The organism is Mycobacterium genavense ATCC 51234, from assembly GCF_000526915.1.
Lineage (GTDB): Bacteria > Actinomycetota > Actinomycetes > Mycobacteriales > Mycobacteriaceae > Mycobacterium > Mycobacterium genavense.
In genome coordinates this window covers 115,343-172,200 of the sequence record NZ_JAGZ01000010.1, presented here as the reverse complement: position 1 = coordinate 172,200, position 56,858 = coordinate 115,343, and the positions used below count along the sequence as shown (strand labels likewise).

The window sequence follows — 56,858 nt, the reverse complement described above, 5'->3', positions numbered from 1 at the left end:
TGCTCAGATGTCCAGGAAGCGAACGTCTTTGGCGTTGCGGGTGATGAAGCTGCGGCGTGCGTCGACGTCCTCGCCCATCAGGATGGAGAACAGTTCGTCGGCTGCGGCGGCGTCGTCGAGGGTGACTTGGCGCAGCACCCGCACGGTCGGGTCCATGGTGGTTTCCCATAGCTCTTTGGCGTCCATTTCGCCGAGACCCTTGTAGCGCTGGATGCCGTCGTCCTTATTGATCTTCTTGCCGGCTTTGGTCCCCGCTTCGAGCAGGCCGTCGCGCTCGCGGTCGGAGTAGGCGAATTCGGGGTCGCTGCGCTGCCATTTCAGCTTGTACAGCGGCGGCTGCGCCAGGAATACGTGGCCGTGTTCGATCAGCGGCCGCATGAACCGGAACAGCAGCGTCAACAACAGCGTCGAGATGTGTTGGCCGTCGACGTCGGCGTCGGCCATCAGCACGATCTTGTGGTAGCGCAGCTTGGCGATGTCGAATTCGTCGTGGATGCCGGTGCCCAGCGCAGTGATGATCGCTTGGACCTCGGTGTTTTTCAGTACGCGGTCGATGCGCGCCTTTTCCACGTTGATGATCTTGCCGCGCAGCGGCAGGATCGCCTGGAACATCGAGTCGCGACCGCTCTTGGCCGAGCCGCCGGCCGAATCACCCTCCACCACATACAGTTCGGATTTACGCGGGTCGGTGGAGCGGCAATCGGCAAGCTTGCCCGGCAGACCGCCGAGGTCGGTGGCGCTCTTGCGGCGCACCAACTCCCGCGCCTTGCGCGCGGCGATGCGCGCCTGCGCCGACGATACCGCCTTGTTCACAATGGTTTTCGCCTCGGACGGGTTGGCCTCGAACCAGTGGGTGAGCTGCTCGTTGCAGACCTTCTGCACGAACGACTTGACTTCGGTGTTACCCAGCTTGGTCTTGGTCTGGCCCTCGAACTGCGGTTCGCTGACCTTGACCGAAATCACCGCGGCCAGGCCTTCGCGGATGTCGTCGCCGGTGAGGTTGGCGTCTTTCTCCTTGAGCAGCTTCTTGTCCTTGGCGTACTTGTTCACCACCGACGTCAGCGCGCTGCGGAAACCCTCTTCGTGGGTTCCGCCCTCGTGGGTGTTGATCGTGTTGGCGAAGGTGTGCACCGACTCCGAGTAGCCGCCGTTCCACTGCATCGCGATCTCGACCTCGTGGCCGGTGCCCTTGCCTTCGAAGTCGATGATGCTCTGCTGAATTGGGTTCTTGGTGCGGTTGATGTGCTTGACGAAATCGACCAGACCGCCGGGATAGTGAAACGTGCGCTGCTTGACCTTGTGCGGGGCGGTGGATTCGGCCGCCTTTTCCTCGGCGGTCTTGGGAGCTTCGGCGGTGTCGCTGACGACGTCGTCGACCACCTCTTCGCGGGACACTCGCTCGTCGGTGAGGGTGATGGTCAATCCCTTGTTGAGGAACGCCATTTCCTGCAGTCGACGAGCCACCGTCTCGAAGTCGTAGTCGGTGGTTTCGAAGATATCGGGGTCGGCCCAGAACCGCACCGTGGTTCCGGTCTTCTTTGTGGCCTCACCCTGCTTGAGGGTGCCGGGCACGGCGCGCTCGTAGTACTGCGACCACTCGTGCCCGTCGCGGAAGATGTCCACCTCGAGGCGCGTCGACAGCGCATTGACCACCGACACACCGACGCCGTGCAAACCACCACTGACGTTGTAACCACTGTTTTCGCCGCCGAACTTGCCGCCGGCATGCAGTTGGGTCATCACCACGTCCACAGTCGGTGCGCCGGTGGCGTGCATGGCCACCGGAATGCCACGGCCGTTGTCGGCGACTTCGACGCTGCCGTCGTCGAGGATGCGCACGTCGACCTGGTTGGCGTAGCCGGCCATCGCCTCGTCGACGGAGTTGTCCACCACCTCCCAGATCAGGTGGTGCAAACCTCGTTCGCCGGTGGAGCCGATGTACATGCCGGGTCGCTTACGGACGGCCTCCAGGCCTTCGAGCACGGTGATCGCTGACGCGCCGTATTCGTCTTGCGCCTTCTTCTTCTGGGCAGCCACGGTCGGAATGCTCTCCTCGGGGTTTCATGCGGGCGGTTCCTCATCACCGCAGCAGTCGCATTTACCCACTCTACCGTGATCGGGGGCCGGGACCGATTTTCTGGGCGCGTTTCTACCTATCTGGACGCGCCGTGCGCTGAATTTCTCTATTGACGCCGCGTCCGGACGTGCGTCGCGGGGGTCCGTTTCGTTCTCGCGGATCTGAGCGGGCAAACGTTTACGGCTTACGGGCGGCCGGGCACCGGCGACGGGCAACCACTCGATTCTGTCATCTGTGGGTGTCGCGCGATGCGAGACGGGGCCGACCGCCCGGGCGCGGCGCGCTAACAGAGTGGCTTGGTCTACCCGCGCCGTCGACTAGCTCACCTAATCCAACGGTATTGGCGGGCTGATGAGCCGGAAACCCGACTTGCTGCGTTCCATGAACCGGCGCTCGAATGTGCCTCGGGTCTGCCTGCCGTGGAACTTGCCCCAGAGCACCAAATAGTCTTTGTCTGGCTGGCCTGCGCGTAGCACAACCTGCTCTGAATCCGACTCGGGCTTCCGTAACTCGAGCCGATCCCCGTCGACCTTCAACAACCATGCGGTGGTGTAACCCGCCGGCACCTGGCTGACAAACCTGACCAGGTGCAATGGTGCCTTGTCGCGATCGGTGATCGCCACATTGATCCACGGTTGCGGGTTGTCCTGGTTCAGCATCGCTCGGCGCCCGTCGACGCTGAATGACGTTGCGCGCCAAACGCCGTCGAGCGTTGAGGTGGGGGTGTGGTAGGCGATGTACGCCATCGCGCTGCCCACCGCGGCGCCCGTCGTTAGCGTCGCGGCGACGCCGAATTTGGCGACCACGCCGGCCGCTGCGCTGGGATGCTGGACGCGGCTGGCGCGTTTGACGGCTGGGCGCGTTGACTTTACCCCCGCCTTCAGCCATAGGTGTCGCGCGGCCCTCGACCGGAGATGTGTCGGGGCCCCTTGCGCCAGGACGGGGCGGCAGGACCGGTGATTTTCAACGACGTCACCACACCGTTGCCCACCGCCGCGGCAATCTTGGCCAGCAACTGCGCCTGGATCATCCGCAATTGGGTTGCCCAGGCGGTGGATTCGGCGGCCACGCTGAGCACCCCCTCGTTCAGCGCGGTCGGCGTCGCGTGATCGGCGATCTGATGCCCCACCACCGACGCCCAGTGCCCGAGCACCGTGCCCTCGGCGACACGGCCCGACCACCCGCGCTTTTTCGCGAGATCACGGGCCACCCTGCCCATCAGTTGTGGATCGCGAGCGTCGGGGCCCGGACCCGACCAGCTGCGCCGCTGCCCAGTGACGCGGCGCGGAACCGGATTGCTGCTGCGGCCGCGCCCGGCATCCTTGCCCTGCGCCCGCGCCGCCGCCCGGGCCTCTTCGAGGGTGCGTCGCACCAAGTCGATGCCGCTGAGTCCACTCGGCGGTTCGAAGGGCGGTGGGCCTTGTTCGTCGTGGTCGTCGCCGCGGCCGGTCATAGTCGCATCACCGAAACCCGGCCGGTGTCATCGTCTTGCAAGTCGATGTGCACCCGCCTAGCGTCCCAGCCGGCCGGGACATCTTCCAGTACCGCCGCGGTTATCAAGACTTGTTCGGCCGATTCGGCCACCGCCGCCAGGGCGCGGCGGCGCGCCGCGTCCAGTTCGGCGAACACGTCGTCGAGCAACAACACCGGCTCGGTGCCGTCCGCGCGAAGCAACTCGTATGCGGCCAGCCGCAGCGCGATCGCGAAAGACCACGATTCACCGTGGCTGGCAAAGCCTTTCGCTGGTTGATCCCCCAGACGCAGCTCCAGATCGTCGCGGTGCGGGCCGACCAGACACACGCCGCGTTCCAATTCGGCCCTGCGCCGCGCCGCCAACGCGGCCAACAACGCGGCTTCCAAGAAGTCGCCGTCGGTGCCCGCGGCGTCTGTCCCCTGGGCATCCAACCCGTCGACGCTCGTCTTGTAGTTAATCGACGCCGGCCGTGACCCCGGCGCTAACAACTGGTAGGCCTTCTCTACCTCCGGTGCCAGCTGGTTCACCAAATCGATACGGGCAGCCATCAATTCGGCACCGTGCTCGGCCAACCGGCTGTCCCACACGTCGAGGGTGTCCATCGCGCCTTGGTCGCCGCAGTGCCGTACCCCGGCCAACGATTTCAACAGCGCGGTCCGTTGCCGCAGTACCTTGTCGTAGTCGGCGCGCAGCGCGGCCACCGTGGGCCGGCGCACGGTCGCCAGGTCGTCGAGGTAACGCCGCCGATCCGCCGGATCGCCGCGCACCAGCGCTAAGTCCTCCGGAGCAAAGAGCACCGCGCGGAACACCCCGACCACTTCACGGGTGCTGCGCACCGGCGAGCGATTCAACCGGGCCTTGTTCGCCCGTCTCGCCGCAATCTCCACATCGATCGCGCATTCCCGGCCTTCGTTGACCACGATCGTCGAAACCACCGCTCGATCGGTGCCCGCCCGGATCAGCGGCGCGTCGGTTCCCACCCGGTGTGACCCCAATGTGGTCGAATACCACAGTGCCTCAACCAAATTAGTCTTCCCGAAACCATTGGGGCCGACGAACACCGTTCGGCCCGGCTCGAGCTCGACGTCAACTTGTGCCCAGGACCGAAAATCACGCAGCCCCAAATGCCGGATGTACACCTATCCGGGCAACCGAACTGGCATCAACAAGTAAACGTAATCCGTAGGCAACGCGGAAAACGGACCGCTTCCCGTCGGGTGGCTGTCGTCGTCGAAGGCGGGGCGCAGCAACGCCGGCTTGCCCGGGGTGGTGAAGCCGAACGACACTCGGTCGGCCTTCACCGAGGCGAGACCGTCGGTGAGATAGGTCGGGTTGAACGCGATTGTCAGCGGTTCGCCGGAGAAGTCGACGGCGAGTTCTTCTTCGGCACGGCCGACATCGTCGGCGCCGGCCGACAGCCGCAACAGACCGTCGGTGAATTCCATGCGCACCTGCGCGCCCCGGTCGGCCACCAACGCAACCAGCTTGATGGCCTCGGTCAACTCGGCCACGTTGATGGTCGCGACGGCCGTGTGCTCGGCCGGTAACAACTGACGAAACTTCGGGAACTCCGCGTCCAACAGTCGCGTCGTGCTGCGCTTGCCGTTGCCGCTGATCCCGAGCAGCCCGTCTTTTCCGACTCCGCTGCCAGCGCCCAACGACAACCGGACCTCGGAACCATCCGTGCCGGTCTTGGCGGCTTCGGCCAACGTCTTGGCCGGTACCAATACCGCCGCCTCGATGTCGGGCGACAACGCCGACCAGGCGAGCTCGCGAACTGCCAGCCGGAACCTGTCGGTGGCGGCCAAAACAACCGTCTCACCCGAGATCTCGACCCTGATGCCGGTCAACATCGGCAATGTGTCATCCCGACCCGCCGCAATCGCGACCTGGCCGATCGCCTCGGCGAACAAATCCGATGGCAGCGTCCCGGTCTCTTCGGGCAGCGTCGGCAGCGTGGGGTAATCCTCGACCGCCATCGTCGGCAACGAAAACTTGGCACTGCCGCAAGTCAATGCGACCCGGTTGCCGTCGACGTAAAAGTCGATCGGCTTGTCCGGCAATGCCCGGGTGATATCTGATAACAGCCGTCCTGACACCAAAACGCTTCCCGGAGAAGCGATTTCAGCCGCGATCTGCGCCTCGGCGGAAACTTCGTAGTCGAATCCGGAGATCGTCAGGCCCTGATCGGAGCCGGTCAACAGCACGCCGGACAGCACCGGGACCGCAGGGCGGCTCGGGAGGTTCTTCGCCACCCAGGACACCGCGTCGGCGAACGATTCTCGGACCAGGCAAAACTTCAGATCGGTGAGGCCAGCAGTTGTCGTCGCCACGTTCATAGCGTCCCTTCACCTACCAAAGTTCAAAAATCCGGCAGCCAGCTTCGGGCCCCGCCAGCTTGGGGGCCCCGCCATGGACACCGGTGGCGAGGTACCCGCCAGGACGTCCACAACGGAGTCGAATCACAACCGTAGAGCTTCTGCGTCTATCTTGAAAGCTAATCGCGAAGGCCGACAAGCCGAGTGGGAGCGAGGTTGGCAAGTGCTGTGTAGCGACGTGTCCCCAAGCCTGTTCTTTAAAGAACAACTGATGGATAAATCTCAGTACCAGTATTAAGGCCTGTGCAATCTGGGGACAGCTCCGGCTAGGCTCAGCTAGAGCGGCGATCGGCTTGTGGATGACAGCGTTGGTAACTGTGTAGCCGATGTTGAGCCACTGGGGATGGCAGGGCGGCGTACACTGCACGGTCGTTTCCTGCACCGTTATTTGGCACGTTTGTACACAACACTGCGCACACGGGTGGCTGTGACTGGAGTTGCAGAAGTGCGGGAAGTTTTTGGAAAAAAAATTCGGCGCGCGGTGGGCCGAAACGGCAGAAATCAGCACTTGGAGCGCTGCCGGATGCGAGTGGTGAGCTCTTTGACGTGATCGAAGACCTCACGCCGCTCGGCCATCTCGGACAAGATCTTTCGCTGCGCATACATGACCGTGGTGTGGTCGCGGCCGAAGGCCTGCCCGATCTTGGGCAGGGACAGATCGGTGAGCTCGCGGCACAGATACATCGCGATCTGGCGCGACTGAGCCAGCGCGCGGGTCTTGCCCGGGCCCCGCAACTCCTCGACGGTGGTGTCGAAGTATTCGGCGGTGGCGGCCATGATGGTCGCCGCGCTGATCTGCATGGTGCTGGCATCGGCAATCAGGTCGCGCAGCACGATCTCGGCCAGCGACTTGTCGATCGGCGTCTTGTTCAGTGAGGCGAACGCGGTGACGCGGATCAGGGCTCCCTCGAGCTCGCGAATGTTGCGCTCGATGCTGCTGGCGATCAGCTCGAGTACGTCGTCGGGTACCGCGAGCCGTTCCATCTGTGCCTTCTTGCGCAGAATCGCGATGCGGGTTTCCAGTTCGGGCGGCTGGACGTCGGTGATCAGGCCCCACTCGAACCGGGTGCGCAGCCGGTCTTCGAGGGTGGCCAGTTGCTTGGGCGGCCGGTCGGACGAGATGACGATCTGCTTGTTGGCGTTGTGGAGCGTGTTGAAGGTGTGGAAGAACTCTTCCTGAATACCTTCCTTGCCCTCGATGAACTGAATGTCATCGACCAGCAGCACGTCGACGTCGCGGTAGCTGCGCTTGAACGCGACCTTGCGGTCGTCGCGCAGCGAGTTGATGAAGTCGTTGGTGAATTCCTCGGTGGAGACGTACTTCACCCGCATGCCGGGGAACAGCCGCTGCGCGTAATTGCCTGCGGCATGCAGCAAGTGGGTCTTGCCCAACCCGGACTCACCCCAGATGAACAATGGGTTGTAGGCACGCGCGGGCGCCTCGGCGATGGCCAGGGCCGCGGCATGCGCGAATCGATTGGACGCGCCGATGACGAAAGTCTCGAAGGTGTAGCGCCGGTTGAGGCTGGTTCCGCCGGCGGCCGTGGCCGGGTCGCTACCGTGCGGACGTTCGGTGAAATAGTTGGGCCAACTCTGCTCGACGCCGATCGCTTCGCCGTTGTTGTCGGCCTCCTCGGCGTCACTTGACGTTTCTAGGTTGATGTCGTCGGCGAAGGTGTCCGCTTGCGCAAACTGGGCGTCGTCGCCGTCGTCGGCCGGCGGTGCGATGCGCACGCCGAGTTGGACCTGCTGTCCGAGCCGACGGCTCAGCGCGTCGGTGATCGGTGTGCGCAGATGCCGTTCGATCTCGTTTTGGACGAAGCTGCTCGGCACCGACAACAGGGCGAACCCCTCGACGATGGTCAGCGGTTGAACAAGATTCAGCCACGCGCGCTGTTGAGGGGTGAGCGGGGTGACTAGGGCCGTGCGATTTCCCGCTGCACCGTCCAAGTCGGAGTCGCCGTTGAGCTCAGAGACGACCGCATTCCATACTGTCGTAAAGCCAGAACCGGAGTCATCGGTCAACGACGCATCTCCCTGGTCCGACGTCGAAGTGCAACTACGCTTGGCGACAAAGCAACTGTCCACATAGTTATACACAAGTGTGAACAGGATAGGCGTATGCGGGGCGTAGCGTACCGGCGACGGTTCGCGATCCGCGGGCCGGAGACCACCCGAGCTAGGTCGCCTGCACAGCGAGAAGATCCGCCATCATGCTTCGTTCATTGTCGGGCGCCGCTCCAGTCTGAAACGGCATTGCCCGAAGCTAACAGTTTTCCGTGCGGGTGTCAACAGTTCTGCTGCATTCTAGTCGCGTTATTTAGAGTCCGACGGGGCGTGCCATGACGCGTCGATCACGTCGTGTCGAACTGCCGCGCCGGCAGGGATTTGTCTGAGGCGGCGGTGGTCAGTCGGGGCGGGGCAAGTTTGACCCGGCGAACGCTCGTCAGTACTCTCATACAGTCGCCCGAACGTCGGCGATACGGCTGCGACCCAGGAGTTTTTCACCCGGGGACCGCGCTGGCCAGCAGCAAGAACCACCTCTAGCCGAACCAGACATGAACGGCCGGATGACTGGGACAAGCTTTTAGCGAAACAGAACGAGGAGAACGCCGTGGCCAAGGGCAAGCGGACCTTCCAGCCGAACAACCGGCGCCGAGCCCGTGTGCACGGCTTCCGGTTGCGGATGCGCACCCGCGCCGGGCGTGCCATCGTGTCTGGCCGGCGCCGCAAGGGTCGCCGCGTGCTATCTGCCTGATCTGACCGACAGGCTTGTTGGCGGTGCTTCCCGCGCGCAACCGCATGAGGCGGTCACGGGAATTCGACGCGACAGTAAAGGACGGGATGCGCATCGCGCAGCCCGATCTCGTCGTCCACGTGCGACGGGGAGACGATGACGAGACCGGTCCGCGGGTGGGGCTGATTGTCGCCAAATCGGTCGGTTCGGCCGTAGACCGGCATCGGGTGTCGCGCCGGCTGCGCCATGCGGTGCGCGGCATGCTGGGCGATCTTCATCAGCAAGACCGGGTGGTGATTCGGGCGCTGCCGAGCAGTCGGCAGGCGTCGTCGACGCGGTTGGAGCAGGAGTTGCGCAAAGGCCTGCGCCGCGTCTTCGAACGCGCGGGATCGGACGGTTGACCGTGACCGCGCCGACGTGCGCGAGAGTCAGTGGCGCAAACAGGACCGTGGTGCGCGGACTCGTTTTTCTGATTCAGCTGTACCGGCACATGGTGTCGCCGCTTCGGCCGGCGACGTGTCGCTTCATGCCGACCTGCAGTCAGTACGCGGTCGACGCCCTCACCGAATACGGGTTGATTCGGGGGAGCTGGCTGGCGGCGGTGAGGCTCGCCAAGTGTGGACCATGGCATCGGGGAGGATGGGACCCGATACCGGAAGGTGGTTGCGAACACCGGGGTTCCCGGGTGGACTTTGAAGACACCAGCGCCGTCGGGGACGACCCGGCGGCGCGAGGGGAGAGTGAATCTGTTGTCGTTCGATCTGTTTAGCCTCGACTTCGTCTACTACCCGGTGTCGTGGATCATGTGGGTTTGGTACAAGCTGTTCGCCGCGCTGCTGGGACCCTCGAACTTTTTCGCCTGGGCACTGTCGGTGATGTTCTTGGTGTTCACCCTGCGGGCGCTGCTGTACAAGCCGTTCGTGCGCCAGATCCGGACCACCCGCCAGATGCAGGAGCTGCAGCCACAGATCAAGGCGCTGCAGAAGAAGTACGGCAAAGATCGTCAGCGCATGGCGCTCGAGATGCAGAAGTTGCAGCGCGAGCACGGGTTCAACCCGATCCTCGGCTGCCTGCCGATGCTCGCGCAGATCCCGGTTTTCCTCGGGCTCTATCACGTGCTGCGCTCCTTCAACCGCACGACGGGTGGCTTCGGACAGCCGCAGATGTCGGTCATCCGAAACCGGTTGACGGGCAACTACATGTTCAGCCCGACCGAGGTGCAGCACTTCCTGGACGCGAACCTGTTCGGCGCCCCGATCGGGGCGTCGATGACACAGCGGGGCGGCTTGGAGGCCTTCACCGATTTCAGCCGCCCGGCGGTGATCTTGGTCGGCGTGCCGGTGATGATCCTGGCGGGCATCGCGACCTACTTCAACAGCCGCGCCTCGATTGCCCGGCAAAGTCCGGAGGCGGCAGCCAACCCGCAGACCGCGATGATGAACAAGCTGACGCTGTACGTGTTCCCGCTCGGCGTCGTCGTCGGCGGCCCGTTCCTGCCGCTGGCGATCATCCTGTACTGGTTCTCGAACAACATCTGGACCTTCGGTCAGCAGCACTATGTGTTCAACATGATCGAGAAAGAGGACGAGGCCAAAAAGCAAGAGGTGCTGCAACGCCGAGCAGCGAACGCGCCGTTGCCGGGGGCCAAACCGAAACGCAAGGCCGCGCCGGCCAACGGCAAAGCGTCCTCGACGGGTGGGGACGCCGCCCCGCCGAGGACGGATGCCGGCGAGGAGGAATCCGCCGGAAAGTCACCGGAGCCGGGACCGGACAAACCGGGCACCGCCGGCGGGACTAACGGCCCGGCCAATCGGACGCCCCGGCCCGGGGCTCGACCGCGGAGACGAAAGCGCTGACGATCGGCGCCACGGCTTTACCGGGCCGTCTCCGGAGAGTGACCCGAATGAGACAGGGACGGACCCATGGATGAGGGAGAGAAAATGACGGACGCTGAGACCACCGAACGCGAGTCGGACACCCAAGTCGCGGTCGAGGATGAGGCCGAGGAAGCGACGGCCGCGGAGGCCGGCGCCGATGACGCCGACGATCTGGAGGAGCGGTTGGTCGCCGAAGGCGAGATCGCCGGCGACTATCTGGAAGAGCTGTTGGATCTGCTCGACTTCGACGGCGACATCGATCTGGACGTGGAGGGCAACCGGGCGGTCGTGAGCATCGACGGCGGCGATGACTTGAACAAGTTGGTCGGCTGCGGCGGGGAAGTGCTCGATGCGCTCCAGGAGCTGACCCGGCTGGCGGTGCACCAGAAGACCGGCGTGCGCAGCCGGCTAATGCTGGACATTGCGAGTTGGCGGCGCCGGCGCCGCGAGGAGTTGGCCGCGCTGGGCGACAAGGTGGCGCGGCGGGTGCTGGAAACCGGCGAGCGCGAAGAGCTCAAGCCGATGACCGCGTTCGAGCGCAAGATCGTGCACGACGCGGTCGCGGCGGTGGCCGGCGTCCACAGCGAAAGCGAAGGCGTCGAGCCGAGCCGCCGCGTCGTCGTCCTGCACGACTAGGCGGGTTACACCGGTGTAGTTCGTGGCGCCCCGCACGCCGATGTAGGTCCGAGGACCGGAGGAATGTTTCACGTGAAACATGTCGACGGATGTGATCGGGCGCTGGCGCCGAATGTGATGGCCGTCGGGCCGGGTCCGTCACCCGGGGCGGCGAACGAAATCTTCGGCCACCGGCTGGAGACCGCGACGCGGTACACGGAGATCCTGGCGACGACGGGTGTGGAGCGTGGCCTGCTGGGCCCCCGCGAAGTGGGCCGCGTCTGGGAACGCCATCTATTGAATAGTGCGGCGATCGCCGAGCTTCTCGACCGCGGGGAGCGAGTGGTGGACATCGGGAGCGGGGCAGGCCTGCCCGGGATACCGTTGGCCATCGCACGGCCCGATCTCGAAGTCGCGCTCCTCGAGCCGCTGTTGCGCCGCAGTGAGTTTCTCAAAGAGGTCGTCGCCGAACTAGGGTTGACCGTCGAGGTGGTGCGCGGCCGTGCCGAAGAGCCGGGAATCCGGACGCGTTTCGGCGACCGGGATATCGCGGTGTCGCGAGCGGTCGCGGCGTTGGACAAGCTGACGAAGTGGAGCATGCCGCTGCTACGGTCGGGCGGACGAATGATCGCGATCAAGGGGGAACGTGCCCCCGACGAAGTCGAGGAACACCGGCGTGGGATGGCGGCGTTGGGCGCAGTTGATGTCAGGGTGGTGACATGTGGCGCGAGCTATTTGCGTCCGCCCGCAACCGTGGTGGTAGCGCAGCGCGGAACGCGATCGCGACGCGGGTTGGCACCAAGGGCGGACAGGAGAAAGCGATGAGCCCTGCCTCGGATCGGTCCGGAGGCTCGGGTCCAAGCGTGGAGCAGCTACGGTCGACGGGGACACCCGCCGCGCCGCCGGTGGCGCCCGAAGAGGCAATGCCCGTCGCGGACGAACCGCCGAGCGCGACCACGGCGGATGTTTCACGTGAAACATCGAACGAATTCGACACCCCGATCGGCGCCGCGGCCGAACGCGCGATGCGGATCCTGCACACCACCTACCCGCCGCTGCGCCGGCCGGCTCGGCGTCGAGTCTTCACCGTCGCGAACCAAAAGGGCGGGGTCGGCAAGACGACGACCGCGGTCAACCTCGCCGCCGCGCTCGCGCTGCAGGGGCTCAAGACGCTCGTCATCGATCTCGACCCGCAGGGCAACGCGAGCACGGCGCTGGGCATCATCGATCGGCAGCCGGGTACGCCCTCGTCGTACGAAGTGCTTCTGGGCGAGGAGACGATCGAGTCCTCACTGCGCCGCAGTCCGCACAGCGAGCGGCTGTTCTGTGTTCCGTCGACCATCGATCTGGCCGGTGCCGAGATCGAATTGGTCAGCATGGTCGCGCGCGAGAATCGATTGCGTAACGCTTTGACGGAGCTGGACCACTTCGACTTCGACTACGTCTTCGTGGACTGCCCGCCCTCGTTGGGCCTGCTGACGATCAACGCCCTCGTCGCCGCACCCGAGGTGATGATCCCTATCCAGTGCGAGTACTACGCACTCGAAGGCGTGTCACAACTGATGCGGAACATCGAGATGGTGAAGGCGCACCTCAACCCGCAACTCGACGTGACGACGGTGATCCTGACGATGTACGACGGCCGGACCAAGCTCGCCGATCAGGTCGCCGAAGAGGTGCGCCACTACTTCGGGGAGAAGGTGTTGCGCACCGTCATCCCGCGCAGCGTCAAGGTGTCCGAAGCGCCCGGGTACAGCATGACGATCATCGACTACGACCCCGGATCGCGCGGGGCCATGAGCTATCTCGACGCGAGCCGCGAACTCGCACAGCGTGGTTAGTCACCATGCGTGAAGGGACGACAATGACGAACGCTGGCAAAAAGAAGGGCGGACTCGGCCGGGGCCTCGGTGCGCTGATTCCCACCGGGCCCGCCGAGGGCGATGGGGGACCCGCGACCCTGGGCCCGCGGATGGGAGACGCCGCCGCCGACGTGCTGATCGGCGGGCCGGCGCCGATCGCCAACGAAATGGGCGCGGTGTATCGCGAGATCTCGCCGGCCGATATCGAGCCCAATCCCAAGCAGCCCCGACAGGTGTTCGACGACGAGGCGCTGGCCGAACTAGTGCACTCGATTCGCGAGTTCGGTCTGCTACAGCCCATCGTGGTGCGAGCGATCACGCCGAAACCCGGCGGAGCGCGCTACCAGATCGTGATGGGGGAGCGCCGCTGGCGAGCCGCCCAGGAGGCGCAGCTGGCCACTCTGCCGGCCATCGTGCGGGAAACGACCGACGACAATTTGCTGCGCGACGCCCTGCTGGAGAACATCCACCGGGCACAGCTGAACCCCTTGGAAGAAGCCGCGGCATACCAGCAACTGCTCGACGAGTTCGGGGTCACCCACGACGAACTGGCCTCGCGAATCGGGCGGTCGCGACCGCTGATCACCAACATGATCCGGTTGCTCAAACTGCCGATCGCCGTGCAGCGCAGGGTGGCCGCCGGCGTGCTCTCTGCCGGCCACGCCCGCGCGTTGCTGTCGTTGGAGGCCGGCCCCGAGGCGCAGGAGGAGTTGGCGAGCAGGATCGTCGCGGAGGGGCTGTCCGTGCGTGCCACCGAGGAAGCCGTGACATTGGCCAACCGTGGCGATACGGCCGCACCGGCGGCACCGCGCCGCAAGCCGATTCACATGCCGGGACTGCAAGGCGTCGCCGACCGGCTGTCGAACGCCTTCGATACCCGGGTGACGGTCAGCCTCGGCAAGCGCAAGGGCAGGATCGTCGTCGAATTCGCCTCGGTCGAGGATCTGCAGCGGATTGTCGACACCATGACCCCGCCCAAGGCATGACCCGTCATACCGTGTAATTACGTCACTGTGACACCGCGCGGTCTCCGGGCCCGCATTGGACCGGCGCGAGTGCGGAGATGCGTTGTCCACCAAGCCTTTTCGGCGTTCGGCGGCGGGTGTCGAGGCGGTTCGGTGGCCGCGCCGGAGTGGCGGGGTCAACACTGGCCCGACAACGACACATTCTCCTATTCTGGAGAGGTTGTTGGTGCACGTCAGCCCGCGCACAGCCGGGCTCGCGGCAATGGGCGATACGCACGGGAGCCAGGAGGCTAGTGTCTGCTCGAATCACGCCCCTGCGGCTCGAAGCTTTCGAGCAGCTTCCCAAGCACGCGCGCCGCTGTTTCTTCTGGGAGGTTGATCCCGCGACGCTCGGCGCCCAGGACCAGCTCGCCGACCCCGAATTCGAAAAAGAGGCGTGGCTTTCGATGGTGATGCTGGAGTGGGGTTCGTGCGGTCAGGTCGCGACCGCCGTCCCCGATGAGCACAGCCGCACCGACCCCCCATGCCTGGGCTACGTGCTGTATGCCCCGCCGGGTGCGGTGCCGCGGGCGCACCGGTTTCCGACCGCGCCGGTGTCTGCGGACGCGGTGCTGCTGACATCGATGGGTATCGAGCACGGGCATGCCCCCGACGACTTGCCGCACGATCTGCTGGTCCGGGTCATCGACGAATTGATGCGACGTGGGGTCCGCGCGCTGGAAGCCTTCGGTCGTACCCCGGCGGCTTCGGAGCTGTTGGATCCTGCGCTCGCCGACCCCGACGTCCGGCCGGTGCTGGAGGCTCTCGGCGACTGCTCGGTAGACCGCTGCATCATCGATGCGGAGTTCTTGAAAGACATGGGTTTCGTTGTGGTAGCACCACATTCGTACTTCCCACGGCTACGCCTCGAGCTGGACAAGGGTCTGGGGTGGAAGGCCGAAGTCGAGGCGGCGCTGGAGCGCCTGCTGGCGAATGCTCAGCTGCAGCAGCCGGTCGGCGCCGGGTCCAGCAATGTGTTGAAAGCGGCAAATACGTTGCAGAGCAAGGAGATCGGTTAGGTACCGCCGAGACGGGTGGTCCGTTCCACCGACAACTCGTGCGCCAGTAGCTCGGCGAAAGTGAACGTGCCGGTGGGCCGGTCGTTCTTGCCGAGCAGATAGAGGCGCTTGACCGCGGCGAGGATGCCTTCGGCGATCGCGTCGCGCGTTTGCGTGGACAACAGCATGTCCCGGTCACCGGGGTTGGTGATGTAGCCGACGTCGACCTGGACGGTGGGCATCCGGGTCAACCGCAGCAGGTCCCAGGTGCGGCCATGTGTCCGACAATTCCGTAATCCGGTGCGGGCCACCACTTCTCGTTGAATGAAGTCGGCGAGATTGCGGCCGATGGTCGACACCGATCCATGTGAGTTGCCGAAGTGGAACGAGGCCACCCCGTTGGCCGAGGGACTGACCTGGGCCTCGCAGCGCAGGCTGATCATCAGGTCCGCCCCGACATTGTTGGCTGTAGCTGCGCGTTCGGCGTCCGACGGGCTGCGGTTGGTCGGCCGGGACAAAAAAGTCTCCATGCCGATGGCGGTCATCCGACCTTCCAGCCGACTGGCCAAGTCCCACAAGATATCTGCTTCACTGACCGGACCGGCCGGGCCGTGTGCGATCAGGCCGTGGTCGTCGCCCCCGCGGCCCGGATCGATGATGATTCGCTTGCCGGAGAGTCGGGGGCCCGAGCGGCGCACCAGTTCCTCTTCGCGGATAGCGTGCGGCGAACCACCGCTGACCCGAGAACTCAGAAAGTACAAGGAGCGCAAGGTTTCCGGCCCGCAGATGCCGTCGGCGGACATCCCGTATTCGCGCTGGTAGGACATCAATGCGTTGTGGGTCTGCAAGCCGAAATGTCCGTCGACCAGGCCGGTGTAGAAGCCGAGGTCCTGGAGCCGCGCCTGCAATGTCGCGACGTCGTCACCGTAGAGGGGAGCGCCGAATTGGTGGTACAAGGTGCGCGCGCCGAGCCGGTAGGAAGCCTCCTTCAGGGCCCGGTAGGTGGCCTCGCCGACAGTACCGTCGACGAGCAGGCCACGATGCTGCTGGAAGGCGCGGACGGCCTGCTCGAGCTCCTCGTCGAAGACCTCGAGAGCCACATGCCGGCCCGTGCTCAAATCTTCGTCGGCGTTGTCCAATAGCCCTAGCGCAGCCAGCGAGGCCCTGATTTCGGTCACAGCTGCGCTGCGGTCACCACAGCGCAGCGCGTCGCCGTTTTCGCGGCGCGGACTCGACATATCAAGGGCCCTCCGGGACAAACTGACAGGCAAACAAACGCACTACAGCTAACCGGTATTGTCGCAGATCCTTCTCAGTTTCGGGAAAAGCGCAGGCTAAACGGCGAGGCATCGCCGCGAAGCGCGGATGCGCTCAGCCGAGGTTGGGGACCGCGTCGGAAAGCTCGCGCAGCAGCGCCGCCTTGCCTTTCGCACCGACAATCCGCTTCACCGGCTGGCCGCCCTTGAACAGGATCATCGTCGGGATCGATACCACCTGGAAGTCGCGCGCCGTCTCGGGGTTTGCGTCGACGTCGAGTTTGGCGACGGTCAGCTGTTCGGACCGCTCGGCCGCGATCTCTTCCAGGACGGGGGCGACCATTTTGCACGGTCCGCACCACGTCGCCCAAAAGTCAACCAGCACAGGCTTATCGCTGGACAACACATCCGTCGAGAAGGAAGCGTCGGAGACTTCCTTTGTGGCCCCAGCCTTTTCGGTGTCGCTCATCGTGGTGCTCCAATCAAATCGGTATTGTCCGCATTCCCGGCGGCCGTCTTCTTGTCGTCGGCATCCGACCCTTCGTGCTCGGCCAGCCACCGCTCGGCGTCGATGGCCGCCGAACAGCCACTGCCCGCGGCAGTGACCGCTTGGCGGTAAGTGCGGTCCACCAGATCGCCGGCCGCGAAGACGCCCTCCAGCGTGGTATTTGTGGTGCGCCCCTTGACAAGTACGTAACCATCGGCGTCGACGTCGATGACGTCGCGCACCAGGGCCGACCGCGGTTCGTGACCGATCGCGACGAACACTCCGGTGACGGGGAGGGTGGTTTCTTCGCCAGTTACGTTGTCGCGCAACCGCAATCCCGTCACCGTTGTCTCGCCGTCCACCGCGAGCACGGTCTGGTTGGTCATGAATTTGATCTTGTCGTTGCTGCGCGCCCGCTCGAGCATGATCTTGGAGGCCCGGAATTCGTCGCGCCGGTGCACCAGGGTGACGCTGCGGGCGAACCGGGTCAAGAAGGTGGCCTCTTCCATCGCCGAGTCACCGCCACCGATCACCGCGATGTCCTGGTCGCGGAAGAAGAATCCGTCACAGGTGGCGCACGCGCTGACCCCACGGCCCAGCAACTCCTGCTCGCCGGGCACCTGCAGATAACGCGCCGCGGCGCCCATGGCCAAGATGACGGCCCGGGCCCGGAAGGTTTCCCCGTCGGCCGTGACGACCGACTTGACCGGTCCCTCCAGCGAAACGGATTCGACGTCTTCCATCCTCAGGTCCGCCCCGAAGCGCAGCGCCTGCTCGCGCATCTGGTCCATCAGCTCCGGGCCGGTGATGCCGTCGCGGAAGCCGGGGTAGTTCTCCACCTCGGTCGTGGTCATCAGCGCACCACCGAACGAGGTGCCTTCGAAGACCACCGGCGCCAGCTGCGCGCGCGCGGCGTACAGGGCTGCCGTGTACCCGGCCGGACCGGATCCGATGATGATGACGTCGTGGACTGTGTGATGAGCGGAGTCGGTCATACGAACCTTCCAGAAACAGATTTGTTCAATCGTGTCGAACGCCAGCGTAAGCGTGGGTGTTCCCGGCCATGTCGCGCAACACTTGGCACCACCTTAAGGGCGGGCGACCTGCGTGCTGGCCAATAGCCCCGTATCGGCGGCGCTGCAGTTCAACGCCACCGCAAAGACCGCGAGGTCGGTCGGATTGTCGCCCGGTAGCACCAGCAGCACACCGGGGCGGGCGTTGATCTCGACCGGCCGCGCGCCGAGCACCTGCGTGGACGCGGTATAGCCCAGTCCGCCGAGGCAGGATGCGCGCCGGCCCGGGTCGGCCAGCGGACCGTACTCGGGGGCTCGGCCGAGCAGGGCAACGATCTCGGCCGCCGACAGCGGGATCGCCATCGGCGGCGCCGACACCGTGATGTGCAGGGCGGTGGTCGGCGCGCTGGGCGCCGGTTCGGGCTCGTCGAGCAGTGCGGCCGTGCCGAAGCCGATCGCGGCGAGCACCGCGCAAACCCCGACCGCCCCGGCGGCGACCCGGGCTGCGCGGATGCGTGGGCGCGCCGCGTGGGTGGCCGCGCCGCGGGAGTCGCCGGCCGACCGCAGCGCCTCGGAGATACGGCGGGTCACCAGCTCCGGTGGTTCGGGCGCCGATTCGGGATTTGCGTCGACGGCCGCGACGTCGCGGCGCACCCGGTTCAAAGCCCGCAGGGTCGGTTCGGCGTCCGGGTCTTCGCGAACTGGCCTGCGCAACGCGGCGGCGGCTTCGTCGTCGAGCCGACCGGCCTGCAGGTCGGCGAGCGCCTCGACCGTCGGCGGCGGCTCCGCCCGGGGATCCGGATCATGATCCGCCGCTCCGTTCTGCGCTTCGCCCATCGGTCCCAGTGTCCGTCATGCCCGGCCCGGCGGTGCCGCCCGGGCGGGTAACGCACGCCGACGGGATGGCGGGGGCCAGGTAGCCGAGCAGCTGGGCGAGCCGCACCCGGCCGCGGGCGCAGCGGCTCTTGACCGTGCCCTCGGCGATGCCCAGCAGCGCGGCGGTGTCGGCGATCGAGTAGCCCTGCATGTCGACCGCCACGATCGTGGCGCACTGCTCGACGGGAAGCCGCATCAGCACGCGCTGCACCACCAGAGCCGTTTCGACCGCGGTGGTGCGATCGGGCACCGGGTAGATGTCCTCCAGCGGCGCAGTCTGCTGAGATTTGGTGCGCCGCAGCCGGTCCCAGGCACGCGTTGACCACGATCCGGTGCAACCAGCTGCCGACCGCGGCGTCGTACCGAAACGAGCCCGCGCCGCGGTGTGCCGACAACATGGCGTCCTGCAGCGCGTCTTCGGCGTCCTCGGGCGTGCGCGTGGTCAGCCGGGCCAGCCGGTGCAGCTGCCGCCGATGGGACCGAACAACTCCCCGAACGCGTCGCGGTCACCGGCGACATGGGCGGCTAACAACTCGGCGTCGCTGCGGTCCTGCTGGATGTACCCCCCGAAGCCCACGGCGGGACAGTAACCAATCGGCTACCGCGCGGCACTTCACTCGAACGCGTGGTTGTTAGTGTCAGGACGCCGCTTGGACGGTGATTTCCGAGAAGCCGGCCTGGCTCTTGCCGTTGGTGGTTCCCAAGGTGGAGATCCACACCAGCAAATTCGACGTCGGGGCGCCGGCCTTGACCGGGATGACGTTATGGCCGGGTTTGAGCGCGAACGCCGGGGCCAGCACGGTAGTGTCCTCCAGCTTCGACGGCGAAGCCGTGGACGCGGCCCGAATCTCGACCTTGGTGCCGGTGCTCGGCGTATCGATGCTGACCTGACCGATCACCGTGGGTTTCGGCAGCTGCAGGATCAACCCTTCACCCTGCTTGAAGTTCGGGAACGGCACGGCATCGGTGTAGATCTCGGTCGCCCAGGCGGTGGTGGGGTCGCCGTCGATGGCCAGTCCGGCGGTGCCCGTATTGTCGGGTTCCCCGTCGGGCGCGAAGACGGTGGCCCGAGTGGGTTTGACGATGCTGCCCGCCGGCGCGGGAGTCGCCGCCGCCGACGACGCGCTCGACGAACTCGGCCCGTTGAGTCCCAGCTCGTCCTTGTTGAGGCCACCACCGACCTTGCCGAAGATCTTGCTCACGATCGAGGCGAGCACCAACAACGCGACCACGATGATCGCCAGCGCGGCGGCACCACCGATGAGCACGTTGCGGCGCCGACGCATCATCGTCGCGTACTCGCGCCCGGTCGGGCGCGGCGCCTCGGGTGGTGGTGAATCATCGATGGGGCCCAGCACCTCGGTCCGGTCGGCCACTGCGGTGGCCTGTTGCAGCAGGTTCAAAAGCGTTGAGGCGCTGCGTATTCCGCCGTCTTCCTGGACCGAGCGCACGGCGACAGCCGAGATCTGGAACGGGATGTCGCGATCGATGGTGTTGGGTTCGACGGGCAGGCCCGATGCGTCCCGCTCGGCCGGCGCGAGCCCGCTGCGCACCTCGAACTCCGGCAGCGGCCACCGGTTGACCAGCAGGGCGTACAGCGACGCGCCGATCCCGCGGATGTCGTCCTCGGGGTTGGCGTCGGGCATGGTCGCGGGGTACGCAAGCACGACGTCGCCGTCGATGCTGACCCGAATCCGGCTGGGGTGATCGATCGACAGCGCGACGCCGGCGCGGTGAGCGGTGTCGGCGGCAGCGGCCAGCGACTGCATCGCCCGCACGGCGCCGATGGGCGAGGGCGCGGTGTCCGCGACTTCCTGGAGCGAGCCGCCGCGGATCCACTCCGCGACGACCAGGCCACCGTGGCTGGAGTGGACGACGTCGAGCACGCGGGCGATGCCGGGCTTGTCGATCCGGCTCAGCCGCAACGTGCGCGACAAGATCTCCTGGAGGACGTCGTCGGGCAGGGCGCCGTCCGGGTCGACGAAGGTGAGCGACACCTGCCGGTCCAGGGCGGTGTCGAGTGCCTGCCAGAACTGCAGGGGCGGCGCACCGCCGTGGAAGACCAGTAGTCGATACCGGCCCCCGGCGATGCGGGCGCCGGGGACCAGGTGGATATCGTCGCTCGACGATTCGGCGGCCCGCTCGCGGACGTAATCGCCGTTGCGCGGCTCCGACGGGGGTGGACCGGAGGGCTCGGCCTTGCGTGAGGTGGCGATGTCGGGCTGGAAATCGTCGGCAGCCGGCCTTGCCGGCTGGGAAAGTCGCTCGCCACCCGAACCTAAACCGGATGCAGGGCCCGATGCAGCGCTCTCCACGGGGCGGTCGGTCACCTCCGGTCCTTTCGCTAGCCGGGCGTCGCCTGCTCGATCCGGAGGGCTGCGCCGGATCGGCTCCTGGATCGCCTTGACCCCCGGCGGGGACGAATTCCTGTGCTCAGGGTACGTGACCCGGCCCGGCTGAGACGATCCCCTTTGGGCGACCGCTGCGGGGCGGCGACCGCGGATGCGGCGCCGGACAACGGCCATCGCGGTCACCGCCTCCGGGACGCGCGCGCGAACCATGACCGTCACCATGATCGGCAGCATGATGCAGCCGAGCACCAGCAGCCGCAGCAACGATCCGGCAGCACCGCCGTGGGCGGTCAGCGCGCCCAGCCCCAACAGCCGGTCGGCGACGTGGGCGATCAGGCCGGCCAGCATCGACGCGACGACCGTCACCAGGACCGTCCGTACCTCGGCGCGCCCGATCAGCTGCCCACCGGTCGGCAGCAGGGTGCGCCGCAGCAGGTAGTACCCGACGAGCGCGCCGGCCAGGAAGCCCAGCCCGTTGGCCAGGCCCAGGTACCCGGCCACCAGTTGGGGGTCGGTGGTGACGTGCGGAGCGAGCACCGAGCCGGCGATCTTGACCGCGGTGATGACGAGGATGATCACGATCGGCGTCCACGGCTGCTCGCGCGCGTAGAACACGCGCAGCTGCAAAAGCACCAGCCCATAGGGGATCAACGTGAACGCCGACAGGGCGATCGCGGCGCCCAGGTATCCGGCGTCGACCCCCCCGAAGTTGCCGTAGGCGAACAACGCGCTACCGATCGCGGGGCCGCCGACGGTCATGACCGCCACGATCGGGATCAGCGTGATCAACGTCAGCCGGGTGGCCAGCGACAGATCGGCGAGCACGGCCTTGGTGTCGTTGGCCGCGGCGTTGCGGCTCAGGCGCGGCATCACCACGGTCAGCACCGTCACGCCGATCATGCCGAACGGCAGCATCAGCACCAGCCAGGTGTAGTTGTAGATCGCCGGCCCGGAAGCCGCTGCGGTGCTGGCGATTTGGTTACCCACCACCAGGCCCAGCTGGCTGATCAGCACGTAGAGCACCATCGCGGCGGCCATCGCCCCGAACCGTTTGAGCCGCTCGTCGATTCCCCACAACGGGCGCAGGCTGACGCGCTCGCGGCGCAGCGCGACGAGCAGCACCGCCGTCTGCGCATACACCCCGACCGTGGTGCCGACGGCGAGCACCAGCAGCTTGGGGTTGCCCATCCGGACGGGATCGACCGAGAGCTCACCGGGGACGACCAAATACACCACCAGGGTCACCAGGGCGACGACATTGTTGACCACCGGGGCCCACGCCGTCGGCCCGAAGACGTTGCGGCTGTTCAGGATTGCCATGAACATTGACGTGAGGCCGTAGGCGAGCACCTGCGGCAACAGCAGATAGGCGAACGCGGTGGTCAGCGGCTCGTTGACCTGCGGATCGCGACCTAGCATCAGCCGAACCAACAGCGGCGCGGCCACCACCGAGACGGCGGTGGCGAACAACAGCAGCGTGGTGGTCACCGTGACCAGGCGCCGGACGAACGCCGCGCCACCGTCGGGGTCGTTCTGCTCGGCGCGCGCCAGGACCGGCACGAAGATCGCGGTGAAGGTCGCCTCCAGCACCAACGCGGCGACCAGGTTCGGCAGCTGATTGGCCACCGAGAAGGCGCTGGACAGCGCCGCACCCAGGATCGCCGCCAGCAACACGATCCGCGCGAACCCGGTGAACCGGCTGACCAACGTCGCCAGCGCCATCGCCCACGATCGCGACACCAGCGCGGCGTCGGACAGTTCGACCCGGCGGGTGGGCAGGTCCGTCACCGGGGGTAGCGGTCCGGTCGGTGGCGGAATCCGGCCGGGCGGTCGTTGGGGCGGTGGCTGCCGGCGCGGCGGTTGCTGTGGGTGAGACCGCCGGTAGGCGGGTTTCATACCCGGTGCTCTTCGTCGACGCGATCGCCGACCTCACGCGCGGGCGCGGCGCGATGGCGGTGGGGCGGGTCGGGGCGGTCCAGGTCGGCGCGGTCGGGCTGGCCGCGGAACCGGTGCCACAGGCGTCGCCCGGCCAGCAGCACCAGCACGGCCGCCGCTGTCAGCGTGATTGCGAACAACACCTTGCCGTAGGCGTTGGAGTGCGCCGACATGCGCACCGGATCGCCGAGCCGCGTGCCGTCAGGGGTTCGCAGCGTCACGTCGATCGCGACGCGCTGGGTGAAGTTCACTTCGATCGGCACCCGCAGCGGCAGGTAGCCCGGGGGCAGTTCGATCTGCCCGACGTCGGTGACCGTCATCCCCGGCGGGGCGTCGACCTGCAGACGCACCTTGATGGGCACGGCGAGGCCGTTGTGCAGCGCCAGGGGCAGCGGACTGTGCTCGGTGGCCAGTGTGTAGGAGCCGCCGGGGTTGACGATCGTCACCGCCCCGAACAGGTCGTTGATGGTGTTTCCGACCACCGCGAGCCGCTGCTGGGCCAGCCCGTTGCGGGTGCCGGGTGGTTCCGACTGGCTCAGCGACCGCAGCATGTCCTCACGCAGCGGGGCGGTGTACTGGACGCCGGTCAGCCCGGTGCGCTCGTCGGTGCTCAACGCCGAGGTCAGTTTCCACAGCCGACCGACCTGGCCGTTGATGTCGGCGACGACGTTGTCGCCGAATCGGCCGCGCTCGGGGGCCTGTGGCGGCCGCGGCGGCTCGGCGCGGGCCGCGGGGACGGTCTGGGCTTCGGCGATGACCGCCGGCAGCGGCCGCGGCACACCCAGGCCGGAACGGATCGTGGTGGCCAGCGCCGTCAGGATGACCTGCGCGTCGTCGGCGCCCAGATTCCACGTCGCCGGCGGCACCAGAATCTGCGTGCGCGGCGGGGCGTCCCGATCCAGCGCATGCCAGAACATCGAGCCCAGGGCGTCTTGCCGGCGCGCGGTATTCGAGTCATGCGCCAGCCGAACCGTCAGTGACGGGTCCAGATACGTCGGCACGCCGGGGCTGTTACCCGCCCCGGCCAGTGCGGCACCCACGGCCGGGTCGAACGGCGCGACCACCACCTGCGGGGACAGCCGCCGGGGGACGGTGTCGACGCCGTCGGACCCCGACGAGTTCTGCGAGTCCGACGCGACCAGGTCACCGGCGGCGACCGCGACCGTGCTGTTGTTGGCACTGAGCAGATCGGCCGAGCCGTCGGTCAGCGGGCCGTCGGTCAGCAGCGTGGCACCGCGGGTCGATTGCACGTCCAGGATGTGGTCGACGATGTCGCCGACGCTGGTGGTGGCGATCGAGCTGAGCCCGGGGTCGTGGACACGCTGCAAGGCGTCGAGGTCCGCCTGCGCGTAGGGCAGCGGCGCGACGCAGGTGCGATGCGCCAGGGCACGGAGCCTGTTCAGCCAGCCGGTCGCCGCCGCCTGCCCGGTGCCCGGATGCGTCGGAGTGCCCGGTTCCTGCGCGGGCCCGTCGGGGGAGTCAGACACGACGTAGCCCGCCGTCATCGCGTTGACGGTGACCAGCAGATCCGGGTCGATGGCCAGGCACAACGCGCGGCCGACGGCGCCGTCGGCGTCGACGTCGCGGCTGGTCGCGACCTCGGCCGCGGACAGCAGGATGTCCAGCCGGCCGCCGGTGGCCAGCGACGTCGCCAGGTCGTCGTCGACCAGCCGAACCGGAATGGTGCCGCCGGGTTGGCCGGGGGACAACCGGGGCCGGTCGGCCAGCGGCCACAGCATGGTGACCCAGAGCGGCTTCGAGGTGTCCGGCGCGACCGCCGATTCCAGGGCATCGGCGCGGTCGGGCGGGACCCCGATCACCGGCAGCAAAAACCGCGCATTGTCGAGCCGGGCCGGCGCGCCGTAATCCGGCGTGCCGTTGGCGTTGACCAGCAGGGGATAGATCCCCGGCTGGTTGATCCCGAGCGACGACTTGGCCAGCGAGCGCAGCGGCGCGGACAGCGTGAAGCCCACCTCTTGGCCGCGCTGCAGCTTCGGTGCCACCGTGAAGAAGTCCGCGGCCGCCTGGTACTGGTCGGTGGCGCCGTCCAGGGATGTGCGCAGGCCGGCCGATGAGGTGACCGCGTCGGCGTGCTCGAGACGCACCATCACGTCGCGCACCGGGCGGTCACCGATATTGGTCACCACGCCGCTGACCGTGACGATCGGCAGGCTCGTCGTGGTGACGACGTCCGGGGTCACCTGATCGACGCGGACCCGGACGAACGGCGTCGATCCGGGTTCGTCGGCGGCCGCGCGGGGCGTCCCGACGGGACCGGTGAGCACCGCCGCGAAACCGGCCACGACCCCGATCACCACGGCAAGGCGCAACAAGCCCGCCCAGCTGAGTCGCGAGGCGGTCACGGCCTCGGCCCGTGACCGTTCTGACGACCGCGGGGCTTGTCGGAATGTCGGGCTCGGGAATGGGTCTGCGGGTTGCGCCGAGGCGTGCTGGGCGGCAGCGGCGGCAGCGCGGCGGGGCCGTCGGCCTGCAGCTTGCCGATCAGTTCGTTGGCGACCTCCGCGAGGCGGCGTTCGTCGGCGTAGGCCAGCCGTGACGGCAACTCCTGCATCGGCACCCACGCCACCTCGGCGACTTCGAGGTCCTCGTCGGACAACTCGCCACCGGAGAAGCGCATTAGATAGTGGTGCACCGTCTTGTGCACCCGTCGGCCGTCGGTGACGAACCAGTAGTCGATGCGCCCCAGCGCGGCCAGCACACTGCCGCGGATCCCGGTCTCCTCGGCGACCTCACGGATGGCGGTCTGCTCGGCGGTCTCACCGAGCTCGATGTGGCCCTTGGGCAGTGACCACAGCATGCGTCCGCGCCGGTCGACGCGCCCGATCAGGGCCGCGACCTGGGCGTCGAGCGGGCCGTCGATACCGTCGATGACCAGTCCGCCCGCCGAGGTCTCGTGCACGGTACGCAATCGCTCCGGCACCCGGCGGGGCGGGCGCGGCCGGCGCCGGTTACCCGCCGCCGACTCGGCAGTCACCTTGGCTTCGGCGTCGTTTCCGGACGCGCCCACACCACCACGACCGCGACGGCGCCCCCGACGTCGACGTGGTTTGGCTTGTTCGCCATCCGACACCCAAGCGATAGTAGCTGGCACCAGCTGTTCTTCCGGACACACTCGCCGCTGGTGCGGGCGTGACCGCGGCCCGCGCACGACTAGGCTCATCGAACGTGTCCGAACCCGCCGCCGATGTGGAGCTGCTTGCCTCGGCCGCGGTCGCCCTGAATCAGCATACCGAGGTGCTGAGCGGATTGGGCGCTCTGTTCGAGGCCAGGGGGCACGACTTGTTTCTGGTCGGCGGGTCGGTGCGCGACGCGCTGTTGCGCCGGCTGAGCCCGGATCTGGACTTCACCACCGACGCCCGGCCCGAGCAGGTGCAGGAGATCGTGCGGGGTTGGGCCGACGCGGTCTGGGATACCGGGATCGAGTTCGGCACCGTCGGCGTCGGCAAGCACGAGCACCGCCTGGAAATCACGACCTTCCGGGCGGACACCTACGACCAGGTGTCGCGCAATCCCGACGTGAAGTTCGGCGACCGGCTCGACGACGACCTGGTGCGCCGGGATTTCACCGCGAATGCGATGGCCGTGCGCATCACGTCGGCCGGCCCGGGCGAATTCCTCGATCCGCTGGGCGGTTTGGCGGCGCTGAAGGCCCGGGTTCTGGACACCCCGGCGGCGCCCGCGGTGTCCTTCGGCGACGACCCGCTGCGGATGCTGCGCGCCGCCCGGTTCGTCTCGCAACTGGGGTTCACCGTCGCGCCCCGGGTGCGGACCGCGATCGAGGAGATGGCTCCGCAGTTGAGCCGAATCAGCGCCGAACGGGTGGCCGCGGAGCTGGACAAGCTGCTGCTGGGCGCCGATCCGGTCGCCGGCATCGAGTTGCTGGTGCAAACCGGGATGGGCGCGGTGGTGTTGCCCGAGGTCGGCGGCATGCAGATGGCCATCGACGAACATCACCAGCACAAGGACGTCTATCAGCATTCGCTGACTGTGCTGCGCCAAGTCGTCGCCCTGGAGGACGAGGGCCCGGATTTGGTGCTGCGCTGGGCGGCGCTGCTGCACGACATCGGCAAGCCCGCCACCCGGCGCCACGAAGACAACGGCGGCGTGAGCTTCCACCACCACGAGGTCGTCGGCGCCAAGATGACCCGCAAGCGGATGCGGGCGCTCAAGTACTCCAAACAGATGGTCGACGACGTCTCCCAGCTTGTCTATTTGCACCTGCGGTTCCACGGCTACGGCGACGGGAAGTGGACCGACTCCGCGGTGCGCCGCTACGTCACCGACGCCGGGCCGTTGCTGCCGCGGCTGCACAAGTTGGTCCGCGCCGACTGCACGACCCGCAACAAGCGTCGGGCCGCGCGGTTGCAGGCCAACTACGATCGCCTCGAGGCGCGCATCGCCGAGTTGGCCGCGCAGGAGGATCTGGCCCGGGTGCGTCCCGACCTGGACGGCAACCGGATCATGAAGTTGCTCGGCATCCCGGCCGGGCCGCACGTCGGCGAGGCGTGGCGGTTCCTCAAGGAGCTGCGGCTGGACCGTGGACCGCTGACCGAGGAAGAGGCCACCGCGGAGCTGTTGGCGTGGTGGCGATCCCGCAGGAACGGGTAGCGGTGCCGGCGCGTCCGAGTACGCATGGACTACTGCTTATCCGGAGATGACGGTGCGGCCGCCATCTGGCACGGCCAACCCGACCTCGATCTCGACCACGACGGCGTGCCCGAGGCGTACTTCACCGGCGACGGATCGGGAACCTGGGCGGTGGCCGCCGACCGCGGCGGGGGCTTGCGTTGGTACGGGCTGGACGGGTCCTGTGCGCCGACCAGAACGGCGTGACCGGCTACGTGGACACCGACGGTGAACGGCCACTGGGACGTCCGGTTGACCGACGCCGACGGTGGGCGGCTCGGCAGACGGCTCCAGCACCCTGTGACGTGGCGTTTTACGGCTTTCGCCAACGGGTAACTCAACGCCTGTGCAGCAGGAAATCCAACTGAAGTGACAGACCCCGATCCCTGTCTACACTCTTATTATATCCAGGTCGGGGAGCCTACGGAAATCAAGGGAGAAACACATGGCGGGGACAACGGTTGTTACACCGGAGGTTGTTACACCGGAGCTGCTGCGCAGTTCGAAGCAACGGATTGAGGCGCGGCTCGAAGAAGCACCGCAATCGCGAACCAGTACTTGAGTGGCCGCGAGAACATCGTCAGCGCAACCGGATGGGCCGGGCAGGCCGGCTCGACGTCGCTGAACACGGCGGGCCAGATTGCCCACGACCTGCAGCAGATCATGACCGGCGGAAACTGTCTGGCGCACGGCCTCGCCCAGACTGCAACGTTGATGGAGCACCACGAAGCCGATTCGACCCACAACCCCAGCGGCGTGTTCGGCGGACTTCAGTCCACCTAAGCCGGCAATCCCAAAAGCTTTCTTACTCCTAAGGAATTCGAATATGTCAGATCACATTGTCTACGACCACGCCGCCGTCAGCGGCCTTTCCGGTGACATCGCAACGCAGGCCGCGCAGCTGATGGAAATCAAGGACGACGTCTACCACATCACCCAGTCGTTTGCCGAGTTCTTCCAGGGCCAGGGGGCGACGGCCTTCTTCGACGCGCAACAGCAGATGCTGCACGGATTCGACGACATGATCCAGACCGTCAGCCTGCACGGGCACACCGTCAACACCGTTCACGAGAACGCGATCAATACGGACCAGGCAACCCAGGCCTTCTTCACGTAGTCCTGGCTTGGCGGGGCGCACGTAAGCGTGCGCCCCGCACTTGGCTCTAAGGGAAGACCGTGCTAACCACCTCATTGGACGGCCTTTGGGTCCTACAGGTACTCACCGGCATCGAGGTCCTGGCCCCCGAGATGGGGCTGCGGCCGCATTTGCCCAGCGTAGAGCCCAAGCACACGGCGCTGGCACACCCGGTGACCGCGGACCTACGGGCCGCCGGGGCCATCGATGAAACCGGCTCCGTCGACGGGGCGATAGTCGAATGGCTGACCGTGCTGTCGCGCCGCGACATCGCATTGCTGGTGAACTTCCGCCTGGCAGCCGACGGCGAACCGGCGCGCGCTGCTCGCCAGGTTCGCGCAGTGGTGGGTGGCCATCAAACGCTCGGGAAACCTGGTCCGAATCAGCGGGGCGGGCATCACGAACAACGAGGGCACGGCCAGCGCAGCGCTCAACCTGTAGATCGAACGTCTTTGTGGCGCAAGCGAACCCGCGAAGTTACGGCCGGTCACGCTGGACGCGGACGCGCTGCGCGCCGCTGCCACCGACGAGGCATCGTTGCACGAGTTCCTGGGCAAGCAAGGGCTCGCGGCCGACCAAGTGCACATGCTGAAACTGGCCACCGATCCCGGCCGCTCGGCCCAGGCCTCGTTCGTGGCGCTGCAGTCCCGGGGTGGACAACGGATCGCCGACCCGCACCTACATCGACCTGGGCGCGGTGACGATCATCGATACGCCGGAAGGCCGGGTGCTCGCCGAACAGGTTTCCTCCGGGGGCAAGAAGTGGATGATCATCGCCCCGGGTACCAAGAGCAACATCGGTGCTGCGATCAACCACATGGTGCGGCGGCTGCCGGCCGATCAGGAATGGCATTCGTACCGAAAAGTCGTGTAGTCGAAAGGCAGTTCGAAAATGATAGCATCGGCATCGTGACGAATCCGTGGACGGGCTCCTCCAATTCTCCGGAACAGGGCGGACCAACCCGGCGAGAAACGCCCGCCGCGCTGTACCAAAATCAGGATTCAGTTTCCGGAACATTACGCATTTCAGACATGGTCGCCCCGCGCAAAATTCCACCCGGCGGTGGCTGGCGCAAATTTCTGTATCAGCTATCCGGCCACGTCATCAACTTCGGCGAATCCCCGTCCGAAAGACATTATCGGGAATTGCAGGAGCGTATCCGTCGGCACATCCGCAAGCAGTACGTGATCGGGGTCGTCTCGGGGAAGGGTGGGGTCGGCAAGACCACGATGACCGCCTGCATCGGCGCCGTGTTCCGGGAATGCCGGCCCGAGAACGTCGTCGCGATCGACGCCGCTCCCGGCTTCGGCACGCTGGCCGGGCGGATCGACGAGTCCCCGCCGGGAGACTACGCGGCGGTGCTCAACGACACTGACGTGCAGGGCTACGCGGACATCCGAGAACACTTGGGGCAGAACAGCCTTGGCCTTGACGTGCTGGCCGGCAACCGGGCGTTGGACCAGCCGCGGCCGCTGGTGGCCTCGATGTTCTCCGGGGTGCTGTCGCGGCTGCGGCGCACCCACACCGTGATCGTGGTCGACACCTCCGACGATTTCGAGCACCCCGTGATGAAGGCGGTGCTCGACGCCTGCGACACCCTGGTGTTCGTGTCCGGTCTCACGGCCGACACCTCGCTGCCGGTCACCCGCGCGATCGACTTGCTGCGCTCGATAGGTTATCACGAACTGGTGTCTCGCAGCATGGTCATCCTGAACGACAGCCGAGACAAATACGACGGGGAGGCGCGCACTTATCTCACCGAGCGCTTCGCGCAATCGGGAGCGACGGTTGAATTCATGCCGTACGACCCATTCCTCGCCAAAGGCGGGATCATCGATACCCGGTACGAATTGAAGAAGAAAACCCGACTCCGCCTATTCGAAATCACCGCGGCGTTCGCCGACAAATACATTCCAGATGCCGACAGGCCGCGTTAATGACCCCGTACGTGGGTAAAGTCTCGTTTCCAGCCCGTTGTGCGGTCGCGGTGGTATGTGGAGAACACCTGATTTCGCAGGTGTATCCGGCCTCGGTGCCGATCGAGGCCTTCATCGACAACGTCGTCGAGCTGCTCAACGACGAACTCAAACGTCGCGGTTTCACCGGACTCGAGCCCGGTGTCGGATACGAGCTGCAGAAGGCCAACGGGGTGCGGCTGGACGTCACCAAGACGTTGGACGAGCTCGGTGTCGAAGACGGCGCCATGCTCACCCTGGTTCCCGCGGTAGCCGGGGAGTCGTTCGAGCCGCAGTACGAGTCGCTGTCCACCGGCCTGGCCCGGGTCGGCAAGGCCCTGTTCGAACCGGTGACCCTGAGAACCGCGGCGCACACCGCCTTGGTGATCCTGGCGATGGTGGCGCTGACGCTGCTGGGACTAGCTGTGCGCCAACGCTTCTCGACCGACTCGCTGATGCCCACCATCGTGACCGGCGTGGCCGGTCTGCTGATCGCCGGCGGCGCGGCCACGGTGTGGCGGTGGTGGCCGGACCGCATCGACATGGTCGACGGTCTCGGCTGGACCGCGGTGCCGCTGCTCACCGCGAGCCTGGCCTCCGGTGCGCCCGGCCAGCTGGGGGTCGCGCACGCGTTCATCGCAGCCCTGGCCGGTGCCGTACTGACCTGCGGCATCACCTCCGCGACACGACGTCATGCCAACGTGGCGGCCACCGTGGTGACCCTGCTGGGAATCGGTGGCGCGGCCGCCGCAACCCGGATGTGGTGGCCGGTGCCCGCGCAGTGGCTGGGCATGTGCGCGCTTGTCGTGCTGCTCCTGTTGTTGACCATGGCCCCGACGACCGCGCTGTGGGTCGCGCGGATCCGCCCGCCCTACTTCGGGTCGATCACCGGGCGCGACCTGTTCCGGCGCAGCGCGGGTCTGCCGGCCGACGCGGTGTCGCCGTCGAGGACGGTGCCGACGAGGAGGCAAACCCCGACACCACCCCGCGCGGTGCCCAGATCGCGCTCGCAGCGGTCCACGCTAACAACGTGCTGACCGGGATTTGTGCCGGGGCGGGGCTGACACTTCCGGTCGCGGTGTGGGCCACCCTGATGCCGGGCCACGACCGCGACGTGCCGGCCGCCGTGCTGGCCGGCCTGTTCGTGGTGATCTTCATCAGCCGGGGGCGTGCATTCGCCGACAAGCGACAGGCGGTGACGCCGGTGTGCGGCGCCGCCGCGGCGCTGTGCGTCGGTGTGGCCAAATACGCGGTGCACGAGCCGGCTTCGTCGGGCTACGGATTGCTTTGGGCCGCACTGGTATTGGCCGCCTTCGGCGGCGCCGGTCTGCACGCCGCCCTGCTGGTGCCGATCACCCGGTTCACCCCGCTGGTGCGGATGACCGCCGAATGGGTGGAGATCGCCGCGATCATCGCGGCGTTGCCGCTGGCCGCGTGGATCGGCGGATTGTTCACTTGGGTGCGCATGCGATGACCCGGTGGGTGCGCATGCGATGACCCGGACGGCGTTGTCCGCACGCACCATGACTCGGCGAGTCGCGGCCACGGCACTGACCAGCCTGCTGGTCATCTTGATCGTGGGCCTTCCTGCGGCACAAGCGATTCCGCCGCCGGTCGTCGATCCCGGTCGGGTGCCGGTCGACGGCAAACCCGCTCCGGACCAGCCGATACGGCAGGCCTTTGCCTGCGCGCGGACCATCACCGTCGCCGATCCCAACGTCGCCCTGCCCGCCCCCGGCTTCACGATGCTCAACGTGAGCAAGGCCTGGCAGTACTCGACCGGAAACGGGGTGCCGGTCGCGGTCATCGACACCGGGGTCAACCCCAGCCGCCGGCTGCCGGTGGTGGCCGGCGGTGACTACATCATGGGCGGTGACGGACTGAGCGACTGCGATGCGCACGGCACCGTGGTGGCATCGCTGATCGCCGCTGCGCCGCAAGGCATGCCGATGCCCGCGCCGATGCCCAGTGCGCCGGCCTTCGGTCCGCCGGCGGGCCCACCGCCGACCGATGCGGGCGCACCGCCCCCCGGCGGACCGCCACCGCCGCCCGCACCTCCGCCACCGCCGTCGCCGGTGACGATCACCCAAACCGTGGCCCCGCCGCCACCTCCACCGCCACCGCCGGACGCGCCGTCGAACGTGCCGGGGGAACCCGCGCCCGGCCAGCCCGACGATCCCGAGGTGCCCCCACCGCCGCCGGGCGCACCCGACGGCGTCGCCGGTGTCGCTCCGCACGCGACCGTCATCTCCATCCGCCAGTCCTCGCGGGCCTTCGAGCCGGTGAACCCGAACCCCGGCGACTTCGAGGGACGCAAGAAGGCCGGCACCATCGCGACACTGGCCAGTGCCATCGTGCATGCGGCGAACATGGGCGCCAGGGTGATCAATATCAGTGTCACCGCCTGTGTCTCGGCTGCCGACCCGCTCGATCAGACCGCGATCGGCGCCGCCGTCTGGTACGCGGCCACGGTCAAGGACGCGGCATCGTGGCGGCCGCGGGCAATGACAGCGAAGACGGCTGCGCCCAAAACCCGACGTTCGACCCGCTCAATGCGTCCGATCCCCGCGACTGGCACCAGGTCAAGACGGTGTCGTCGCCGTCCTGGTTCTCCGATTACGTGCTGTCGGTGGGTGCGGTCGACAACACCGGCGCACCGATCAACAAGAGCCTGGCCGGGCCGTGGGTCGCCGCGGCCGCCCCGGGCGTCGGGATCATGGGGCTGTCCCCGGAAACCGGGGGACCGGCGAATGCCTACCCGCCGATCCGGCCGGGCGCAAAGAACATGCCGTTCTGGGGCACCAGCTTTTCCGCGGCGTATGTCAGCGGGATAGCCGCGTTGGTGCGGGCCAAATATCCGGGACTGTCCGCACACCAGATCATCAACAGGATTCTGCAGACCGCGCATAATCCACCCCGCGGCGTCGACAACCAGGTAGGCTACGGTGTGGTCGACCCGGTGGCCGCGTTGACCTTTGATGTGCCTGCGGGAGAGCGCCTTTCGCCGGCGGCCGCCAGCCGTGTCGTCCATCCCGCACCGCCGCCGAACCACCGCGCCCGCAATGTGGCGCTGGTGTTCGCCGGTGTGGTGGCCGCGGCCGTCGCGGTGGTGTCACTGATCGTTCGAGCACGGCGCGAACGGTGACGGCCGCCACGAAGCTGACGATCATCGTCGCCATCTTCATCGCCACCCTGATCGGATGGGTGGTCGGCGGATACTAGGGTGCGGCAACAGGTTTGGTGATCGGAATCGCCTGCGGGTGATCCGCTGGCTGGGCCAGCCGATGTGGTCCTGGCAGATCCTGTGGGTGCGGCGCCGGCGGCCGATTGTGTGGACCGAGCCGCTGACGGTGGCCAACGACCGCGCCGGGGGTGGCATCCGCTACCAGGACGGGGTCGCGGTGGCCGCGGTCCAGCTGCTCGGGAAAGCGCATACGCCGACGCTTTTCACCGGGTCGACCGCGACCTACACCGAAAACTGCTTAGACGTGACCGAGTTGATCCCGTTGCTGCACCAAAGCCTCGGTCTCACTTTGAATTCGCTCAGCGTCGTCACCGCGGGGGCCCGCCGCCGCAGCACCGGCGACTATCCGCGGGTGTATGACACGTTGATCGGCACACCACCGTATGCGGGCCAGCGGGAAACCTGGCTCATCGTGCGCGTCGGTGCCCTGGACAACGTCGCCGCGCTGCGCGGACGCACCTCGGTCGGCATCCGCGCGAAGGTCGCGACGGCCACCGACATCGTCGAGATGGAGCGGCGGTTGGGCCGCTCCGCGCTGGAGGTCTCGAACAGGCGGTGGGATCGGTGCGCGGCGACAGCGGTTGGCTGACGACCTACTCCTACCGTCCCGGCGACATCACCTCGGAGACGCTGGCCCAGGCGTGGTCGGCCCGGGTGGACGGAATCGTGCAGAACATCACGCTTTACGGCTCCAAGACAGGCCCGGTGACCGAGACGGCCACCGTCACCGTGCGCAGCGCACAACCGCCGACGGCGCCGTTGAGCATGCGGTTGCGCACCCTGCGGGGCGAGCAGGCGCAGGCCGTCGCCGCCAGCCTGTGCGGACCGCTACCGCCGCTGCGTGGCATCCGTCGTGGTGTGCTGCGCGGGCCGCTGGTGCTGCCGATCGGACCGTCGGGGGTACTGCTCGGCAAGGTCGCCGGCGGGAATCGTTTGCTGTTGCCGTTCGACGATGCCGGGGAGTTCAGCCGGGTGCACGTCGCCGCGGAGGACGCGCTGGCCAAGCGGTTCATCATTCGGCTGACCGGGGCCGGCGAGCGGATCACGGTCCACACCCGAAACATGCAGAGGCGGGCCAGCGTTCGGATGCCCGACATCGTCGTGACCGATCAGCCGAAGCCGGCGTCGGGCACCACGGTCAGCGTGATTGACGGTAGCATGTCGCCGGCGCCGCGACCAAACACGCTGATCTCCGTCGGCGGACTGGGTGAACCGTACCGCGGCGCCGCCAACGTGCTGATCACCCAGACCGGCCCGGCGACCGTCGACGTGATCGCGGCCGATGGTCACGTGCATGCGGTGGAAGTGGAGCTGTTCCGCGCCGAGAACAGGTACGCGTATCGTCGGAACCGATGGCATTGCGAACCTCTGATCTCGAACCGGTGGACACCCCATGACCAGCAGCACGACGCCGGCCGCCGCGGCCGCGGCCCGGTTTCGGGAGGCCACCGAGGTCGACCCGTCGATGGCCGACGCTTGGCTGGGCCGGATCGCCGCGGGCGACGAGGCGTTGTCGACCGTCGAACAGCTCTACACCTACGGCAGCCGGCTGCACCGGGAGACGAACCGAATAGGGGCGCGGCTGTCGGCCCCGATCAAAGCCGGCCCGTATCTGTCGATTTCGATGACCGAGGCCTCGCATGCCGGCCTGGCCCTGGCAAGCGCGCTGATCGACGACCGTCAATACGAGAAAGCCGAAGCGCTGCTGGGGGGATTCGACGCTGCTGGACACCTGGGAGAACCACCAGTGGAAGCAGTACATCGAGTCCTACTTGATGTTCGCCACCCAACGATGGCCCGACGTCATCGCGGTGGCCGCGGCCATCCTGCCGCCCCAGGCCATCATCATGTCGGCCGTCACCGCGGCCACCTGCACGCTGGCGGCGCACGCCGCGGCCCATCTGGGTCAGGCACGCGTCGCGCTGGAGTGGACCGACCGGGTGGAGCTGCGCGCCGGGTACGGCGGGACGACCGAGACGCGCCGTCAGCACCTCGAAACCGCCGTGACCGCAATCGATCCCACCGACTTCCCGCTGATCGCCGCCGATCTCGCCTATATGCGCGGCATGGCACATCGCCAGCTCGGCGAGGAACCCAAGGCGCAGATCTGGCTGTCGAAAGCCACGATCAACGGGGCGCTGATCGAGCCGGCCAAGCAAGCGCTGGCCGACCCGGCGCTGCAGCTGGTGGTCACCGACGAGGACGCGATCAGCACTCGCACCAACAAATGGGATGTGACCACCGAGCGGTCGGAGCAGCAACGCCAGGAAGAGGAGAACCAGGAGCGGCGCACCGAGCTCCTGCGGGAGGGGCGCGCGTTGCTCGACAACCAGGTCGGCTTGGCCGACGTCAAACGCGCGGTCGCCGAGCTGGAGGACCAGATCGAGGTCCGGGCGCTGCGGCTGGCGGCGGGACTGCCGGTGGCCAACCAGACCAACCACATGCTGCTGGTCGGACCGCCCGGCACCGGTAAGACGACCACCGCCGAGGCGCTGGGAAAGATTTACGCCGGCTTGGGCATCGTGCGGCATCCGGACATCGTCGAGGTCAAGCGGGCCGATTTCTGCGGGGAGCACATCGGCGCGTCGGGACCGAAGACCAACGAGCTGATCAACCGGTCGCTGGGCCGCATCCTGTTCATGGACGAGTTCTATTCGCTGGTGGAGCGCCATCAGGACGGTTGGCCGGACATGATCGGCATGGAGGCGGTGAACCAGCTGCTGGTGGCACTCGAGGTGCACCGGTTCGACTTCTGCTTCATCGGCGCCGGCTACGAGAAGGAAGTCGACGAATTCCTCACTGTGAACCCGGGTCTGGCGGGCCGGTTCAACCGCAAGCTGCGCTTCGAGTCGTACACGCCCGACGAGTTGGTGGAAATCGCGGTCCACTACGGCAAGCCGCGCGCCACCGTCCTCGATCCCGCCACCGACGGCGCGCACGGCATCGACGCCATGCACAACGGCCGGTTCGCCCGCAATGTCGTCGAGCGCGCGGAGCGGCTGCGCGACTCGCGGGTGGTCGCCCAGCATCGCGTCGACAAAAGGTCGGTGACGGTCGAGGATCTGCAAACGCTGCGCACCCAGGACATCGTTGCCGCGGTCAAGGACGCGTGCGCGGAAAAGCATGTGCCGATAGCGCTTTGATCGGGCCGAAGCCGCCCGCGGGTTTGCCCGGGCGCCCGGGTGGCCGGCGTTGAGGGAAAGGCGTTGTCGACGTGGCCGGACAGGTTAAATGCACGCAGGTCCGCGACCGGCACAATGCGGTGGCGGAGCAAGGCCGATGAATGGAGCGTCTGGCGGTGCACCGTATCTTGCTGATCACGGTGGCGTTGACGCTAGCCATTCTCGGCGCGCCGCCCGCCGCGGCGGTCTCCCCGCCGTTGATCGACCCGGGCGCGGTTCCGCCCGATGTGACGGGTCCCGATCAGCCTCTCGAACAGAAACGCGTCTGTAAGGCGCCGTTGTCGCTGCCGGCCACCAATTTCCACGATCCGCCGTGGCCCAACACCTACCTGGGCATCACCCAGGCCCAGAAGTTCGCGACCGGTGCGGGTGCAACGGTGGCGGTGATCGACACCGGCGTGGACGTCTCACCCCGCGTCCCGGCCGACCCGGGAGGCGACTTCGTCGTCAAGGAAGGCGACGGGCTCTCCGACTGCGACTCGCACGGGACGCTCACCGCATCGATCATCGCCGGGCGCCCCTCCCTGAACGACGGATTCGTCGGCGTCGCACCCGACGCGCGGCTGATTTCGGTGCGCCAGACGTCGGAGGCCTTCGAGCCGAAGGATTCTCAACCCGATTCGGGTGACCCGAACGCCACGCCGGCGGCGGGCTCGGTCCGCAGTCTGGCCCGCGCGGTGGTGCACGCCGCGAATCCGCGAATCTGGGCGCCGGGGTGATCAACATCAGCGAGGCCGCCTGCTTCAAGACCAAAAAGCAGGTCGACGAGACGACGCTGGGCGGCGCGCTCAACTACGCGGTCAACGTCAAGGGCGCGGTCGTCGTCGTGGCGGCCGGCAACGTCGGCGGGGACTGCCAACAGAATCCGTGGCCCGATCCGTCCATTCCCGCCGATCCGCGCGGCTGGCAGCGGGTTCAGACGATCGTCACACCGGCGTGGTACGCACCGCTGGTGCTGACCGTCGGAGGCGTCGGGCAAAACGGGGCGCCGAGCGAATTCTCGATGCACGGACCGTGGGTGAGCGTGGCGGCGGCCGCCGACAACATCGTCGCTCTCGGTCCCGGTGGCGATCCGGTGGATGCGTTGCCGGGCAAAGAGGGTCCGGTGCCGATCGCCGGGACGTCGTTTGCGGCGGCATACGTGTCTGGCCTGGCGGCGCTGCTGCGACAAAAATTCCCCGACCTGCCGCCGGCTCAGATCATGCGCCGCATCACCGCGACCGCACGTCATCTCGGAGGCGGCGTCGACGATGCGGTGGGCGCGGGCATCGTCGACGCGGTCGCGGCGCTCACCTGGGATATCCCGCCCACCACGGCGGCGCCGGCGGACCCGGTCAAAGCGATTCAAGCCCCGGTGCCGGTACCGGGCCCTGATCACGGGCCGATCGATGCTGTCACGATGGGGGTCATGGGTTTGATCGTCACGCTGGGACTGGCCGCACTCGTCGGGCGCGCCCTGAAACGGCCCTGACGACACCCCATGTGATCGCTACGACTCCGGTTCAGCACCGTTCACGTAGATGTGGACGGCGGCACTGGCCCCGCTGTGCATCCTGCTGTTCATCGGCACGCGCTACCAGTGGGCCGGCCCGGCGCTGGTGGCGATCGGCGCGCTGGTGGCGACGGTGACGTTCCGCGGCCGCCGCCTCACCGGCTGGGTGGCGGCGATGCTTGCCTTGCTGGTGCGGCATCGCAGATCTCCCGAACTCCCGTCGGAGCCCGACGTCGGTGCCACCGTCCTGCCCGGCGATCACGTGCCGTGCGCTGGCAAGGCGAGCATCTGGTCGTGGTCATCGAGCTCATCCCGCGGCCGTTCACACCGACGGTCGTCGTCGACGGGAAGGCCAACACCGACGACGTGATCGACACTCGGCTGCTCGAGCAATTGCTCACCGTGCACTGCCCCGACTTGGAGGCCGACGGCGTATCGGCGGGCCATCGGATCGGCAAGACGGCCTCGGCGGATGTGCTGAGCTTGTACGAGCAGGTGATCGGGCGCGACCCGGCCCCCGCGCGTACCGACGGACCTGGATCGTGATGCGTGCCGACCCCCAGCGCGCGCAGGCATCGGCCCGGCGCCGCGACGAGGGCGTCGCGGGGATCGGTCGTTACCACCGTGACGGCCAACGCCGCGGCGTCGACAATGGCCGTCGGTGTCGGCAGACACTTTGTTCCGCTCTCTTTCAACGCCTTTGCCAGGACCGCGTTCTGCTTGCTCGCATAGATCAGCCCTTTACCGACAATGGTGGCCGCACTCGCGCCAAAGTTCGCCCAGTCGCCCGTCGAAGCGGCAGTAACGCCGGACCCAAAACTTTTCACACACGTCGCTAAATCTGTTGCCCCGTTTAGCCAAGCCACGTCGGTGTTCCCTTCAAGTTCGCAGATCCTGTGCACCGATCCCCGGGCACGGTAAAACGACCCTAACAGTGCTCAGAGCGGGTCCAGTGCACGAATTTTTCGGCTAGGCAACAGCTTCCATCACCCGTCGCGCGACCGCCACGGTAAAGATTGCGGCAAGGTTGCTGCAAAGCGAACAGTAAGTATTGACGGCGGTCGGGGGCGCGCCAATTTCAGTTGATGTGGCCTATCAACGTTTCGATCGCGGCCGTCACGTGCGGGGGTAGCGGCTCTTCGTTCTCCGCGCGCACGATCATTTCTTCGTCGACGCCGGCCGCCTGGGCAATTTCGCGCGTCGAGAGGTTGGCGCTGCGCCGGGCCGCGTACAACCGCTGCGCCAGTGGCGCATCCGGAGCGTTTGCCCCGAGCGTCATCAATTCGTCGCGATGCCGGCGAACCGCGCTCAGTGCCTTGATCAATTCCGGGGTGATCTGGCTGATCCGGGTCGCCCGGACGGCTATCGCCTCGAGTTGGCGCAGATCCGACAGGATGGGCGCCGAGCGCTCGGTGAATTCGGGGTCGTCGGCCGGGGGCAACGCGGCGATGGCCAGGCTGCAGCCGTCCACGGCGGCGACGACCGCCTGGGCGATCAGCGAGGCCGCGCCGTGCGCATCGGCGTTGTCGGCCGCCGCTGGACCGTCGGCCGGCACGGCCGCCGCGGTGGTCTCAGCGGCGACGGGCTCTCCGTGTCGGATCCGGTCGATGGTGCCGGCCGGCCATTGCAGGACCTCCTCGAGCTTCGCGCGGGTCCGTTCCCGCGGCCAGCTACGGCCCTTCTCGAAGGCGATCAGCGCGCCGGCGTTGATGACCCCGTCCGCCGCGAGGCTGCGTTGGCTGATGTCGAGTTCTCGGCGCCGGGCAGCCGCGGCGGCTCCGGCGCGAACCACACCCGGATCCAGATCGGTTGGCTCGATGTTGTCCCCCTGCGCATCTGAATCGAGTTCCTGCTCAACGGATTTCGGTGGTTTGACGACTTCGAACGTCAGGACTTTCCCCGCGGTGGGGTCCCCGAACCGAACGACCGCCTTGTCGGTGATCGTCACGGAGGTCTTGCGTAATCCGTCGACGAACATGCCGCTCGGGCTGCTGTCGACGATGCGCCACTGTCCATCGGCGGCTTCGGCCCGCAAGTGGTCCTGCGAGATCTGTGGATCATCGATCTGCACGCCGGCCTGAGGTTCGCGGCCGATGGTCACCACACCGCGTCCGGGCTCGATTGCATGCGAGGTGTCGCCGCTGTGCACCACCAGCAGAGCCGGTCGGGCGGTTCGGGCGGCGCTGGACATCGTCGGTGATTCCTCGCTGAAGTTGTGGGGCGGCGGGCTGCGCCCTCACGATTTTAACTGCTGCACCCGTCAAATCTTATCGCGGCGCTACAGTTTTGCGCCAACTCGTTACAGAACTAGCCCGCGCACGGCTCCGCCAGGCAACCTGGCCTTAACCGCATCACCGCTACAGTTTTAAGCCACGCCCGCCGATCCGCCCGCGTGCCGCCCGCGTGTGCGCGGGAACGAGCTGGTCGCCCCGACCATCGGGGCACCGTTTTTGCCGCCGTTCCCCGCTTGTTAAGGCAGGTGAAGCCTGCGGCGCGTGTGATATGCACCGAAGCGCCAGCGTGCGGGTACGATCGAAAAATGGAGCGGCTAACTGTTGCATAGCAACGGTTAGTGCTATGGCCTTTCGTGCCATAGGACGCAGAACTGCAACGCTTTCTGGAGGACGTAGCGATGACCGCAACAACTCTGTACAACGTCCCCTTGGGCGCTTGCACCCAGGACCCCGATCGTTGGACGACCGCCCCGGACGCGGAGGCCAAAGCCCTGTGCCGGGCCTGCCCTCGCCGGTGGATGTGCGCCCTCGACGCGGTTGAGTCAGCCGGGGCCGAAGGCCTGTGGGCCGGCGTGGTGATTCCCGAGTCGGGCCGGCCGCGGGCATTCGCGCTGAACCAATTGCGTTCCATGGCCGAGCGCGACGGATACCCGGTGCGCGAAACGGCCAAATCGGCCTAACCACCCGGGCTCCTGAGGCGTCGGCAGTAGAGCAACGTCCGGGGATCGGAGACCAGCCGCCCGGACCCGCGAACAGACAGCGCGAGAACCATGCGAGGTTCTCGCGCTGTCTTGCGTTCGGGGCGCTACGGCGAGGGGTCGAAGCGGAACACGGCCAGCCGGCCTGCCAGCGCCTCGAATTCATCGGAGGTTCCGTCGCGCACCATTCCCGAGCGCTTGGCGAACGACACACCGACCGGCACCTTCTTCGGGAACTCCCGCAGCACCGGCCGTGCCTGTTCGGCGGTCAGTTCGACGATTCTGACTTGCCGGGACCGCCGGCCCCGGGCCAGCGTGCCGGAACCCGCGGCACGCGCGTTCGCCGCCCAGTCCGCGCCGGGGTAGCCCGCGACCACGTAGAGCCCGCCCCGGATTTCGAACGGCGTCATCGGGGTGCTGCGCGGTTGGCCGGACTTGCGGCCCGGCACGGTGAGCACCATGGCGGGGCCGGTCGGTATGCCGAGTTTTTGCACCGCCATCATCACCTTGTTCATCGGCTTGAGGTAGCGCGGCGGCCGTAATTCGGTCATTTCCCAATCTCCTATCGGATCTAGTTCGTGTACAGGTCACGGTGCTCGGACACCCACTGGGCGAAGGACTGTGGCGCCCGACGTTGCTGGTCGCGCCGGTGACCACGATCGTCGTGCTGGTTCCTCCTGAAAGTCGAAGATCTGCATCAACGACGGACGGGCAGGAGGGAAAGTTACAGTCGGAAGCCGGTAACTTTTTTCGACACCAGACCGTCGATGTTTCATAAACCAGTCACAGCCGCCCACCGACCAGCTGGCCGACGCATGGCGTCGCCATCGCCCCTATCTGGTCAATCTCGGCTATCAAATTCTCGGCGACGTCGGTGACGCCGAAGACGTTGCGCAAGAGGCGTTCCTGCGCTTGTCGCGGCTGGGCCCCGACGAGGTCGACGACGTCCGCGGCTGGCTGACCGTCGTCACGAGCCGGCTGTGTCTCGATCAGGTGCGCTCGGCGCGCACGCGCTACGAGCGGTTGAGCCGTGCCGGCGTCGGCGACCCCGCCAGCGAGGTCGCCGAATCGCGCGGCCTGGATCCGGCGGATCGCGTCACCATCGACGACGAGGTCCGCACCGCGCTGATGGAAGTGTTGCGCCGGCTCACTCCCGGTGAGCGGGTCGCGTTCGTGCTGCACGACGTGTTCGGGGTCCCGTTCGACACGGTCGCCGAGACCGTGGGACGCCCGGTCGGCACGTGCCGCCAACTGGCGCGACGAGCGCGTTCGAAATTCACTGCGGCACAACCGAAGACGAATGAAGTGGCCTCCGCCGAGCACCAGTTGGTAACCGAGAAGTTCATCACCGCCTGTGCCAACGGCGACCTCGCCGCGCTGACCGCCGTGCTCGACCCGACGGTCTGGGGGGTGGGCACCATCCTGGCCGACCCGGCGCCCCCGCCGCAGATCAACCACGGCCCGGATGCGGTGGCCATCAACCTGATGCGCTATCTGGGGCCGGGCGTCACCCTGGTCAGCGGTCCCGCCGGACAACCGGTGGTGCTCGCGTTCGCCGAGCGCCGGTTTTTCGCCGCCATTGTGCTGACCATCCGCGGTCGGATGGTCGGCAAGATCGAAGCGATCGCCGACCCGTCGGCGCGGATCGCGGCCGGCTGAAGACGCATCAGTTCTCGCGGCCACCCGGCCGGGAGCCCGGCGCACGCTCGGGCCCGGCGCCGAAAAACCCGGCGATCAGCGCGGTGGCCTGCAGCAATTTGCGTCGGGTCGGGGTGGCCATCTCGTGTGCCACGTCGATGACGCCGCCGGGACGCAGATGAGGGTCGTAGGGCACCTCGACCACCGGCTGGCCGTGATCGACGAACTCGCGGGCCAGCAGCGCCCGGGTGCGCTTATCGGCATGACCGTCGGAGTCGTTGAGCACCACGATCGTGTGCTGCAACAACTCCGTCATGCCCTGATCCGCGAGCCATTCCATGGTCCGGGCGGCCGCGGACGCGCCATCGGCCCACGGCGAGGACACCACGATCAGCGCATCCAGGTCGCGCAGCACCTCCTGGGTGACCGGTGAATCCATCGTCGAGCCGCAGTCGACGACCGAGATGGTGAAATGGCGGTCGAGCCGGGACGCGGCCTCCCGGTAGACCGCGGGATCGAGCACCCGCCGCGGACCGGACGCCGGTTCGCCGGCCAGCACATGCAGGCCGACCGCATTGCGGCCCACGTGCACGGTGACGTCGGTGAAGGTCTCGAGGTTTTTGTCGGCGGTCAGTTCCCAGAACGAACTGGTCGACCGCGGATCGATCCGGCTGCTCAGCCGGCCGAAAGCGGTGTCGGCGTCGATCGCCACCACGTGGTCTTGCCCCTGTCGCAGCTCGGCGAACAGCGATCCGACGCTGGCGGCCACGGAGGTCTTTCCCACCCCGCCCTTGCCCACCACACCGACCTTGTGGATGCCGTGGAACCCGGTCCGGATGATGGCTTCGAATTGGGCGTCTTGGCGTTGTGCGGGCGACGGACCCAGCTTGACCAGGCCGAAAGTGAGCAGCCGCAGGATGCGTCGCCAGCCAGTGGCGGGCGCCGAGACGGCGCGCGCAGGAGGAGGGGCCGGCGGCGTCGCCGCGGGTGGCGGGGGAGGGGGAGCGGCGGTCCGCCGCACGAGCGCGGCCGCCGGCTGACGCGGAGGCGGCGGGGGCCCGACCGGGGGTGGTGCAGGCGGGGCGGGTCGTTGCGAAGGCGCCGAAACGGGCGTGGGCGGCGCGCTCCGGTGATCTCTGGCGCGGGGGTGCGGCGGGGCGGCGGGGGTGCTGGGCCGTTCGGGCTGCAGACGGTCCCGCAGGAATTCGTCGCGCTCGTTCATGGGCTCCTCGGTGCCGGGGATCGATCGTCGCGCGCTGGCTGGGACGGCCGCAGGGGTGGACCCGACCAGTATCGATTCGGTATCTGACTATCCGCTTTTACCAGTATCGCGCAAACTCACCGGGCCTCCACCGGGGTGCCGGTGCGACGCCCGGAGCGTCTGCCGCGCATGGCGGCGACGGGTGTCTGCGGAGTGGCTGCCACGCCGTATCCCAATCCGCGGCGAGGCTGCCGAAGAACACTGTGATGCCGGTCATCCCGGAGGCGCCGCGGGGCCGCGGCCACAGCAAACTTACGGGTGCGTTGGGTCCGGGTGCCCGGCCTGTTCGGGCCCGCGCTGTCACACGTGTATCGTCGGTGGTCCAAGCGCATTCCCGCGTTATCGGCCGTCGCGTTCAGCGAATTTACGCCGCCGCTACCCACCGGGTTAGACTTGGCGAAGTTGGCATGTCAGGCGGTTTTTGTCATATCGTTTTACGACTTGTCGAGACTGGGTACACGCCACCGTTCAGCGCCGCACGGAACGATTCCCCCATCGGATCATTTTCCGCCTGGGAGACAGCCTGCCTGGGAGACAGCCTATCGACAAGACCGAAGGGGTCAGCCCGCAACCCTGGGTGCGGCCCCGTCGGAGCCACTGAAAACGGCCGCGCAGCAAGTTCATCGTGAAGGCAGGTGCATATGACGCCCACGCGCGTTGGGTTGTATAACCCCGCGTACGAGCACGATTCGTGCGGGGTAGCCATGGTCGTCGACATGCACGGCCGCCGTAGCCGCGACATCGTCGACAAGGTGATCATCGCACTGGTCAATCTCGAACATCGTGGCGCGCAGGGTGCCGAACCGCGCAGCGGTGACGGCGCCGGCATTCTCATTCAGGTCCCGGATGCGTTCCTGCGCGCAGTCGTCGACTTCGAGCTCCCCGATCCGGGCAGCTATGCCACCGGCATCGCATTTTTGCCGCAATCGTCCAAGGATGCCGCGGCGGCCTGCGCGGCGGTGGAGAAGATCGCCGAGGCCGAGGGCCTGACGGTGCTGGGCTGGCGCAACGTGCCCACCGACGACTCGTCGCTGGGGGCGCTGTCCCGCGACGCGATGCCCACCTTCCGGCAGGTGTTCTTGGCCGGAGCCTCGGACATGACGCTGGAGCGCCGCTGCTACGTCGTGCGCAAGCGCGCCGAGCACGAACTCGGTACCAAGGGACCGGGCCAGGACGGGCCGGGCCGCGAAACCGTTTACTTCCCAAGCCTGTCCGGTCGGACGATGGTCTACAAGGGCATGCTGACCACGCCGCAGCTCAAGGCGTTCTACCTTGACCTGCAAGACGATCGGATGACCAGCGCGCTGGGCATCGTGCACTCCCGTTTCTCGACCAACACCTTCCCGTCCTGGCCGCTGGCGCATCCGTTCCGGCGTATCGCCCACAACGGCGAGATCAACACCGTCACCGGCAACGAGAACTGGATGCGTGCCCGCGAGGCGTTGATGAAGACCGATATCTTCGGGTCGGTCGAGGATTTGGAGAAGTTGTTCCCGATCTGTACCCCGGGCGCGTCGGACACCGCGCGTTTCGACGAGGCGCTGGAATTGCTGCACTTGGGCGGGCGCAGCCTGCCGCACGCGGTGCTGATGATGATTCCCGAGGCCTGGGAACGCAACGAATCGATGGACCCGGCGCGACGGGCGTTCTACGAGTACCACGCATCGCTGATGGAACCGTGGGACGGCCCGGCGTCGATGACGTTTACCGATGGCACCATCGTGGGCGCCGTGCTGGACCGCAATGGTCTTCGCCCATCACGCATCTGGGTCACCGACGACGGCTTGGTCGCGATGGCGTCCGAGGCGGGGGTCTTGGACCTGGACCCGTCGACGGTGGTGCAGCGGCTGCGTCTGCAGCCGGGCCGGATGTTCCTAGTGGACACCACCTTAGGCCGCATCGTGTCTGACGAGGAGATCAAGGCCGAGCTGGCTGCCGAACACCCGTACCAGGAGTGGCTCGACAAGAACCTCGTTCCGCTGGAATCGCTGCCCCAGGGCAACTACGTGCGGATGGCGCACGACCGACTTGTGATGCGGCAGTTAGCTTTTGGCTACACCTACGAGGAACTCAACCTGCTGGTGGCGCCGATGGTGCGCACCGGTGCCGAGCCGATCGGGTCGATGGGCACCGATACCCCGGTCGCGGTGTTGTCGCAGCGTCCCCGGATGCTTTACGACTACTTCCACCAGCTGTTCGCACAGGTGACGAACCCGCCGCTGGACGCCATCCGCGAAGAGGTGGTGACCAGCCTGCAGGGCACTACCGGCGGGGAGCGTGACCTGCTCAGCCCGGACGAGTTCTCGTGCCACCAGATCGTGTTGCGGCAGCCGATTCTGCGTAACCACGAGCTGGCCAAGCTGGTCAACCTCAACCCGGACGACGAGGTCAACGGCCGCCCACATGGCATGCGCTCCAAGGTGATCCGCTGTCTGTACTCGGTCGCCGAGGGTGGCGCCGGGCTGGCCGCCGCACTGGAAGACGTGCGCGCGCAGGCGTCGGCCGCGATCGCCGAGGGCGCCCGGGTCATCATTTTGTCCGACCGCGATTCCAACGAGCAGATGGCACCGATACCGTCGCTGCTCGCCGTCGCCGGTGTGCACCACCACCTGGTGCGGGATCGGACCCGCACCCATGTGGGTCTGGTGGTCGAATCCGGTGACGCCCGCGAGGTGCACCACATGGCGATGCTGATCGGCTGCGGCGCCGCGGCGGTCAACCCGTACCTGGCGTTCGAGTCGATCGAGGACATGCTCGACCGCGGCGTCCTGGATAGTTTGGAAGACGGGATCAACCGCGACAAGGCGTTGAACAACTATGTGAAGGCCGCCGGCAAGGGTGTGCTGAAAGTCATGTCCAAGATGGGCATTTCGACGTTGGCCTCCTACACCGGCGCCCAGCTGTTCCAGGCCATCGGCGTCTCCGAGGACGTGCTCGACGAGTACTTCACCGGGCTGGCCTGCCCGACCGGTGGCATCACGCTGGACGACATCGCCGCCGACGTCGCGGCGCGGCACGCGCTGGCCTACCTGGACCGGCCCGCCGAGCGCGCGCACCGCGAACTCGAGGTGGGCGGGGAGTACCAGTGGCGCCGTGAGGGCGAGTACCACCTGTTCAACCCGGAGACCGTGTTCAAGCTGCAGCACGCGACCCGCACCGGCCAGTACAAGATCTTCAAAGACTACACCCGCCTGGTCGACGACCAGAGCGAACGGATGGCGTCGCTGCGCGGATTGCTGAAATTCCGCGCCAATGTGCGCCCCCCGGTGCCGCTGGACGAGGTAGAGCCCGCCAGCGAGATCGTCAAACGGTTCTCCACCGGGGCGATGAGCTACGGGTCGATCTCCGCCGAGGCGCACGAGACGCTCGCCATCGCGATGAACCGGCTGGGCGGGCGATCCAACAGCGGTGAGGGCGGCGAGGACGCCAAGCGTTTCGAGCCCGACGCAAGCGGAGATTGGCGCCGCAGCGCGATCAAGCAGGTCGCGTCGGCGCGGTTCGGCGTCACTTCGCACTATCTGACCAACTGCTCCGACATCCAGATCAAGATGGCCCAGGGCGCCAAACCCGGTGAGGGCGGCCAACTTCCGGGCCACAAGGTGTACCCGTGGGTGGCCGAAGTCCGGCACTCCACGCCCGGCGTCGGTCTGATCTCGCCGCCGCCGCACCACGACATCTACTCGATCGAGGATCTGGCGCAGCTGATCCACGACCTGAAGAACGCCAACCCGTCCGCGCGCGTGCACGTCAAGCTCGTCTCCGAGAACGGCGTCGGCACTGTCGCGGCGGGTGTGTCCAAGGCGCATGCGGATGTCGTGCTGATCTCGGGCCACGACGGCGGTACCGGTGCCACCCCGCTCACCTCGCAGAAGCACGCGGGTGCGCCGTGGGAGCTGGGGCTGGCCGAGACGCAGCAGACTTTGCTGCTCAACGGATTACGCGACCGGATCGTGGTCCAGGTGGACGGGCAGCTCAAGACCGGACGCGACGTGATGATCGGCGCACTGCTGGGTGCCGAGGAGTTCGGTTTCGCCACCGCTCCGCTGGTCGTCGCGGGCTGCATCATGATGCGGGTGTGCCACCTCGACACCTGCCCGGTGGGTGTGGCCACGCAGAACCCGCTGCTGCGGGAACGCTTCACCGGCAAGCCGGAGTTCGTCGAGAACTTCTTCATGTTCATCGCCGAAGAGGTCCGGGAGTACATGGCGCAGTTGGGCTTCCGCACCTTCAACGAGGCCGTCGGCCAGGTGGGTTCGCTGGACACCACGCTGGCGCGCGCGCACTGGAAGGCGCACAAGCTGGATCTGGCCCCGGTGCTGCACGAGCCGGAGTCCGCGTTCATGAACCAGGACCTGTACTGCAGCTCGCGCCAGGACCACGGCCTGGACAAGGCGCTGGATCAGCAATTGATCGTGATGAGCCGTGAGGCACTGGATTCCGGCAAACCGGTCCGGTTCTCCACGACCATCAGCAACATCAACCGCACGGTGGGCACCATGCTCGGCCACGAGCTGACGAAAGCCTATGGAGGTCAAGGCTTGCCCGACGGCACGATCGACATCACCTTCGACGGGTCGGCGGGCAACAGCTTCGGCGCCTTCGTACCCAAGGGCATCACCCTGCGGGTATACGGCGACGCCAACGATTACGTGGGCAAGGGCTTGTCGGGTGGCCGGATCGTGGTGCGCCCGTCAGACAACGCGCCGCTGGACTACGTCGCCGAGGAGAACATCATCGGCGGCAACGTGATCTTGTTCGGCGCCACCAGCGGCGAGGCCTTCCTGCGCGGCGTGGTTGGCGAACGGTTCGCGGTCCGCAACTCCGGTGCCCACGCGGTGGTCGAGGGTGTCGGCGATCACGGTTGCGAGTACATGACCGGTGGCCGAGTCGTGATCCTGGGCCACACGGGCCGCAACTTCGCGGCCGGTATGTCCGGCGGCGTCGCCTACGTGTACGACCCCGACGAGAAACTGCCGCAGAACCTCAACACCGAGATGGTGGACCTCGAGGCTCTCGACAGCGATGACGCGGAGTTCTTGCACGGCATCATCCAGGCACACGTCGATGCGACGGATTCCGCTGTCGGACAGCGGATTCTGGCAGACTGGCGCGGGCAGCAGCGGCATTTCGTCAAGGTGATGCCGCGCGACTACAAGAGGGTGTTGCAGGCGATCGCCGAAGCGGAGCGCGACGGGAACGATGTCGACAAGGCGATTATGGCGGCGGCGCATGGCTGATCCGACTGGGTTCCTCAAGTACACGCATCGGGAACTGCCGCAACGGCGGCCTGTCCCGCTGCGGTTGAAGGATTGGAAGGAGGTCTACCAGGAGTTCAACGACGACACCCTGCGCGAGCAGGCGACCCGTTGCATGGACTGCGGTATTCCCTTCTGCCACAATGGCTGTCCGCTGGGCAACTTGATCCCGGAGTGGAACGACCTGGTGCGCAGGGGCCGGTGGCGCGACGCGATCGAGCGGCTGCACGCCACCAACAACTTCCCCGACTTCACCGGCCGGCTGTGCCCGGCGCCGTGCGAACCGGCTTGCGTACTGGGCATCAACCAGGATCCGGTGACGATCAAGCAGATCGAGCTGGAGATCATCGACCACGCCTTCGACGCGGGCTTCGTCGGGCCGAAGCCGCCGACGAAGCTGACGGGCAAGACCGTGGCCGTAATCGGTTCGGGCCCGGCCGGATTGGCCGCTGCCCAGCAGCTCACCCGGGCCGGACACGCCGTCACCGTGTTCGAACGGGCCGACCGCATCGGCGGACTGCTGCGTTACGGCATTCCGGAATTCAAGATGGAAAAGCGCGTCCTCGACCGGCGACTGGACCAAATGCGCGCGGAGGGAACCGAATTCCGCGCCGGCGTCAACGTCGGCGTCGACCCGACCGCGCAGCAGCTGCTCGCCGACTTCGACGCGGTGGTGCTGGCCGGCGGTGCCACCGCCTGGCGTGACCTACCGATTCCGGGGCGTGAATTGGACGGCATCCATCAGGCGATGGAATACCTGCCGTGGGGTAACCGCGTACAGGAGGGCGACGACGTTCTCGGCGAGGACGGCGAGCCGCCGATCACTGCCAAGGGCAAGAGGGTCGTCATCATCGGCGGCGGCGACACCGGCGCCGACTGCCTGGGCACCGCGCACCGACAGGGTGCCGCCCGCGTGCACCAGTTCGAGATCATGCCGCGGCCGCCGGAGGCGCGCGCGGAGTCCACGCCGTGGCCGACCTACCCGCTGATGTACCGCGTCTCGTCGGCACACGAGGAGGGCGGCGAGCGGGTGTTCTCGGTGAACACCGAGGAGTTCGTCGGCAAGGACGGGCACGTGTGCGCGCTCAAGGTGCACGAAGTGACGATGCAGGACGGCAAGTTCGTCAAGGTCGAGGGCTCCGATTTCGAGCTCGAGGCGGATTTGGTGCTGCTGGCGATGGGTTTCGTCGGGCCGGAGAAGGAAGGTCTGCTCACCGACCTCGACGTGAAGCTCACCGACCGTGGGAACGTCGCGCGCGGCGCCGATTACGAGACCTCGGTGCCCGGCGTTTTCGTTGCCGGGGACATGGGCCGGGGTCAGTCGCTGATCGTCTGGGCGATCGCCGAGGGCAGGGCCGCCGCCGCGGGTGTGGACCGGTATTTGATGGGGTCAACGGCGCTTCCCGCGCCCATCAAACCGACGGCAGTACCGCTTCAGTAGTCACACCAGTCACACTAGAAACACGCCGACATTTGTTCGGCGAGTCTCCCGCAGTTTGCCAGCGAGCGGGTGTCTAATAACGACTCGTGTACTTCGTCACAGCGAAGGCACGATGGAGCAGATCGATCGCAGGAGTGGTCACTGTGCATGTGAACCCAGTACCTCGTTCGCGGGTGGGGCGAATGGCCTGGTCATGGTTTCGTCACCCGGTGAAAAGCCGCGAATTTCCCGCTAAGCAGGAGCGTCTGGTTACCGCCGAGGAGCTAGTGCTCTTCGGGGTCTGACAACCCAATCGCCTCCGCCCCGGTTCTACGACGAGTTTGCTCGGCGTTACCGAACCGTCATCTCCCCGACAACAGCCCCGAATCCTGGATCGCCTCGGCCAACCGCTGCAGGACGGCCGGGTCGTGCGGTGGGGGCAGGTACACGATTGCCAGGTCGAGTCCCTCGGCGCCGAGCCCCGCCGCGGTGTCGATGACCTGGGCGTAGTCGAGGTCCTCGCCGAGGCGAACGTGGGCCGACAGGGTGATCTCCTTCGGGTCGCGTCCGATGTCCGCGCAGCGCGCCGCGAGCACGTCGCGCTTGCGGCCGAATTCCTCGGGCGTCCCGCCGACGAAGTTCCAGTGCTGGGCATAGCGGGCGGTGAGCGGCAGCGTGCGCTTCTCCCCGCTGCCACCGATGCAGATGGGCGGGTGCGGTCGCTGCGGCCCCTTGGGCTCGTTGTGGGCGTCTTTGAGCTGGTAGTACTTGCCGTCGAAGTTGGTGCTCTCCTGGCTGAGCAGGCTGATCAGCACCTGGCACGCTTCCTCGAACCGGTCGAACCGCTCCCGGATGCTGCCCAGCTCGATGCCGCAGGCGCCGGACTCCTCCTCGTTCCAGCCGGCGCCGATGCCGAGTTCGAGCCGCCCGTCGGAGATGACGTCGAGGGCCGCCGCCATATTCGCCAGGACCGCGGAATGGCGGTAGTGGATGCCGGTCACCAACGTGCCCAGCCGCAGCCGCTTGGTCGCCTGCGCCAGCGCGGTGAGCGTGGTCCAGCCCTCCAGGCACGGCCCGGTGCTGTCCGAAAAGATCGGGTAGAAGTGGTCGAACGTCCACCCGGACTCGAACACGTCGATATCGTCGGCGGCCTGCCAGACGGCAAGCATGCCGGCCCAGGTGGTGTTTTGCGATGAGGTTTTGAACGCGAATCGCATGTCATCGACGGTAGTCGAAGTTTATGAAGCGCAACTAAACTCGTGCGGACGATGACCACCGCGCTCGGGCTCGACACCAAGATCACCCTGCTCTGCGCCGGCCTGATCTTTTTGCTCACACTGGTTCTCGGCGTATGGAAGTACCGGCAGATCATGACGTCCGAGGACCACCGGGCGCATCCTTACGTCGATATCGCCCACCGGGCGGCGTTGCTCTACTCGTTCGCGACGTTGCTGTCGTTCGCGACGTTGCTGCTTGCGGTCTTCGTCGAACTCAGCGCCTGGCCGACTTCGGTCAACCTGACCGCGGCGCTGGTCGTCGTGTTCTTCTTCGTCGCGGCGATCGCGGCCTACATCGAACACGGTGCGCGTCGCGACATCGTCAACCAATTCGAGAACCCGGTGCGGGGACCGGGGTGTTGATGGCCCTGCTGATCGTCGGTGAGATCGGCGGCTTCGGGGTGGTGTTCGCCGGGTTCATCGCCGGGCAGCTGTGCTGAGCGGCCGGGCACACTGGAGCCATGGACCCGGTAGCCGCACTTCGGCAGATCGCCTACTACAAGGACCGCAGCCGCCAGGACCCCAAGCGTGTCAAGGCGTATCGCAACGCCGCCGACATCGTCGAACGACTGGACGACGCCGAGCGCGAGCGTCATGGGCAGGCCAACAGTTGGCAGACGTTGCCGGGCATCGGACCCAAGACCGCCAAGGTCATCGCCCAGGCCTGGGCCGGCCAGGAGCCCGACGCGTTGGTCGAATTACGTGCTGAGGCAACCGATCTCGGTGGCGGCGAGGTGCGTGCCGCGTTACGCGGCGATCTTCATCTGCATTCGAACTGGTCGGACGGGTCGGCCCCGATCGAAGAGATGATGGCCACCGCGGTGGCCCTGGGCCATGAGTACTGCGCGTTGACCGATCACTCGCCGCGTCTGACGATTGCCAACGGGCTGTCGCCGGAGCGGCTGCGCAAGCAGCTCGACGTGATCGAGGGGCTGCGGGACCAGTTCGCGCCGATGCGCATCCTCACCGGTATCGAGGTCGACATCCTCGAGGACGGCAGCCTGGACCAGGAGCCCGAGCTGCTGGAACGCCTCGACGTCGTGGTGGCCAGCGTGCACTCCAAACTGTCGATGGATGCGGCGGCGATGACCCGCCGGATGGTTCGCGCGGTCTCCGACGGGCACGCCGACGTGCTGGGCCACTGCACCGGCCGGCTGGTTGCCGGCAACCGCGGCATCCGGCCGGAATCGAAGTTCGACGCCGAGGCGGTCTTCACCGCCTGCCGGGACCACGGCACCGCGGTGGAGATCAACTCCCGTCCCGAACGCCGCGACCCGCCGACCCGGCTGCTGAACCTGGCAATGGAAATCGGCTGCGTGTTCAGCATCGACACCGACGCACACGCCCCCGGCCAGTTGGACTTCCTGGGGTATGGCGCCCAGCGCGCACTGGACGCCGGCGTTCCGGTCGACCGGATCGTCAACAGCTGGCCGGCCGACACGCTGCTGGCGTGGACGGGATCCCGCTGAGCGCTTCCGCGCGTACGGCTGGACGGTTTGGGCGGGCAGGAATCGTCAGTCGGGCAGATGTGGCATCTCCATGCCCGAATCGCGCCCGATCAACACCCCGCGGGTAAGCGCGGATTTGCCGAAGCGCCGGCGCACCTGGTCGACCGCGGCGTCGACCGCAAGCGAATTGGCGTCAAACGGCAGCATCAGCTGCTGGGCGCCGCTGCGGTCGATGCCCGACACCGCGAACCCGAGCAACGTCAACCCGCGTTGTGCGATCGCGGGTGCGGCCGAGGCGACCAGCTGCCGGGCAGCGGCCAGAATGGGCTGCGTCGACGACGTCGCCCACGGCAAGGTGCGGGACCGGGTCGCCCGGATGAAGTCGTCGAAGCGCAGCCGCAATACCACGGTGCGGCCCGTGCGTCCGGCGGCGCGCATCCGGGCGGTGATGCGGTCGATCAGGTTGACTACCACCGCGTCGATCTCGTTGGCGGACATGCGATTTCCGGCCCGGCCCAACGCCCGCTGGGCACCCACCGAGCGCCGTCGCACGCCGGTGTCGACCCGGCGCCGGTCGATGTTGCGCGACAGCGCATACAGTCGACGGCCCATCGCGACGCCCAGCAGCGAGGCCAATGTCGACTCGCTGAGCTCGGCGACCTCGGCCACGGTCGTGATGCCGTAACCGTGCAGCTTGTCGGCGGTCACCGCGCCCACGCCCCACAACCGTCGCACCGGCAGGGGCCGCAGAAACGCCAGTTCCTGATCGGGTGCCACCAGCAACAGCCCGTCCGGCTTGGCCTCCTGGCTGGCGACCTTGGCCAAGACCTTGGTGCGTGCGACGCCGACGGTGATCGGCAGGCCGACCCGCTCGCGCACGTCGGCTCGCAGCTGCGCCGCGATCTGGATTGGCGGGCCCGACACCCGGCGCAGGCCGCCCACGTCGAGGAACGCCTCGTCCACCGACAACGGCTCCACGATCGGCGTGGCGTCCCGGAACACCCCGAAGACCGCGTCGCTGGCCCGCGAATAGGCCGACATCCGCGGCGGCACCACGACGGCGCCGGGTCACGGCCGGCGGGCCTAGCGGCCACCCATCGCCGTGCGCACGCCATAGGCCTTGGCCTCGTAACTGGCGGCCAGCACGACGCCGCCGCCCACGATCACCGGGCGACCACGCAGCGTCGGATCGTCGCGCTGTTCCACGGACGCGTAGAATGAGTCCAGGTCCGCGTGCAGGATGGATGCCTCACACCGCACGAACACATGTTCGCACGCGATCGTGACAGCTAGCCCGATTCGCCGTAGATGCTGCTGAGCCAGACGTGCGTGAGGGTGTCGACCACCCGCTCGGCCGCCACCGCCGGGGTCTCGGCAGACAGCGCGGCCATCATCGTGCGCTCGTTCATCTGGTTCAGCGACGTCGCCAGGTCCGCCGCCGGGATGGTGTGCGGCGCGGCGCCGCGTTCCCGTTCGGCGGTGATCATGGCCGCCGTTTGGTCGATCCATTTCTGCATGAAGCCCGACCACACCGTGCGCAGCTCCGCGCTGGTGGCCAGGGCCTCGGTGGCGGTGCGGGCCACCGCGCGATGAGTGCTGAACGCGGTGAAGAACGCCTTGATACCGTTGCGCCACACCCGGCGCGGGTCGGTCGGCAGCCGCTGCACCGCGCCGTCGAATTCGGAATCGGCGCGCGCGATGACCGGCTCGAGCAGCGACAGCAGCACCGCCTCTTTGGACTTGAAATAGAAGTAGAACGTCGGACGCGAGATGCCGGCGCCTTTGGCCAGGTCATCGACCGAGATGTCAGCGAGTGAACGCTCTTCGAGGAGCCGCTCGGCGGTCGCGAGGATCGCCTGTTCACGGTCGTCGCCCGACGGACGCAGGGCGCGACGGCCGCGCAGGGCGCGAGTCTGGCCGGCGGTTGTCACACCCGCTACTTTACACACAGTCGATGGTTTCGACAGTATGTTGACTACCTCGACATAGCATTGATAGCCTGGGTCACATGACTGAGCACCTGGACGTCATCATCGTGGGCGCAGGCATCTCCGGCGTGAGCGCGGCCTGGCATCTGCAGGACCGCTGCCCGACCAAGAGCTACGCCATCCTGGAGCGTCGCGACGACCTCGGCGGCACCTGGGACCTGTTCAAATACCCGGGCATCCGGTCCGACTCGGACATGTTCACCCTCGGGTTCCGGTTCAAGCCGTGGCGCTCGGCGAAGTCGATCGCCGACGGCGCCGACATCAAGACCTACATCAAGGAAGCCGCGGTCGAGAACGGCATCGAGCAGCACATCCGCTACCGTCAGCGCGTCGTGGCCGCCGATTGGTCCGACGCCCACAACCACTGGACCCTGACCGTCGAGAGCGACGGCCAACAGCGTGAGATCACCTGTTCGTTCTTGTTGGCCTGTACCGGTTACTACAACTACGACGAGGGCTATTCGCCGACCTTCCCCGGCTCCGAGGACTTCGAGGGCACCATCGTCCATCCGCAACACTGGCCGGAAGACCTCGACTATGCGGGCAAGAAGATCGTCGTGATCGGGTCGGGTGCGACGGCGATCACGCTGATCCCCGCGCTGGTGAATTCCGGCTCCGGCCACGTGACGATGCTGCAGCGCTCACCGACCTACATCGGCTCACTACCCGGTGTCGACCCGTTCGCGGTGCGGGCCAACCGGCTGCTGCCGGACCGCCTGGCCCACCTGGCGAATCGCTGGAAAGCCATCCTTTTCAGCACTTTTCAGTACCAGCTGGCCCGTAAGCGGCCCGCCTACATGCGCAACCTGCTGATGACGATGGCGCAGCGGCGCCTGCCGGAAGGCTACGACGTCGAGAAGCACTTCGGGCCGAGCTACAACGTGTGGGACCAGCGGCTGTGCCTGGCCCCCGACGGGGACTTCTTCCGGGCCATCCGGCACGGCAAGGCCGACGTGGTCACCGACACCATCGACCGGTTCACCAAGACCGGGATCAACCTGAGCTCCGGCGAGGAGCTGCAGGCCGACATCATCGTCACCGCA

43 protein-coding genes and 8 pseudogenes (1 of these 51 cut by a window edge) are annotated in these 56,858 nt (G+C 67.1%); 29 read left to right on the top strand and 22 right to left on the bottom strand.

What is annotated here, in order from left to right; genetic code table 11:
- Window positions 1–3 precede the first annotated feature (3 nt).
- From gyrB to dnaA, 6 genes are all read right to left on the bottom strand, one after another.
- On the bottom strand, window positions 4–2,037 hold the full coding sequence (gene gyrB / locus T428_RS0119955) for a DNA topoisomerase (ATP-hydrolyzing) subunit B (protein ID WP_025737883.1): 2,034 nt from the start codon (window positions 2,035–2,037) through the stop codon (window positions 4–6).
- Between the two features lie 366 nt (window positions 2,038–2,403).
- On the bottom strand, window positions 2,404–2,883 hold the full coding sequence (locus T428_RS0119950; protein ID WP_025737882.1) for a hypothetical protein: 480 nt from the start codon (window positions 2,881–2,883) through the stop codon (window positions 2,404–2,406).
- A gap of 74 nt (window positions 2,884–2,957) precedes the next feature.
- Window positions 2,958–3,530 (bottom strand): DUF721 family protein, encoded by a 573-nt coding sequence (locus tag T428_RS0119945; protein ID WP_025737881.1) that lies wholly within the window; start codon window positions 3,528–3,530, stop codon window positions 2,958–2,960.
- Window positions 3,527–4,690, bottom strand: coding sequence for a DNA replication/repair protein RecF (gene recF, locus T428_RS0119940; protein WP_025737880.1), 1,164 nt, complete (start codon window positions 4,688–4,690; stop codon window positions 3,527–3,529). Before recF ends, T428_RS0119945 begins: the two co-directional genes overlap by 4 nt.
- Window positions 4,691–5,890 carry a DNA polymerase III subunit beta gene (gene dnaN, locus T428_RS0119935; RefSeq protein WP_025737879.1) on the bottom strand — a complete coding sequence of 400 codons (1,200 nt, stop codon included), beginning with the start codon at window positions 5,888–5,890 and terminating at the stop codon, window positions 4,691–4,693. It lies immediately after the preceding gene.
- A 540-nt stretch (window positions 5,891–6,430) separates the two neighbouring features.
- Window positions 6,431–7,954: a chromosomal replication initiator protein DnaA gene (gene dnaA, locus T428_RS0119930; RefSeq protein ID WP_025737878.1), complete on the bottom strand. Its 1,524-nt coding sequence runs from the start codon at window positions 7,952–7,954 to the stop codon at window positions 6,431–6,433.
- A gap of 589 nt (window positions 7,955–8,543) precedes the next feature.
- Here dnaA and rpmH point away from each other — a divergent pair.
- The 9 genes from rpmH to T428_RS0119895 all read left to right on the top strand — a co-directional run bounded on the left by rpmH (window position 8,544) and on the right by T428_RS0119895 (window position 15,043).
- Complete coding sequence (rpmH, locus tag T428_RS32280; RefSeq protein ID WP_084298805.1) at window positions 8,544–8,687, top strand: 50S ribosomal protein L34; 144 nt, start codon at window positions 8,544–8,546, stop codon at window positions 8,685–8,687.
- A 23-nt stretch (window positions 8,688–8,710) separates the two neighbouring features.
- Window positions 8,711–9,067 (top strand): ribonuclease P protein component, encoded by a 357-nt coding sequence (gene rnpA, locus T428_RS0119925; RefSeq protein WP_025737877.1) that lies wholly within the window; start codon window positions 8,711–8,713, stop codon window positions 9,065–9,067.
- Window positions 9,064–9,435: a membrane protein insertion efficiency factor YidD gene (yidD, locus tag T428_RS32275; RefSeq protein WP_084298804.1), complete on the top strand. Its 372-nt coding sequence runs from the start codon at window positions 9,064–9,066 to the stop codon at window positions 9,433–9,435. The genes rnpA and yidD overlap by 4 nt, the downstream gene beginning before the upstream one ends.
- 34 nt (window positions 9,436–9,469) lie before the next feature.
- Window positions 9,470–10,522, top strand: coding sequence for a membrane protein insertase YidC (gene yidC / locus T428_RS0119920; RefSeq protein ID WP_425412058.1), 1,053 nt, complete (start codon window positions 9,470–9,472; stop codon window positions 10,520–10,522).
- Window positions 10,523–10,606: 84 nt separating this feature from the next.
- The gene (locus T428_RS0119915) at window positions 10,607–11,179 is read left to right on the top strand and encodes a Jag family protein (RefSeq protein WP_025737875.1); all 573 of its coding nucleotides are present in this window, start codon (window positions 10,607–10,609) and stop codon (window positions 11,177–11,179) included.
- Window positions 11,180–11,242: 63 nt separating this feature from the next.
- Complete coding sequence (rsmG, locus tag T428_RS0119910; RefSeq protein WP_025737874.1) at window positions 11,243–11,983, top strand: 16S rRNA (guanine(527)-N(7))-methyltransferase RsmG; 741 nt, start codon at window positions 11,243–11,245, stop codon at window positions 11,981–11,983.
- A 98-nt stretch (window positions 11,984–12,081) separates the two neighbouring features.
- Window positions 12,082–12,999 (top strand): ParA family protein, encoded by a 918-nt coding sequence (locus T428_RS0119905; RefSeq protein WP_084298807.1) that lies wholly within the window; start codon window positions 12,082–12,084, stop codon window positions 12,997–12,999.
- A gap of 23 nt (window positions 13,000–13,022) precedes the next feature.
- Window positions 13,023–14,006 carry a ParB/RepB/Spo0J family partition protein gene (locus T428_RS0119900; protein ID WP_025737872.1) on the top strand — a complete coding sequence of 328 codons (984 nt, stop codon included), beginning with the start codon at window positions 13,023–13,025 and terminating at the stop codon, window positions 14,004–14,006.
- 272 nt (window positions 14,007–14,278) lie between these two features.
- Entirely contained in the window at window positions 14,279–15,043 is a 765-nt protein-coding gene (locus T428_RS0119895) for a hypothetical protein (RefSeq protein ID WP_025737871.1), read from the top strand.
- On the opposite strand, the gene T428_RS0119890 is transcribed toward T428_RS0119895, so the two are convergent.
- The 8 genes and pseudogenes from T428_RS0119890 to T428_RS0119855 form a co-directional block, all read right to left on the bottom strand.
- Window positions 15,040–16,260: an N-acetylmuramoyl-L-alanine amidase gene (locus T428_RS0119890; RefSeq protein ID WP_025737870.1), complete on the bottom strand. Its 1,221-nt coding sequence runs from the start codon at window positions 16,258–16,260 to the stop codon at window positions 15,040–15,042. The two genes, T428_RS0119895 and T428_RS0119890, sit on opposite strands and share 4 nt — an antisense overlap.
- A gap of 133 nt (window positions 16,261–16,393) precedes the next feature.
- A complete protein-coding gene (trxA, locus tag T428_RS0119885) occupies window positions 16,394–16,747 on the bottom strand; it encodes a thioredoxin (protein ID WP_025737869.1) in 354 nt (117 codons plus the stop codon).
- On the bottom strand, window positions 16,744–17,760 hold the full coding sequence (gene trxB / locus T428_RS0119880; protein ID WP_025737868.1) for a thioredoxin-disulfide reductase: 1,017 nt from the start codon (window positions 17,758–17,760) through the stop codon (window positions 16,744–16,746). Before trxB ends, trxA begins: the two co-directional genes overlap by 4 nt.
- A 93-nt stretch (window positions 17,761–17,853) precedes the next feature.
- Window positions 17,854–18,615, bottom strand: coding sequence for a hypothetical protein (locus T428_RS0119875; RefSeq protein ID WP_025737867.1), 762 nt, complete (start codon window positions 18,613–18,615; stop codon window positions 17,854–17,856).
- Window positions 18,581–19,231, bottom strand: a pseudogene (sigM, locus tag T428_RS29665) (RNA polymerase sigma factor SigM). Before sigM ends, T428_RS0119875 begins: the two are co-directional and overlap by 35 nt.
- Before the next feature lie 61 nt (window positions 19,232–19,292).
- Window positions 19,293–22,727 carry a murein biosynthesis integral membrane protein MurJ gene (locus T428_RS0119865; RefSeq protein WP_245605001.1) on the bottom strand — a complete coding sequence of 1,145 codons (3,435 nt, stop codon included), beginning with the start codon at window positions 22,725–22,727 and terminating at the stop codon, window positions 19,293–19,295.
- A 170-nt stretch (window positions 22,728–22,897) separates the two neighbouring features.
- Window positions 22,898–25,303 (bottom strand): hypothetical protein, encoded by a 2,406-nt coding sequence (locus T428_RS0119860; protein ID WP_025737865.1) that lies wholly within the window; start codon window positions 25,301–25,303, stop codon window positions 22,898–22,900.
- On the bottom strand, window positions 25,300–26,031 hold the full coding sequence (locus T428_RS0119855; protein WP_025737863.1) for an NUDIX hydrolase: 732 nt from the start codon (window positions 26,029–26,031) through the stop codon (window positions 25,300–25,302). Before T428_RS0119855 ends, T428_RS0119860 begins: the two co-directional genes overlap by 4 nt.
- Window positions 26,032–26,126: 95 nt before the next feature.
- On the opposite strand from T428_RS0119855, the gene T428_RS0119850 reads away from it, so the two are divergent.
- The 4 genes and pseudogenes from T428_RS0119850 to T428_RS0119835 all read left to right on the top strand — a co-directional run bounded on the left by T428_RS0119850 (window position 26,127) and on the right by T428_RS0119835 (window position 28,704).
- Window positions 26,127–27,569 (top strand): CCA tRNA nucleotidyltransferase, encoded by a 1,443-nt coding sequence (locus tag T428_RS0119850; protein WP_025737862.1) that lies wholly within the window; start codon window positions 26,127–26,129, stop codon window positions 27,567–27,569.
- A gap of 24 nt (window positions 27,570–27,593) precedes the next feature.
- Window positions 27,594–27,891 (top strand): annotated as a pseudogene (locus tag T428_RS29660) (hypothetical protein).
- Window positions 27,892–28,145: 254 nt separating this feature from the next.
- Window positions 28,146–28,370, top strand: coding sequence for a hypothetical protein (locus tag T428_RS29655; RefSeq protein ID WP_051465288.1), 225 nt, complete (start codon window positions 28,146–28,148; stop codon window positions 28,368–28,370).
- Window positions 28,371–28,413: 43 nt separating this feature from the next.
- A complete protein-coding gene (locus T428_RS0119835) occupies window positions 28,414–28,704 on the top strand; it encodes a WXG100 family type VII secretion target (RefSeq protein WP_025737860.1) in 291 nt (96 codons plus the stop codon).
- A gap of 203 nt (window positions 28,705–28,907) precedes the next feature.
- Here the strand turns inward: T428_RS0119835 and T428_RS34935 are convergent, their stop codons facing one another.
- Window positions 28,908–29,156, bottom strand: coding sequence for a hypothetical protein (locus T428_RS34935; protein ID WP_245604997.1), 249 nt, complete (start codon window positions 29,154–29,156; stop codon window positions 28,908–28,910).
- 218 nt (window positions 29,157–29,374) lie between these two features.
- Here T428_RS34935 and T428_RS34930 point away from each other — a divergent pair, with 218 nt between their 5' ends.
- From T428_RS34930 to T428_RS33720, 6 genes and pseudogenes are all read left to right on the top strand, one after another.
- Window positions 29,375–29,596, top strand: coding sequence for an ESX secretion-associated protein EspG (locus tag T428_RS34930; protein WP_025737858.1), 222 nt, complete (start codon window positions 29,375–29,377; stop codon window positions 29,594–29,596).
- 35 nt (window positions 29,597–29,631) lie between these two features.
- Window positions 29,632–30,660, top strand: coding sequence for a MinD/ParA family ATP-binding protein (locus T428_RS0119815; RefSeq protein ID WP_025737857.1), 1,029 nt, complete (start codon window positions 29,632–29,634; stop codon window positions 30,658–30,660).
- A 50-nt stretch (window positions 30,661–30,710) separates the two neighbouring features.
- A complete protein-coding gene (eccD, locus tag T428_RS29645) occupies window positions 30,711–31,715 on the top strand; it encodes a type VII secretion integral membrane protein EccD (protein WP_245604996.1) in 1,005 nt (334 codons plus the stop codon).
- Window positions 31,679–32,152, top strand: coding sequence for a type VII secretion integral membrane protein EccD (gene eccD / locus T428_RS34925; protein ID WP_483819037.1), 474 nt, complete (start codon window positions 31,679–31,681; stop codon window positions 32,150–32,152). The genes eccD (T428_RS29645) and eccD (T428_RS34925) overlap by 37 nt, the downstream gene beginning before the upstream one ends.
- Window positions 32,153–32,201: 49 nt before the next feature.
- A pseudogene (locus T428_RS29640) lies at window positions 32,202–33,823 on the top strand (S8 family serine peptidase).
- Window positions 33,824–33,938: 115 nt separating this feature from the next.
- Window positions 33,939–34,511 carry a hypothetical protein gene (locus tag T428_RS33720; RefSeq protein ID WP_211243981.1) on the top strand — a complete coding sequence of 191 codons (573 nt, stop codon included), beginning with the start codon at window positions 33,939–33,941 and terminating at the stop codon, window positions 34,509–34,511.
- A 94-nt stretch (window positions 34,512–34,605) separates the two neighbouring features.
- Here the strand turns inward: T428_RS33720 and T428_RS33715 are convergent, their stop codons facing one another.
- Complete coding sequence (locus T428_RS33715; protein WP_084298802.1) at window positions 34,606–35,019, bottom strand: hypothetical protein; 414 nt, start codon at window positions 35,017–35,019, stop codon at window positions 34,606–34,608.
- 323 nt (window positions 35,020–35,342) lie between these two features.
- Here T428_RS33715 and eccA point away from each other — a divergent pair.
- The 3 pseudogenes from eccA to eccE form a co-directional block, all read left to right on the top strand.
- Window positions 35,343–37,065: pseudogene (gene eccA, locus T428_RS29630) on the top strand (type VII secretion AAA-ATPase EccA); the annotation flags it as partial.
- A 155-nt stretch (window positions 37,066–37,220) separates the two neighbouring features.
- Window positions 37,221–38,575 (top strand): annotated as a pseudogene (gene mycP / locus T428_RS29625) (type VII secretion-associated serine protease mycosin).
- Between the two features lie 51 nt (window positions 38,576–38,626).
- Window positions 38,627–39,216: pseudogene (eccE, locus tag T428_RS32260) on the top strand (type VII secretion protein EccE); the annotation flags it as partial.
- 458 nt (window positions 39,217–39,674) lie between these two features.
- Here eccE and espM read toward each other — a convergent pair.
- A complete protein-coding gene (espM, locus tag T428_RS0119775) occupies window positions 39,675–40,787 on the bottom strand; it encodes an ESX-1 type VII secretion system transcriptional regulator EspM (protein ID WP_036468486.1) in 1,113 nt (370 codons plus the stop codon).
- Window positions 40,788–41,228: 441 nt separating this feature from the next.
- Between espM and T428_RS0119770 the strand changes: the two genes are divergently transcribed.
- Window positions 41,229–41,510 (top strand): WhiB family transcriptional regulator, encoded by a 282-nt coding sequence (locus T428_RS0119770; protein WP_025737854.1) that lies wholly within the window; start codon window positions 41,229–41,231, stop codon window positions 41,508–41,510.
- Window positions 41,511–41,635: 125 nt separating this feature from the next.
- Here the strand turns inward: T428_RS0119770 and T428_RS0119765 are convergent, their stop codons facing one another.
- Window positions 41,636–42,079 carry a nitroreductase family deazaflavin-dependent oxidoreductase gene (locus T428_RS0119765; RefSeq protein ID WP_025737853.1) on the bottom strand — a complete coding sequence of 148 codons (444 nt, stop codon included), beginning with the start codon at window positions 42,077–42,079 and terminating at the stop codon, window positions 41,636–41,638.
- 223 nt (window positions 42,080–42,302) lie between these two features.
- Here T428_RS0119765 and sigI point away from each other — a divergent pair, with 223 nt between their 5' ends.
- Window positions 42,303–43,187: an RNA polymerase sigma factor SigI gene (gene sigI / locus T428_RS0119760; RefSeq protein ID WP_025737852.1), complete on the top strand. Its 885-nt coding sequence runs from the start codon at window positions 42,303–42,305 to the stop codon at window positions 43,185–43,187.
- Between the two features lie 7 nt (window positions 43,188–43,194).
- Here the strand turns inward: sigI and T428_RS0119755 are convergent, their stop codons facing one another.
- Window positions 43,195–44,388 (bottom strand): MinD/ParA family ATP-binding protein, encoded by a 1,194-nt coding sequence (locus T428_RS0119755; RefSeq protein ID WP_025737851.1) that lies wholly within the window; start codon window positions 44,386–44,388, stop codon window positions 43,195–43,197.
- 680 nt (window positions 44,389–45,068) lie between these two features.
- On the opposite strand from T428_RS0119755, the gene gltB reads away from it, so the two are divergent.
- Window positions 45,069–49,664: a glutamate synthase large subunit gene (gene gltB, locus T428_RS0119750; protein ID WP_025737850.1), complete on the top strand. Its 4,596-nt coding sequence runs from the start codon at window positions 45,069–45,071 to the stop codon at window positions 49,662–49,664.
- Window positions 49,657–51,123 carry a glutamate synthase subunit beta gene (locus tag T428_RS0119745; protein ID WP_025737849.1) on the top strand — a complete coding sequence of 489 codons (1,467 nt, stop codon included), beginning with the start codon at window positions 49,657–49,659 and terminating at the stop codon, window positions 51,121–51,123. The genes gltB and T428_RS0119745 overlap by 8 nt, the downstream gene beginning before the upstream one ends.
- A gap of 341 nt (window positions 51,124–51,464) precedes the next feature.
- Here the strand turns inward: T428_RS0119745 and T428_RS0119740 are convergent, their stop codons facing one another.
- Window positions 51,465–52,319: an LLM class F420-dependent oxidoreductase gene (locus tag T428_RS0119740; protein ID WP_025737848.1), complete on the bottom strand. Its 855-nt coding sequence runs from the start codon at window positions 52,317–52,319 to the stop codon at window positions 51,465–51,467.
- 51 nt (window positions 52,320–52,370) lie between these two features.
- On the opposite strand from T428_RS0119740, the pseudogene T428_RS29615 reads away from it, so the two are divergent.
- Together T428_RS29615 and T428_RS0119730 are read left to right on the top strand one after the other, a co-directional pair.
- Window positions 52,371–52,819: pseudogene (locus T428_RS29615) on the top strand (hypothetical protein).
- Between the two features lie 21 nt (window positions 52,820–52,840).
- Window positions 52,841–53,848 carry a PHP domain-containing protein gene (locus T428_RS0119730; protein ID WP_025737847.1) on the top strand — a complete coding sequence of 336 codons (1,008 nt, stop codon included), beginning with the start codon at window positions 52,841–52,843 and terminating at the stop codon, window positions 53,846–53,848.
- 45 nt (window positions 53,849–53,893) lie between these two features.
- On the opposite strand, the pseudogene dinB reads toward T428_RS0119730, so the two are convergent.
- Both dinB and T428_RS0119720 read right to left on the bottom strand, forming a co-directional pair.
- Window positions 53,894–55,093: pseudogene (gene dinB / locus T428_RS29610) on the bottom strand (DNA polymerase IV).
- A gap of 23 nt (window positions 55,094–55,116) precedes the next feature.
- Window positions 55,117–55,758 (bottom strand): TetR/AcrR family transcriptional regulator, encoded by a 642-nt coding sequence (locus T428_RS0119720; protein ID WP_025737846.1) that lies wholly within the window; start codon window positions 55,756–55,758, stop codon window positions 55,117–55,119.
- A 77-nt stretch (window positions 55,759–55,835) separates the two neighbouring features.
- On the opposite strand from T428_RS0119720, the gene T428_RS0119715 reads away from it, so the two are divergent.
- On the top strand, window positions 55,836–56,858 hold the 5' portion of the coding sequence (locus T428_RS0119715; RefSeq protein WP_025737845.1) for a flavin-containing monooxygenase. It continues 447 nt past the right edge of the window; the window shows 1,023 of its 1,470 coding nt (coding positions 1–1,023); it begins with the start codon at window positions 55,836–55,838; its stop codon lies off the right edge, out of view.

Coding starts and splice junctions, on each gene's coding strand:
- T428_RS0119945 (WP_025737881.1), bottom strand. CDS start 3,530: ATGACCGGCCGCGGCGACGACCACGACGAACAAGGCCCACCGCCCTTC.
- dnaN (WP_025737879.1), bottom strand. CDS start 5,890: ATGAACGTGGCGACGACAACTGCTGGCCTCACCGATCTGAAGTTTTGC.
- yidC (WP_425412058.1), top strand. CDS start 9,470: ATGTGGGTTTGGTACAAGCTGTTCGCCGCGCTGCTGGGACCCTCGAAC.
- T428_RS0119915 (WP_025737875.1), top strand. CDS start 10,607: ATGACGGACGCTGAGACCACCGAACGCGAGTCGGACACCCAAGTCGCG.
- rsmG (WP_025737874.1), top strand. CDS start 11,243: ATGTTTCACGTGAAACATGTCGACGGATGTGATCGGGCGCTGGCGCCG.
- T428_RS0119905 (WP_084298807.1), top strand. CDS start 12,082: ATGCCCGTCGCGGACGAACCGCCGAGCGCGACCACGGCGGATGTTTCA.
- T428_RS0119900 (WP_025737872.1), top strand. CDS start 13,023: ATGACGAACGCTGGCAAAAAGAAGGGCGGACTCGGCCGGGGCCTCGGT.
- T428_RS0119890 (WP_025737870.1), bottom strand. CDS start 16,260: ATGTCGAGTCCGCGCCGCGAAAACGGCGACGCGCTGCGCTGTGGTGAC.
- trxA (WP_025737869.1), bottom strand. CDS start 16,747: ATGAGCGACACCGAAAAGGCTGGGGCCACAAAGGAAGTCTCCGACGCT.
- trxB (WP_025737868.1), bottom strand. CDS start 17,760: ATGACCGACTCCGCTCATCACACAGTCCACGACGTCATCATCATCGGA.
- T428_RS0119875 (WP_025737867.1), bottom strand. CDS start 18,615: ATGGGCGAAGCGCAGAACGGAGCGGCGGATCATGATCCGGATCCCCGG.
- T428_RS0119865 (WP_245605001.1), bottom strand. CDS start 22,727: ATGGCGCTGGCGACGTTGGTCAGCCGGTTCACCGGGTTCGCGCGGATC.
- T428_RS0119835 (WP_025737860.1), top strand. CDS start 28,414: ATGTCAGATCACATTGTCTACGACCACGCCGCCGTCAGCGGCCTTTCC.
- T428_RS33715 (WP_084298802.1), bottom strand. CDS start 35,019: ATGTCGGGCATCCGAACGCTGGCCCGCCTCTGCATGTTTCGGGTGTGG.
- espM (WP_036468486.1), bottom strand. CDS start 40,787: ATGTCCAGCGCCGCCCGAACCGCCCGACCGGCTCTGCTGGTGGTGCAC.
- T428_RS0119770 (WP_025737854.1), top strand. CDS start 41,229: ATGACCGCAACAACTCTGTACAACGTCCCCTTGGGCGCTTGCACCCAG.
- T428_RS0119765 (WP_025737853.1), bottom strand. CDS start 42,079: ATGACCGAATTACGGCCGCCGCGCTACCTCAAGCCGATGAACAAGGTG.
- T428_RS0119755 (WP_025737851.1), bottom strand. CDS start 44,388: ATGAACGAGCGCGACGAATTCCTGCGGGACCGTCTGCAGCCCGAACGG.
- gltB (WP_025737850.1), top strand. CDS start 45,069: ATGACGCCCACGCGCGTTGGGTTGTATAACCCCGCGTACGAGCACGAT.
- T428_RS0119745 (WP_025737849.1), top strand. CDS start 49,657: ATGGCTGATCCGACTGGGTTCCTCAAGTACACGCATCGGGAACTGCCG.
- T428_RS0119740 (WP_025737848.1), bottom strand. CDS start 52,319: ATGCGATTCGCGTTCAAAACCTCATCGCAAAACACCACCTGGGCCGGC.
- T428_RS0119730 (WP_025737847.1), top strand. CDS start 52,841: ATGGACCCGGTAGCCGCACTTCGGCAGATCGCCTACTACAAGGACCGC.